The 48,477-nt window shown below is 66.2% G+C and carries 38 protein-coding genes and 2 tRNA genes (1 of these 40 running past the window's edge); 26 read left to right on the forward strand and 14 right to left on the reverse strand.

Annotated features, from left to right (window positions below):
* Together ACO2Q5_RS02255 and ACO2Q5_RS02260 are read left to right on the forward strand one after the other, a co-directional pair.
* A protein-coding gene (locus ACO2Q5_RS02255) for an alpha/beta hydrolase (protein ID WP_423287950.1) crosses the window boundary here: on the forward strand, nt 1-352 show its end. Its footprint begins 617 nt before the window's first position; only the last 352 of its 969 coding nucleotides appear in the window; its start codon lies off the left edge, out of view; its stop codon occupies nt 350-352.
* Nucleotides 349-1,059 (forward strand): alpha/beta fold hydrolase, encoded by a 711-nt coding sequence (locus tag ACO2Q5_RS02260; protein ID WP_423287951.1) that lies wholly within the window; start codon nt 349-351, stop codon nt 1,057-1,059. The genes ACO2Q5_RS02255 and ACO2Q5_RS02260 overlap by 4 nt, the downstream gene beginning before the upstream one ends.
* Nucleotides 1,060-1,327: 268 nt before the next feature.
* Here the strand turns inward: ACO2Q5_RS02260 and phaZ are convergent, their stop codons facing one another.
* A complete protein-coding gene (phaZ, locus tag ACO2Q5_RS02265) occupies nt 1,328-2,638 on the reverse strand; it encodes a polyhydroxyalkanoate depolymerase (RefSeq protein WP_423287952.1) in 1,311 nt (436 codons plus the stop codon).
* Between the two features lie 104 nt (nt 2,639-2,742).
* Between phaZ and phaC the strand changes: the two genes are divergently transcribed.
* From phaC to ACO2Q5_RS02285, 4 genes are all read left to right on the forward strand, one after another.
* Nucleotides 2,743-4,560 (forward strand): class I poly(R)-hydroxyalkanoic acid synthase, encoded by a 1,818-nt coding sequence (gene phaC / locus ACO2Q5_RS02270; protein ID WP_423287953.1) that lies wholly within the window; start codon nt 2,743-2,745, stop codon nt 4,558-4,560.
* A 281-nt stretch (nt 4,561-4,841) separates the two neighbouring features.
* Nucleotides 4,842-5,291 (forward strand): Phasin, encoded by a 450-nt coding sequence (locus tag ACO2Q5_RS02275; protein WP_423287954.1) that lies wholly within the window; start codon nt 4,842-4,844, stop codon nt 5,289-5,291.
* A 176-nt stretch (nt 5,292-5,467) separates the two neighbouring features.
* A complete protein-coding gene (gene phaR / locus ACO2Q5_RS02280) occupies nt 5,468-6,037 on the forward strand; it encodes a polyhydroxyalkanoate synthesis repressor PhaR (RefSeq protein ID WP_423287955.1) in 570 nt (189 codons plus the stop codon).
* Nucleotides 6,038-6,046: 9 nt separating this feature from the next.
* The gene (locus tag ACO2Q5_RS02285; RefSeq protein ID WP_423287956.1) at nt 6,047-6,997 is read left to right on the forward strand and encodes a LysR family transcriptional regulator; all 951 of its coding nucleotides are present in this window, start codon (nt 6,047-6,049) and stop codon (nt 6,995-6,997) included.
* A gap of 6 nt (nt 6,998-7,003) precedes the next feature.
* Here ACO2Q5_RS02285 and ACO2Q5_RS02290 read toward each other — a convergent pair whose 3' ends face one another.
* The 8 genes from ACO2Q5_RS02290 to ACO2Q5_RS02325 form a co-directional block, all read right to left on the reverse strand.
* A complete protein-coding gene (locus tag ACO2Q5_RS02290; RefSeq protein ID WP_423287957.1) occupies nt 7,004-8,191 on the reverse strand; it encodes a DegT/DnrJ/EryC1/StrS family aminotransferase in 1,188 nt (395 codons plus the stop codon).
* 212 nt (nt 8,192-8,403) lie between these two features.
* Complete coding sequence (locus tag ACO2Q5_RS02295) at nt 8,404-8,946, reverse strand: sarcosine oxidase subunit gamma (RefSeq protein ID WP_423287958.1); 543 nt, start codon at nt 8,944-8,946, stop codon at nt 8,404-8,406.
* Nucleotides 8,939-11,863, reverse strand: coding sequence for a sarcosine oxidase subunit alpha family protein (locus ACO2Q5_RS02300; protein WP_423287959.1), 2,925 nt, complete (start codon nt 11,861-11,863; stop codon nt 8,939-8,941). Before ACO2Q5_RS02300 ends, ACO2Q5_RS02295 begins: the two co-directional genes overlap by 8 nt.
* A complete protein-coding gene (locus ACO2Q5_RS02305) occupies nt 11,860-12,126 on the reverse strand; it encodes a sarcosine oxidase subunit delta (RefSeq protein WP_423287960.1) in 267 nt (88 codons plus the stop codon). The genes ACO2Q5_RS02300 and ACO2Q5_RS02305 overlap by 4 nt, the downstream gene beginning before the upstream one ends.
* Before the next feature lie 168 nt (nt 12,127-12,294).
* On the reverse strand, nt 12,295-13,545 hold the full coding sequence (locus ACO2Q5_RS02310) for a sarcosine oxidase subunit beta family protein (protein ID WP_423287961.1): 1,251 nt from the start codon (nt 13,543-13,545) through the stop codon (nt 12,295-12,297).
* 128 nt (nt 13,546-13,673) lie between these two features.
* Entirely contained in the window at nt 13,674-14,207 is a 534-nt protein-coding gene (locus tag ACO2Q5_RS02315) for a dihydrofolate reductase family protein (protein WP_423287962.1), read from the reverse strand.
* Between the two features lie 114 nt (nt 14,208-14,321).
* Entirely contained in the window at nt 14,322-14,879 is a 558-nt protein-coding gene (locus ACO2Q5_RS02320) for a Dps family protein (protein ID WP_423287963.1), read from the reverse strand.
* 97 nt (nt 14,880-14,976) lie between these two features.
* Nucleotides 14,977-16,413 carry a Glu/Leu/Phe/Val family dehydrogenase gene (locus tag ACO2Q5_RS02325; protein ID WP_423287964.1) on the reverse strand — a complete coding sequence of 479 codons (1,437 nt, stop codon included), beginning with the start codon at nt 16,411-16,413 and terminating at the stop codon, nt 14,977-14,979.
* A gap of 402 nt (nt 16,414-16,815) precedes the next feature.
* Between ACO2Q5_RS02325 and ACO2Q5_RS02330 the strand changes: the two genes are divergently transcribed.
* The 7 genes from ACO2Q5_RS02330 to glpX all read left to right on the forward strand — a co-directional run bounded on the left by ACO2Q5_RS02330 (nt 16,816) and on the right by glpX (nt 22,881).
* On the forward strand, nt 16,816-18,591 hold the full coding sequence (locus ACO2Q5_RS02330; protein WP_423287965.1) for a pilus assembly protein TadG-related protein: 1,776 nt from the start codon (nt 16,816-16,818) through the stop codon (nt 18,589-18,591).
* Nucleotides 18,588-19,139 carry a TadE/TadG family type IV pilus assembly protein gene (locus ACO2Q5_RS02335; RefSeq protein ID WP_423287966.1) on the forward strand — a complete coding sequence of 184 codons (552 nt, stop codon included), beginning with the start codon at nt 18,588-18,590 and terminating at the stop codon, nt 19,137-19,139. The genes ACO2Q5_RS02330 and ACO2Q5_RS02335 overlap by 4 nt, the downstream gene beginning before the upstream one ends.
* A gap of 9 nt (nt 19,140-19,148) precedes the next feature.
* On the forward strand, nt 19,149-19,715 hold the full coding sequence (locus ACO2Q5_RS02340; RefSeq protein WP_423287967.1) for a TadE/TadG family type IV pilus assembly protein: 567 nt from the start codon (nt 19,149-19,151) through the stop codon (nt 19,713-19,715).
* 43 nt (nt 19,716-19,758) lie between these two features.
* Nucleotides 19,759-19,992 carry a hypothetical protein gene (locus ACO2Q5_RS02345; RefSeq protein ID WP_423287968.1) on the forward strand — a complete coding sequence of 78 codons (234 nt, stop codon included), beginning with the start codon at nt 19,759-19,761 and terminating at the stop codon, nt 19,990-19,992.
* A 91-nt stretch (nt 19,993-20,083) separates the two neighbouring features.
* On the forward strand, nt 20,084-21,382 hold the full coding sequence (locus ACO2Q5_RS02350; protein WP_423287969.1) for a homoserine dehydrogenase: 1,299 nt from the start codon (nt 20,084-20,086) through the stop codon (nt 21,380-21,382).
* Nucleotides 21,383-21,778 (forward strand): VOC family protein, encoded by a 396-nt coding sequence (locus ACO2Q5_RS02355; protein WP_423287970.1) that lies wholly within the window; start codon nt 21,383-21,385, stop codon nt 21,776-21,778. It begins immediately after the preceding gene.
* A 140-nt stretch (nt 21,779-21,918) separates the two neighbouring features.
* The gene (glpX, locus tag ACO2Q5_RS02360) at nt 21,919-22,881 is read left to right on the forward strand and encodes a class II fructose-bisphosphatase (RefSeq protein ID WP_423287971.1); all 963 of its coding nucleotides are present in this window, start codon (nt 21,919-21,921) and stop codon (nt 22,879-22,881) included.
* Here glpX and ACO2Q5_RS02365 read toward each other — a convergent pair whose 3' ends face one another.
* Complete coding sequence (locus ACO2Q5_RS02365) at nt 22,882-23,796, reverse strand: LysR family transcriptional regulator (protein ID WP_423287972.1); 915 nt, start codon at nt 23,794-23,796, stop codon at nt 22,882-22,884.
* Nucleotides 23,797-23,916: 120 nt separating this feature from the next.
* On the opposite strand from ACO2Q5_RS02365, the gene ACO2Q5_RS02370 reads away from it, so the two are divergent.
* The 7 genes from ACO2Q5_RS02370 (at nt 23,917) to ACO2Q5_RS02400 (ending at nt 32,622) form a co-directional block, all read left to right on the forward strand.
* On the forward strand, nt 23,917-24,378 hold the full coding sequence (locus ACO2Q5_RS02370) for a cupin domain-containing protein (RefSeq protein ID WP_423287973.1): 462 nt from the start codon (nt 23,917-23,919) through the stop codon (nt 24,376-24,378).
* A 136-nt stretch (nt 24,379-24,514) separates the two neighbouring features.
* On the forward strand, nt 24,515-26,272 hold the full coding sequence (recJ, locus tag ACO2Q5_RS02375) for a single-stranded-DNA-specific exonuclease RecJ (protein WP_423287974.1): 1,758 nt from the start codon (nt 24,515-24,517) through the stop codon (nt 26,270-26,272).
* 98 nt (nt 26,273-26,370) lie between these two features.
* Nucleotides 26,371-26,445: transfer RNA gene (locus ACO2Q5_RS02380), tRNA-Glu, on the forward strand.
* A 34-nt stretch (nt 26,446-26,479) separates the two neighbouring features.
* A tRNA-Glu gene (locus tag ACO2Q5_RS02385) sits at nt 26,480-26,554 on the forward strand.
* A gap of 275 nt (nt 26,555-26,829) precedes the next feature.
* The gene (locus ACO2Q5_RS02390) at nt 26,830-29,952 is read left to right on the forward strand and encodes a response regulator (RefSeq protein WP_423287975.1); all 3,123 of its coding nucleotides are present in this window, start codon (nt 26,830-26,832) and stop codon (nt 29,950-29,952) included.
* Complete coding sequence (locus tag ACO2Q5_RS02395) at nt 29,949-30,809, forward strand: CheR family methyltransferase (RefSeq protein ID WP_423287976.1); 861 nt, start codon at nt 29,949-29,951, stop codon at nt 30,807-30,809. Before ACO2Q5_RS02390 ends, ACO2Q5_RS02395 begins: the two co-directional genes overlap by 4 nt.
* Nucleotides 30,802-32,622 (forward strand): response regulator, encoded by a 1,821-nt coding sequence (locus tag ACO2Q5_RS02400; RefSeq protein ID WP_423287977.1) that lies wholly within the window; start codon nt 30,802-30,804, stop codon nt 32,620-32,622. The genes ACO2Q5_RS02395 and ACO2Q5_RS02400 overlap by 8 nt, the downstream gene beginning before the upstream one ends.
* Here the strand turns inward: ACO2Q5_RS02400 and ACO2Q5_RS02405 are convergent.
* Together ACO2Q5_RS02405 and ACO2Q5_RS02410 are read right to left on the reverse strand one after the other, a co-directional pair.
* Nucleotides 32,619-34,184, reverse strand: coding sequence for a cisplatin damage response ATP-dependent DNA ligase (locus tag ACO2Q5_RS02405; protein ID WP_423287978.1), 1,566 nt, complete (start codon nt 34,182-34,184; stop codon nt 32,619-32,621). The genes ACO2Q5_RS02400 and ACO2Q5_RS02405 overlap by 4 nt on opposite strands.
* Nucleotides 34,181-35,191 (reverse strand): ligase-associated DNA damage response exonuclease, encoded by a 1,011-nt coding sequence (locus tag ACO2Q5_RS02410; RefSeq protein WP_423287979.1) that lies wholly within the window; start codon nt 35,189-35,191, stop codon nt 34,181-34,183. The genes ACO2Q5_RS02405 and ACO2Q5_RS02410 overlap by 4 nt, the downstream gene beginning before the upstream one ends.
* A gap of 218 nt (nt 35,192-35,409) precedes the next feature.
* Here ACO2Q5_RS02410 and ACO2Q5_RS02415 point away from each other — a divergent pair, with 218 nt between their 5' ends.
* The 4 genes from ACO2Q5_RS02415 to mdoH all read left to right on the forward strand — a co-directional run bounded on the left by ACO2Q5_RS02415 (nt 35,410) and on the right by mdoH (nt 41,840).
* The gene (locus ACO2Q5_RS02415) at nt 35,410-36,834 is read left to right on the forward strand and encodes a protein adenylyltransferase SelO (protein WP_423288002.1); all 1,425 of its coding nucleotides are present in this window, start codon (nt 35,410-35,412) and stop codon (nt 36,832-36,834) included.
* Nucleotides 36,835-37,265: 431 nt separating this feature from the next.
* Complete coding sequence (locus ACO2Q5_RS02420) at nt 37,266-38,510, forward strand: OpgC family protein (protein WP_423287980.1); 1,245 nt, start codon at nt 37,266-37,268, stop codon at nt 38,508-38,510.
* Nucleotides 38,507-40,111, forward strand: a complete 1,605-nt coding sequence (locus ACO2Q5_RS02425) for a glucan biosynthesis protein (protein WP_423287981.1) — start codon at nt 38,507-38,509, stop codon at nt 40,109-40,111. Before ACO2Q5_RS02420 ends, ACO2Q5_RS02425 begins: the two co-directional genes overlap by 4 nt.
* Nucleotide 40,112: 1 nt before the next feature.
* Nucleotides 40,113-41,840, forward strand: a complete 1,728-nt coding sequence (gene mdoH, locus ACO2Q5_RS02430; protein ID WP_423287982.1) for a glucans biosynthesis glucosyltransferase MdoH — start codon at nt 40,113-40,115, stop codon at nt 41,838-41,840.
* 646 nt (nt 41,841-42,486) lie between these two features.
* Here the strand turns inward: mdoH and ACO2Q5_RS02435 are convergent.
* Complete coding sequence (locus tag ACO2Q5_RS02435; RefSeq protein WP_423287983.1) at nt 42,487-45,012, reverse strand: HWE histidine kinase domain-containing protein; 2,526 nt, start codon at nt 45,010-45,012, stop codon at nt 42,487-42,489.
* Between the two features lie 144 nt (nt 45,013-45,156).
* Here ACO2Q5_RS02435 and ACO2Q5_RS02440 point away from each other — a divergent pair, with 144 nt between their 5' ends.
* Nucleotides 45,157-45,885, forward strand: coding sequence for a Crp/Fnr family transcriptional regulator (locus ACO2Q5_RS02440; protein ID WP_423287984.1), 729 nt, complete (start codon nt 45,157-45,159; stop codon nt 45,883-45,885).
* On the opposite strand, the gene ACO2Q5_RS02445 is transcribed toward ACO2Q5_RS02440, so the two are convergent.
* Nucleotides 45,876-46,466: a biliverdin-producing heme oxygenase gene (locus tag ACO2Q5_RS02445; protein WP_423287985.1), complete on the reverse strand. Its 591-nt coding sequence runs from the start codon at nt 46,464-46,466 to the stop codon at nt 45,876-45,878. The genes ACO2Q5_RS02440 and ACO2Q5_RS02445 overlap by 10 nt on opposite strands.
* A gap of 450 nt (nt 46,467-46,916) precedes the next feature.
* On the opposite strand from ACO2Q5_RS02445, the gene ACO2Q5_RS02450 reads away from it, so the two are divergent.
* Nucleotides 46,917-47,711: a peptidoglycan-binding protein gene (locus ACO2Q5_RS02450; protein ID WP_423287986.1), complete on the forward strand. Its 795-nt coding sequence runs from the start codon at nt 46,917-46,919 to the stop codon at nt 47,709-47,711.
* The last annotated feature ends 766 nt before the right edge of the window (nt 47,712-48,477 follow it).

A 48,477-nucleotide genomic window follows, 5' to 3' on the forward strand; every position in this document is an offset into this window, starting at 1 on the left:
ACGCAGCGTCGGATTTGAGCCGCTGAACGCCGATCATGCCCGCTACTGGATCACCCGCTATCCGACCGCCGCGCTGTTTCCGATGGCCGCCCTGATGCGCGAGGCACGGGCACAGGATTACAGCGCCGCGAAGATGCCGCTTCTGGTGTTCTATGCGCCCGCGGATCAGGTGATCGACACCGATGCCATTGCGCCCGTCATCGCGGGTTGGGGTGGCGCGGTCGAGGTGGAGGAGCGGCGGATGAGCGCCGGGGACGACCCCTGGTCCCATATCCTTGCCGGAGATGTGCTGTCGCCCGGCCAGACCGAGGCGGTGATCGCGCTGATCCTGAACTGGGCGGGCCGGTTGTGAACGAGCCCTTGGTCATCCTGCCCGGATTCATGGCCGATGCGCGGGGGTTCCTGCCGCAGATCGTGGGGCTGGGGCAGGACCGGCCTGTCATCCTGCTGATGCCCTCGGGCGCCGAGACCGTGGAGCAGATGAGCAAGAGCCTGATGGCAGACCTGCCCGAGCGGTTCGCCCTGCTGGGCCATGGGCTGGGCGGCGATGTGGCGGTGGACATCCTGCGGCGCCTGCCCGAACGGGTCAGCCGCATCGCCCTTGTCGCGATGGACCCGTTGCCCGAAATGCCCGCGATTGCCGCACAGCGCGAGGCACGGCTGGTGCTGGCGCGCACCGGGCGGCTGGAAGCGGCGCTGGAGGCAGATCTGCCCGCGCATGCCCTGGCCGAGACGCCATGGCGCCAGGAGATCCGCGGGTTGTTGGCGGATATGGGCCTTGGGCTGGGGCTGGAGGTCTATCTGCGCCAGACCCGCGCGGTGCAGCGCCGGCCGGATCAGCAGAAGACGCTGCGCCGCATCCGCGTGCCCGGGCTGATTCTGGCCGGGCGCAGCGACCCGCTGGTTCCGCTGCGCCGGGCCGAGTTTCTGGCAACGCTGATGCCCTGTGGCCAGCTGCAGGTGATCGAGGATGCAGGCCACCATCCGCAGCTGGAACAGCCGGAGGCGGTGAATGCCGCGTTGTCGGTCTTTCTGGCCGGGCCGATGCTTTTACGCTGAGCGTGTAGGGGGCGCTGCCCCCGGTCCCCCTGCGGGGGCCCTCCCCCGGGATATTTGGGGCAAAATGGAAAACCATAGTGGAAGATGGGCAGCACTGGCCGGGCGGTCGGTCAACGCTGCTCTGACCCGCTGACGGCGCCCGGCAACAACGACCGGTGAGGCGCAAAATCTGAAGGATAGCACCGCCGCAGGACCCGGCCCGCGGCGGTGGAGAAGCGAGCAAAGCCGCGCGGCGGCAGGCCTCACCGCCCGCGGCCGCAGTTCAGGTTCAGCCCGCCGCCAGCCGGATGGTCTTGTTGGCCTTCTTGGCCGGAGGCGGTGTTTCGGGGGTGACGGCGGTGTCAGGTGCAGCCGAATTCGCATCGATGAATTTCAGGACCAGCGGGCGGATGTTCAGCCGCCAGCTCTTGCCCGCGAAGATGCCGTAATGGCCCGCCCCCGGCTCCAGATGCTGGGCTTTCTTTTCGGGCGGCAGGCCGGTCAGCAGGTCCAGCGCGGCAAGGCACTGGCCCGGGGCGGAGATATCGTCATTCTCGCCCTCGACGATCTTGACCGCGACGCGGGTGATGGCGCCGATGTCCACCTTCTTGCCGGCCACCACGAATTCGTTGCGGGCGATTTCACGGTTCTTGAAGATCCGCTCCACGGTGGAGAGGTAGAATTCCGCCGTCATGTCCATCACGGCCAGATATTCATCGTAAAAGCGGTTGTGGCCGTCGTGGTCACCCGCCTGCCCCTGCGCGACCTTGAAGATCTGTTCGGTGAAGGCCTTGGCATGGCGTTCGGCATTCATCGAGATGAAGCCCGCCAGCTGCGCCAGCCCCGGATAGACCAGCCGCCCGGCACCCTTGTATTTGAAGCCGACGCGCTGGATCGCCAGATGTTCCAGCTGCCCCATGGTCACCCGGTTGCCGAAATCCGTCACCTCGGTCGCGGCGGCATCGGGGTCGACCGGGCCGCCCATCAGCGTCAGGCTGCGCGGTTGGGCATCCGGATCTTCACCCGCCAGATAGGCGGTGGCGGCCAGCACCAGAGGCACCGGCTGGCACACGGCGACAACATGGGTGTCGGGGCCCAGATGGCGCAGGAAATCCACGATATAAAGTGTGTAATCCTCGACATCGAACTTGCCCGCGCTGACCGGAATGTCGCGCGCGTTCAGCCAGTCGGTCACATAGACATCGGCATCGGGCAGAAGCGAGGCCACGGTGGAGCGCAGCAGCGTGGCATAATGCCCCGACATCGGCGCCACGACGAGGATCTTGCGGGCCATCGGCGCGCGGCGGCGCACGAAGAAATGCAGGAGATTGCCGAAGGGCCGTTCGACGACCACCTTCTCATCCACCAGATGGTCCTGCCCGTCGGGGCCGACGATCGAACGGATGCCCCAGTCCGGCTTGGCCACCATGCGGCCGAAGGACCGTTCCGTCACCTCGCCCCAGGCGGCCAAGAGCGGCAGCATCGGATTGAGCGACAGACCGAAGAGCGGATAGCTGGCAAAAGCACGGGCCGACGCCCCCAGCCACTCATTCGTGTTGCGGACGCTTTCCATCACATCATAGGTGGCCATATACTTCATGACGTCTCCTGACCTCCGGCGAACCGGCCCTGTGCCGCAGCATCCCGGCCGGTCGGCGGCGCCAGATGCTGCATGCGCAGCAATGTTAGGGGGGAAACTTTGTTATGACAACTGCCGAATACGGGAAAGATATGGACCCGGCCGACCGTGCGGAACGGCTGAAGGCAAATCTCGCCCGGCTGGAAGAGTTGTCGGCCCGGCTGACCACCGCCCTGACACAGCGCCGCCCGCATGATCCCGCGCTGAATGGCCCGGGCGCGGATGTATATGTGAAGGCCGCCGCCTCTTACATGGCCGAAATGATGCAGAATCCCGCGCGCGTGCTGGAGCAGCAGATCAATTACTGGGGCAAGACCCTGACCCATTACGTCGAGGCGCAGCAGGTGCTGGCAAAGGGAGAATTCAAGGCCCCGCCCGACCCCGGCCCCAAGGACCGGCGCTTTGCCAATCCTTTGTGGGACACCCATCCCTATTTCAACTTTCTGAAGCAGCAATATCAGCTGAATTCGGAAGCGATCACCGCCGCCGTGGGCGACATGGAGAGCCTTGAGCCGGAGGACCGCAAGCGGGTGGAATATTTCGCCCGGCAGATCGTGGACATGTTCTCGCCCACCAACTTTCTGGGCACCAACCCGGATGCGCTGGAAAAGGCGGTGGCGACGGATGGCGAAAGCCTTGTTCAGGGGCTGGAGAACCTTGTCCGCGACATCGAGGCCAACCATGGCGAAATGATCGTGACGCTGGCGGACAACAACGCCTTTACCGTGGGCGGCAACATCGCCACCGCACCGGGCGCCGTCGTCTACCGCAACCGGATGATGGAGCTGATCCAGTATTCCCCCACGACCGAGACGGTGCACAAGACGCCGCTGCTGATCTTTCCGCCGTGGATCAACAAGTTCTACATCATGGACCTGAAGCCGCAGAATTCGCTGATCCGCTGGATCGTGGATCAGGGCTTCACCCTGTTTGTGGTCAGCTGGGTCAACCCCGATGCCAGCTATGCCGAGGTGGGGCTGGATGACTACATCCGCGAAGGCTATCTCCGTGCCATGGCCGAGGTGCGCCGCATCACCGGAGAGCCGCAGATCAACGCCGTGGGCTATTGCATCGCGGGCACCACGCTGGGCCTGACGCTGGCGCATCTGCAAAAGGCGGGCGACAAGACGGTGAAATCCGCCACCTTCTTCACCACGCTGACCGACTTCTCGGACCCGGGTGAGGTGGGCGTGTTTCTGACCGACGATTTCGTGGACGGAATCGAACGGCAGGTGGCGCAGGACGGCGTGCTGTCACGGCTGTTCATGCAGCGGACCTTCAGCTTCCTGCGTTCGAACGACCTGATCTACACGCCCGCGATCAAAAGCTACATGATGGGCGAGGCGCCGCCCGCCTTCGATCTGCTGTACTGGAACGGCGACAGCACCAACCTGCCCGCGAAGATGGCGGTGGAATACCTCCGCGGCCTCTGCCAGCGCGACGGCTTTGCCCGCGGTGAATTCCCGGTGCTGGGCCATCCGGTCAGCCTTCGCGATGTGAAGGTGCCGCTCTGCGCCATCGCCTGCGAGACCGACCACATCGCCCATTGGCGCGGCAGCTTTAACGGGGTGAAGCAGATGGGGTCGAAGGACAAGACCTTCATCCTGTCGGAATCGGGCCATATCGCCGGGATCATCAACCCGCCGTCCAAGGGCAAATACGGCCATTACACCAGCGAGGCCCCGGTGGCCGGCGCGCCCGAGGACTGGCTGGCGGGGGCTACGAAACATGCGGGCAGCTGGTGGCCCCGCTGGGGGAAATGGCTGGCCGCCCAATCCGGCGCCATGGTGCCCGCACGCATTCCCGGCGACAGCGTCCATCCCGCACTGGCCCCCGCACCGGGTGGTTACGTGGTGGCAAAGACCGCGCTTCCCGCCAGTTGATTCGTCCCGCTTTCCCGGCATATTCCCGCCGCCGCCCCGACCGGGCGGCGGCGGCCTGTTTTCCGGCACCCGCAGGCAGGTTGACAGTCTTTCGGTGATCTTCGGGCAAGATCAGCCTCTTGGCAGACGGACATCCGGACAACTCGCCCCATGCTTGTATCCCCTGCCCCGGATCGCGCTCCGGCAATGCTGCATTGCAGAAAGAGACTTGAAATGCTGCGGTGCAGCATGTATATACTGGCTCAGGAAACGGGCGAACCCCGGACGCAGGAGATGATGAAATGACCAAGACCCCCGACTTCACCAAGGTGTTTCAGGACATGATGGCTTCGTTCCCGGTGGACAGCGCCGCCTTCCAGAACGCCTTCAAGACCCAGGCCGCTTTTGGCGAGAAATTCTCGAAGGTCGCGCTGGAAGCTGCCGAGAAGTCGACCGAGATCACCACGAAATGGGCCAAGGACACGCTGGCAAAGCTGTCGGACATTTCGAAGGCCAAGGCTGACCCGGCCGATTACACCAAATCGGTGACGGATTTCGCTTCGGCCGCTGCTGAAATGGCTGCCGAGAACATGGCCGCCTTTGCCGAAGTGGCGAAGAAGGTCCAGATGGAAACGGTTGAGCTGATGCTGGCCGCCGGCAAGGAAGTGTCGGAAGACGCCACCGCCGCCGTGAAGAAGGCCACTGCCGAAGTGACCTCGGTCGCGAAAAAGGCTGCTGCAGCCGCGAAGTAATCTTCGCGGGCGGGTGTACGCAACGTCCCTCTCCTCCCAGATGAAGCGCCACCCCGGGCGGGTCCTGCAAAGGGCCCGCCCCTGCCTTTTTGGCGAAGGCGTTTCTGCGCCTTGCTTTTCGCTGCATCCCTGCCCTAAGCTTCTCTGCAACCGCAAAGCCGGAGGGGAGGCCCGCGATGTCCGAGACCGACAAGCCGCTGCTGATCAAGCGTTATGCCAGCCGCCGCCTCTACAATACCGAAACGTCCGATTACGTGACGCTGGAGGATATCGCCGGCTTCATCCGCAAGGGGCGCGAGGTTCAGATCGTCGATCTGAAGACCGGCGACGACCTGACCCGGCAGTATCTTTTGCAGATCGTGGCCGAGCATGAATCCAAGGGCGAAAATGTCCTGCCGGTGAATGTGCTGACCGATCTGGTCCGCAGCTATGCGACCGGAATGCAGGCGGTCATGCCGCAATTTCTGGCCTCCAGCTTCGACATGCTGCGTGAAAGCCAGGCCAAGATGATGGAAAACCTGTCGCATTTCCCGAACCCCATGGTCAATATCCCGGGGTTCGAGGCGCTGCGGAAACAGCAGGAAGCCTTCCTGAAATCGATGATGAGCGGCATGCCGGGGATGCCCGGAATGCCGGGCTGGCCCGGATCGACCGGCCCCGCGCCTGAAGGCGAAGGCAAGACCGACGACATTGCCGACATCAAGAAACAGCTTGCCGAACTTCAGGCGAAGCTCTCCAAGCTCTGACCCCCCGGAATGGCTGAGCCAGAGGGCCGCGTTTCGCTCTGGGGGATCGAGGTCTTCCTGACCACCGCCGAAGAGGGCGCGATTTCAGCTGCGGCGCGGCGGCTTGGGGTCAGCCCCTCGGCCGTCAGCCAGCAGATTTCCGCATTGGAGGTGGCGCTTGGCGCCACGCTTCTGGACCGCGGCGCGCGGCCGGTGCGGACCACGCCCGCGGGCGCCATGTTCCGCCGCCACGCCCAGACCATGCTGAATGCCGCGCAGGAGGCACGCGCCGAACTGGCCCGCGCCGATCTGGCCGGGCTGACCACCCTGCGCCTTGGCATGATCGAGGATTTCGAGGCGGATGTGACCCCGCGCCTTCTGTCCGGTCTGGCGACCGATCTGCCCGGTTGCCGGTTCCTTCTGGACACCGGCCCCTCGCACCGCCTGCTGGACCAGCTGGAAACGCGGGCGCTGGATCTGGTCGTCGCCGCCGATTTGCCCGCCGACAGCCCCGGCCCCGACGGACGCGAAGTGCATGCCCTGCTGACCGAGCCGTTTCTGGCCGTCGTGCCCCGCGGCGCCGATCCTGCCACCCTGCCGATGATCCACCATTCCGCCCGGCTGCTGATGGGGCGCCAGATCGCCGCCCATCTGGCGCGCGAAGGCATCGCCCCCGCCGCGCGGTTCGAACTGGACAGCTATCACGCCATTCTCTCGCTGGTCGCCGCTGGAGAGGGCTGGGCAATCCTGACGCCCCTTGCGCTCCATCGCGCGCGGCGGTTCCGGCATGAGGTGGACCTGCGGCCCCTGCCCTTCGCGCCCTTCAGCCGCAGCCTGTCGCTGTCGGCCCGCGCGGGTGTGCTGCGCGATCTGCCGGGGCTGGTGGCCGTCCGGCTGCGCCAGCTGATCGGAGCCGAGGTCATCGGCCCCGCCCTGCGCGACTGGCCCTGGCTTGAGGGGCGGCTGACGCTCGCCCCCTGACGCTTCTTAGGCCTTCACATCCTGCACGGCGGCCAGCACGGCGCCTGCAATAAAATCCAGCTCCGCATCGGTCAGCCGCACCGGCAGCCGCACGTCACAGGCCCGCATCAGCATGGCGCGAGTCTGCGGCAGATCGGGCTGGTCGCCCAGAAACTGCCAGTTCCAGAAGGCGCGCGCATTTCCCTCGCTCAGCCCGAAGACCTGCACGCCGACGCCGCGCGCCTTGGCCGCCCGCTGGAAGGCCCGCGCCTCGTCATCGGTCCAGTCACCGGTCAGGTTGAACTGGATCGAGTCGGGCGCGCGCAGCTCCGGGGCCAAAGCCTCGGGCACCGACAGCCAGGCACTGGTGTTCAGCTGCGCCGCCACCCGGTCATGCCCGGCACGGCCCCGCTCTACTCGCCCCGCCAGCGCGGGCAGCTGCGGGCGGATCACCGCGGCGGACAGGTTCTGCATCCGCAGGTTATAGAGCGGCAGCTTGTTCTGCCAGGCGCCAAAGCTGTTCTGAAGCCCCGGGTGTTTCTTCCAGTTGTCCTCATAGGCGCCGGACATGATGATCGCGCGGGCCGCAATCTCCGGGTCGTCGGTGATCATCATCCCGCCTTCGCCCGCATTCACCATCTTGTAGGACTGAAAGCTGAAACAGCCGACGCGCCCGATGGTGCCGATCTTGCGCCCGCCCCACAGCGTGCCCAGCGAATGCGCCGCATCCTCGACCACCGGAATGCCGCGGGCATCGCACAGCGCAAGGATCGCATCCATATCGCTGGTATGGCCGCGCATATGGCTGATCATCACCGCCTGCGCCTCGTCCAGCTTGGCGGCGAAATCGGCCATGTCCACGCGGTAGTTGTCACCTACTTCGACAAGAACCGGCACGCAATCGGCATGAACCACGGCCGAGGGCACGGCGGCGAAGGTAAACGCCGGGATCAGCACCTTCGCCCCACGCGGCAGGTCCAGCGCCTTCAGCGACAGGAACAATGCGGCGGAACAGGACGAGACCGCCAGCGCATAACGCACCCCCATCAGTTCGGCGAATTCCGCCTCCAGCAGCGCCACCGGCGCATCCTTGGGCGCAGTGTAGCGGAACAGATCCCCCGAACTCAGCAGCCGGTCGATCTCGGCCCGGGCGGCCTCGGGGATCGGTTCGGCGGCATGGCAATCGGGGGGAAGGGTCTGACCGTCGGGCGACATTTTCAGCTTTCCTGAAACGAACTTTCAGAAACCGTGTAAACATGCCGCAGACGACACGCCAGTGACAAATTCCCCTTTGGCCGGTTCCTGCCGATGAAAACCGCCTCCGCCCGCAGCCCGGGACGGAACATTCCTCTTTCCAGTTTGCCCAAATATCCCGGGGGAGTCCTTGCGGAACGCAAGGACGGGGGCAGCGCCCCCGGCGCGCTTGTTCAGCCCGCGCGGGCCTCCAGATGGTCCTGCACCTGCGCCAGTTCGTGCCATGCCGTCCGGGCCATGGACCGGAACACCCGCAGCTCGAACGCCTCCGCCCCGGTGCAGATCAGCACCGCGGGCACATGGTTCAGCCCGCAGCGCGCCGCCTGCCCCGGGCCGAAGACCGCGGGCCGCAGGTCCAGCGCCACCAGCCGCGCCAGCGCCGCCCGCGCCGCAGGACCGGACAGCGCAATCCCCGCCCAACCGCCGGACTGGTCCGTCACCGCGGCATGGCCGTCCAGACCGCCGGGCAGCGGCCCGGACAAGAGCGCCTGATCCCGCCCGGTCCAGACGATCCGGGCCTCTCCGTTCTGCGCCCATGTCCCGGGTGCCGGAAAAACCAGCCCAAGGGCTTTCAGCGCCTTGGCCGCGCCCTTCGCCCCGCCGGGAAACAGCGCAACGGACCACAGCGGCCCCTCGGCCAAGGGGGTCAGCGTGACCCCGGCCTTCGTCCGTTCGGCCTGCCCGTCGAACGGGCCTTTCGCGATCAGTTCAGGCACGCATCCGCCCTCCGTCCGGGTCCAGGAACACGGGGTCGCAGACCTCGCATTCCACGTCGATCTCGCGCAGGTGGTCCACCAGCCGGATCGTCTCGCCATGCCGCGCGCGGCCGTCGGTCAGGAAGGCAAGCCCCAGCCAGGCCTGCAGCGTGGGCGACCAGCAGACCGAGGTGACATAGCCCTGATCATTCTCGCGCTCGACCGCAAAGCCGGGGCGGAAGAGATGCGCCCCCGCGGTGATCGGCCCCTTGGCCTTCAGCCCGACCAGCTGCTCCCGCTCCGGCCCCCAAAGCCCGGGGCGCGTGGCCGCGGCCTTGCCGATGCAGTCCTTCTTCGCGCTGACCATCTTCTCCATGCCGATGTCAAAGGCGGTGGTCCGCCCGTGAATCTCGGCATGGGTGATGAAGCCCTTTTCGATGCGCAGGACGTTCAGCGCCTCCATCCCGTAGGGGCCGCCACCCATCGTCTCGGCCCGGGCGACCAGATCGCGGAACAGAGCCTCGCCATAGCGGGTGGGAACGGCGATCTCATAGCCCTCTTCCCCGCTGAACGAGATGCGGAAGAGCCGCCCCTCCACCCCGCCGATCCGGGTGGGACCGCAGCCCATGAAGGGCAGGTCCACCGGCACTTCCAGCAGGGAATCGAGGAGCGCCCGCGCCTTCGGCCCCGCCACGGCGAACTGCGCCCAGCTTTCGGTAACACTGACGAACCGCAGGTCCCAACCGGCACAAAAGGCCTGATGCACGAAATCCAGATGCCGCATCACCGGCCCCGCCGCAGCGGTGGTGGTGGTCATCAGGAAGTGGTTTTCTCCCAGCCGGGCGGAGGTGCCGTCGTCGAAGACAAGCCCGTCTTCGCGCAGCATCAGCCCATAGCGGACCTTTCCGACCGGCAGGGTCGAGAAAGTGTTGGTATAGACGAAATCCAGAAACCGCGCGGCATCGCGGCCCTGAATGTCGATTTTGCCCAGGGTCGAGACATCGCAGACCCCCACGGCATTGCGGACCATGGCGACCTCACGGTCGCAGGCCTCTTTCCATGTCGTCTCTCCCGGCTTCGGGAAATAGCTGGGGCGATACCACAGCCCCGCCTCGATCATCGGCGCGCCCCGGTCGCGGCTGGCCTGATCGCTGGTCAGAAACCGTTGCGGCGCAAAGCCTTCGGCCCGGCCACCAGCCCCCATGGCGGCGATCGACACCGGCGTATAGGGCGGGCGGAAGGTGGTCGTCCCCGTCTCCGGGATGCCGCGGCCCGTCGCATCGGCCAGCACCGCCAGCGCGGCCACATTGGAATTCTTGCCCTGATCCGGCGCCATGCCTTGCGTGGTGTAGCGCTTCATATGTTCGACGCTGCGGTAGTTTTCCGCCGCGGCCAGCTGCACATCCTTCACCGTCACGTCATTGGCAAAGTCGAGCCAGGCGCGGCCCCGCGCACCTTTCGGCCCCTCCACCGTCCAGACGGCCCGGTGGGCATAGGGCGTATCCTCAGCGGCCGGAAGGGCTGCCTCAACGGGCTTTCGGCCAATGGCCTCCAGCGCCTTTTCGGCAGCGGCCCGGCCGGTCGTCAGCGCGCCATGGGTCGAGAAACTGCCATTCGCGGCACCCACAGCCACCAGCCCGGGCACAGCGCCTTCCATCGGGACGAAGGCGGCCAGATCCTCGCTCCAGCGCGGGCGGCCGTTCATATGGCAGGTCAGATGCAGCGTGGGGTTCCAGCCGCCGGACATGCCAAGGCAATCGGTCTCGATCCGGAAGGTCTCGGCGCCCTTGCGGACGGTGATCGAGGACAGGCCGTGGCGGCCCTGGGTGTCGATCACCTCGGCCCCCAGATGCACGGGGCAATCCTCCACCGCGCTGGCATCGGGCCGCGGGTCGATGATCGCGGCCACCTGCACGCCCGCGGCCATCAGGTCGCGCGCGGCGGCACGGGCGGCATCGTTGGCGGCAAACAGCGTCACGCGCTTGCCCGGCACCACGCCGAAACGGTTCAGATAGGTCCGCAGGGCGGAGGCCATCATCACACCGGGCCGGTCATTCATCGGAAAGGCGATCGGGCGTTCCAGCGCGCCGGAGGCGAGGATCACCCGCGGCGCGACGATGCGCCAGAAGCATTCGCGCGGCAGGTTCGGACGCGCGGCGCGGTGCAGGCCCACCCGCTCCAGCGCGGCATAGGTGCCGTGGTCATGGGCGCCGGTCACAGTGGTGCGGGTCAGGATACGGACATTCGGCAGGGCGCGCAGCTCTGCCTCCACCGCGGCCACCCATTGCGCCGCCGGTTCGCCCCCGATCAGCCCGCGGTCGGACAGAAGCCGCCCGCCCAGCACCGGCTGCTCCTCGGCCAGCACCACATCCGCCCCCGCCCGCGCGGCGGTCAGCGCGGCGATCAGCCCCGACGGCCCCGCGCCGATCACCAGAAGGTCGCAATGCGCCCAGGCCTTTTCATAGGCGCCTTCGTCATGCTTGCCCGAAAGCCGGCCGATCCCCGCCGCCCGGCGGATCGCGGGTTCATACAGCTTTTCCCAGAAGGCCCGCGGCCACATGAAGGTCTTGTAATAGAACCCCGCGCTCAGGAACGGGGACAGCAGGTCGTTCACTGCCAGCAGGTCGTGGCGCAGGCTGCCCAGATGGTTCTGGCTCTGCGCCTCCAGCCCCTCGAACACCTCCTGCATGGTGGCGCGGACATTCGGGGTCTGGTTGGTCTTGCCGATGACACCGACCAGCGCGTTCGGCTCTTCGGACCCCGCGGTCAGGATGCCGCGGGGGCGGTGATATTTGAAGCTGCGCCCGACCAGCCGTACCCCGTTGGCCAAAAGGGCCGAGGCGAGCGTGTCCCCCTTGAACCCGGTGTAGTCCCGCCCGTCAAAGCGGAACCGCAAAGGGCGGCTGCGGTCGATGATGCCCTTGCCGTCGATCCTCATTTGCCGCCCCTGCCCGCCACCAGTTCCACGGCGGAAATGTCATGCGTCACCGTGTTGCGGGTGACCATAAGCCACTGCGCACAGCCCTGTTCGTGATACCAGAGGTCCCGCGTCACCCCGGCGGGGTTGTCGCGCAGATGCAGGTAATTGTCCCAATCCGCCAGCGGGGCCGCCGCCGCCGGGCGATCCAGATAATCGGAGGCGCCGTAATAATAGAACTCCCGCCGGTCACGGTCGCCGCAAAGAGGGCATTTCAGGCGCATCGGTCGGTCTCCTTCGCGGGCCGGGCAAAGGGGCGCTGCCCCTCGGGCTTCGCCCTCACCCCGGGATATTTGGACCAGTCTGAAAGGGCTTTCATACTGGCATAAATATCCCCGCCGGAGGCATCTGTCGGCGCGGCGGGGCGCAGGGGTCGGGCGTTGCGGGCCATGTCAGTGCAGGTTGTGCTGGCTGCCCGTGCCTTCCTCGTCGAGGAGATGGCCGGTGCGGAAGCGGTCAAGGCGGAAGCGTTTGGCATAATCATGCGGGCTGTCGGTGGCCATCAGATGCGCCATGCACCAGCCCGAGGCCGGCACGGCCTTGAAGCCGCCATAGTTCCAGCCGCAATCGAGGTAGAGCCCGTCGATATGGGTCTTGTCGATGATGGGGCTGCCATCGGGCGTCATGTCCATGATGCCGCCCCAGCTGCGCAGCACGCGGGCGCGGCCGATCATCGGCATCAGCGTCATGCCCGCCTCCATGACGTGTTCCACCATGGGCAGATTGCCGCGCTGCGCATAAGAGGCATAGAAATCAAGGTCGCCGCCAAAGACGAGGCCGCCCTTGTCGGACTGGCTGATGTAGAAGTGCCCCATGCCAAAGCTGATGACATGGTCGATGCAGGGCTTCAGCCCCTCGGTCACGAAGGCCTGCAGGATATGGCTTTCCACCGGAATGCGCATCCCTGCCATGGCCGCCACCTGACCGGAGCGTCCGGCGGCCACCATTCCCACCTTCTTTGCCCGGATCGGGCCGCGGGTGGTCTGCACGCCGGTGACCTTTCCGCCCTCGATGTCGATGCCGGTGACTTCGCAGTTCTGGATCAGGTCCACGCCGCGCCGGTCGGCGCCGCGGGCATAGCCCCAGGCCACCGCATCATGCCGGGCGCTGCCACCGCGGGGGTGCAGCAGACCGCCATAGATGGGAAAGCGGGTCTGTTCGAAGTCGAGCCAGGGCAGCAGATCGCGCACGCCGTCGCGGTCCAGCAGCACCGCATCATCGCCCTGATTGATCATCGCATTGCCGCGGCGGGCAAAGGCGTCGCGCTGGCCGTCCGAGTGGAAGAGGTTGATCAGCCCGCGCTGCGAATGCATCACGTTGTAGTTCAGATCGGCCTCCAGCCCTTCCCAGAGCTTCAGGCTGTGGCTGTAGAATTCGCTGTTGCCCGGCAGGAAGTAGTTCGCGCGCACGATGGTGGTGTTTCGTCCGACATTGCCGCCGCCCAGATAGCCCTTTTCCAGCACGGCGATATTGGTCAGCCCGTGGTTCTTCGCCAGATAATAGGCGGTGGACAGGCCATGCCCGCCGCCGCCGATGATCACCGCATCGTATTCGGCCTTCGGCGCAGGATCCCGCCACGCCGGTTTCCAGCCGCGGTTGCCGCGCAGCCCTTCGGCAAAGACTTTCCAGCCGGAATAACGCATCGCATCGCCCCTTGTGACCCGGCCATCAAACCGGGGTCGCGCGCACTATTCAAGGGGTGGGCGGCGAAACCTTTGCCAGTGGCGACATTCCGCGTCGCGGATGGCGCGCGGCCGGCGGCAAGCGGGGATCAGCCGGCCGGGCGGCGGCGGTACTTCACATGGACCGCGCCCTTGCGCCACGGGCGGGCAAAATCCAGATCCCATGCCGTTTCCGCCGTGCCGGTCGGAAACAGCGGGATACCCGCACCCAGAACGACCGGGATCACCGCCATTTCCAGCACATCCAGCCGCCCGAGCGCCAGCATGTCGCGGATCACCTGCCCGCCGCCCTCGACCCAGACGGTGGCATGGCCCTCGGCCTCCAGCTCTGCCACCACGGCGGCCAGATCGCCCGACCGCTGCCGCACGCCGGGCGGAAGGGGCGCCGGCAGCGGGCGCGAGGTCAGGACGGTGACCGTTTTGTCGGCATAGGGCCAGTCATGCCCGGCAATCGCGTCATAGGTGCCGCGGCCCATCACGATGGCGCCGACCCCGGCATAGAACTCTTCGAACCCCAGACCTTCGGGCGGATAATCGGCCACCAGCCAATCCTCGACCCCGCCATCGGGGCGGGCGATCCGGCCATCAAGGGAAACGGCAATGTGACAATGGAAGACGGTCATGCTGTGCTCCGGAATAAAAAGAGAACATCCGTAGTACAAACGCCGCCGCGGGGCAAGCCTGCGGCGGCGCAAGTGAGGCATGGTCGTCACAAGAGACAGCGGGAGTGTATGGCGTCAGTGGCCACCGCTCATCGCCGGACGCAGGGTTTCGAACAGGAACCAGACACGGGTTTCGGTGGCGTCGATCCAGTCTTCGATCAGGCTGGCGCTGCCGATGTCGCCATGTTCATCACACAGGTCATGCGCCTCGCGCAGCGCCACCACATAGGCCCGGTTGTCCTCCATCAGCTCGGCCAGCATGTCGGCGGGCTCGACGAAATCGGCCTCGTTCGGCTTCACCCGGGTCATCTTGGCGATCTGGTTCACCGATTTCAGCGACTGGCCACCGATCTTGCGGGCACGCTCGGCAATGTCATCGGTGGCGCCAAGGATTTCGGCGGCATGGTCGTCCAGCATCCGGTGATAATCGCGGAAATGCGGGCCGGAGATATGCCAGTGAAAGTTCTTGGTCTTCAGATACAGCGCGAAACTGTCGGCCAGAAGGCCGTTCAGCGCAGCGCAGATATCCTTGACCGCATTGTCGCCCAGATCGGTGGGCGTCTTCAGGCGGGCCTTCAAAGAGGATTTCATGGAAGACGGGGCAGCGGGGGCAGCAGCGGATTTCTGGGCCATGATCTGGGTCCTTTGGACGGGGAAACGGGTTACGGGGTCTTACTCCGGAACAACCCCGCCCCCGGCCCGCCGGTTCCGGCCGCCGCCCCCGCGCAGGTCACAGACCCTTGGACCGATAGGTCTGCGCCACGCGACTGATGGCGACGATATAAGCCGCCGTCCGCAGATCCTCGACATCGTCACGGCCGTGCCAGACCTCGCGCATCGACTGATAGGCCGTGCGCATCGTGTCATCGAGGCCGGAGCGGACCAGCGCAAGCTCATCATCGCCGCGCAGGAACTTGTCCTTGAAATCGGCGGCCAGCGTCCAGCCCAGCCCCTTGTCCGCCGACAGCCGTTCCAGCTCCTCGACCAGCAGGCGCGAGCGCGCCTCCTCGGCCCGGCGCTGCATCCGGCCAAAGCGGATGTGGGATAGGTTCTTGACCCATTCGAAATAGCTGACCGTGACGCCGCCGGCATTGGCATACATGTCGGGGATGATGACCGTGCCCTTCTTGCGCAGGATCTCATCGGCGCCAAAGGTGATCGGGCCGTTCGCCGCCTCGATGATCAGCGGTGCGGAAATGCGGTCGGCATTGCCGCGGTGGATCACGCCTTCCATTGCGGCCGGGATCAGGATGTCGCAGTCGGCCTCCAGCACCGAGGCACCGTCCTCGACCCATGTGGCGCCGGGGAAGCCTTTCACCCCGCCATGGGCCTGTGTCCAGGCTTTCACCTCCTCGACGTTCAGCCCGTCCTCATCGACCAAAGCGCCGTCGCGTTCGATGATGCCGGTGATCTTGCAACCGTCCTCTTCGGACAGGAACTTGGCGGCGTGATAGCCCACATTGCCAAGGCCCTGCACCACAACGCGCTTGCCCGCCAGAATGCCGGACAGATGGGCCGCCGCAACATCCCCGGGGTGGCGGAAGAATTCGCGCAGGGCATATTGCACGCCGCGGCCCGTCGCCTCGACCCGGCCCTGAATGCCGCCCGCATGTGGCGGCTTGCCGGTGACGCAGGCCTTGGCGTTGATGTCGGTGGTGTTCATCCGGGCGTATTGATCGGCGATCCAGGCCATCTCACGCTCGCCCGTGCCCATGTCGGGGGCGGGCACGTTCTGCGCCGGGTGGATCAGGTCGCGCTTGATCAGCTCATAGGCGAAGCGGCGGGTGATCTGTTCCAGCTCATGGTCGTCCCACTGCCGGGGGTCGATGCAGAGCCCGCCTTTCGAGCCGCCGAACGGCGCCTCGACCAAAGCGCATTTGTAGGTCATCAGCGCGGCAAGGGCCTCCACCTCGTCCTGATGCACCGTCAGCGCATAGCGGATACCGCCTTTGACCGGCTCCATATGCTCGGAATGGACGGAACGATAGCCGGTGAACGTCTCGATCTTGCCGCGCAGCCGCACGCCGAAACGCACGGTATAGGTGGAATTGCAGACGCGGATCTTGTTCTCAAGCCCGGGACTGAGATCCATCAGCCGCACCGCGCGGTTGAACATCAGATCGACGGACTCCCGGAAACTCGGTTCCTGAAGCTGCGGGTTGGTCATGCGCATCCTCCCTGTAACCCGCCGCGGATCGGCGGTGTCACGGGAAGTCTAGCCCTTTGCAGATCGGCGCGGAACCGGGCGATCTGCTGAATAACCATGCAGTGTGCGCCGGAATAACTATGCAGCGCACGTCAGAATAGCCGCCGATCCATAAAACTGATTCGGTTTCTGCGGCCCGGGATCAACCCGGAATTGTGGCCCATCGTTGCCTTGCACGGCACAATCAGTGCTGTGACGCAGCGCCTGTTTCCCGGCCACCGGAAAGACGGCACCCTGCCCGCAGCCTGCCTTATTTCCGCCCGACGCAACGCGCCTATTCGGGCCTTGGTGACGCCCCGGCAGGTCCGGGGCCGGTTCTGCAACGGGTGCGACATGACCGGGATTGGCAAGACGAAGGGGCGCATGGCGCCGACAGGAAAGAGAACCGGCGCGCTGCGGCGCTTTGCCCGGGCGGAAGACGGGGTCATGGCCCCGCATATCCTGATCTTCTTCGTCCTGATGCTGATGATCGGCGGCCTTGCCGTCGATGTCATGCGCTACGAGACGCGCCGGGTTGCGGTGCAGAACACAATGGACCGCGCCACGCTGGCCGCCGCGAACCTGCTGGAAAAATCGCTGCGGCCCGAGGATGTGGTGCGCGACTATTTCAGGAAGGCCGCGCTCGGGCAGGAGCTCGATTCCGTGACCGTGACCGAAGGCATCAACTACCGGATCGTCTCGGCCGATGCGACGGTCAGCTCGAAGAACTACTTCATGCACCTGATGGACATTCCCTATCTGCAATCGGTGAATGCAAGCCAAGCCGAACAGCGCGTCAACAATGTGGAGATCGCGCTCGTCCTCGATATCTCGGGGTCGATGTACAACAGCGCGACGCGGATCGCGAACCTGAAGACCGCGGCCAAGGAATTCGTCGACACCGTGTTGATGAAGGATACCGAGAACAAGATTTCGATCGCGATCGTGCCCTATAACGGTCAGGTGAACCTGGGGTCCGCGCTGTTCAGCCGGTTCAGCGCAAACGATACCCACAGCTACGCGAATTCGTTCTGCCTGGACCTGCCGACCTCGACCTACGATTCCACCGAACTGTCGCGCACCACGGCCTTTCCGCAGACGCCCTTTGCCGACAGCTGGTCGTCGACGAACCAGACCACCTCTTATGTGGCATGGAACAACACCAGCTATGCCACGCTGACCTATGACAGCAACCGGGCGCTTTACTCGAACGTCTGGTGCCAGCCGGTGGCTGCCAATATCGTGCGGCTGCACAACAACAACCGCACCACGCTGAAGGCGCAGATCGACGGGCTGGTGGCCATCGGCGCGACCTCGATCGACCTTGGCATGAAATGGGGCACGGCGCTTCTGGATCCGTCCACCCGTCCTGTCACCCAATCCATGGCGACCGCCGGGCTGGTGCCCTCTTACTTTGCTAACCGTCCGGCAAATTATTCGACCCCGTCCACACCCGTCGACCAGCAGACGATGAAGGTCATCGTGCTGATGACGGACGGCGAGAATTTCGAGCAGGAGCGGTTCAACACCGGCTACCGCACCGGATCGGCCACCGGATCGGTGCCCTCGCCCGGAAGCGGCGGCTACCAGATCTGGCGGGCGACCGACAACAACTACTCGATATTCTTCAGCAGCAAGGTCACCTCGACGACCTCGACCACGATCTGCAACAGCCGACCCTATTACGTGCCCCATCTGGGAGCATGGCATTCGCGGCCCTGGAACGGCACCACGCCGGGAACCTCTGCCTGCTATGTTCCGGCGACCACGGTTTACACCAACACCTCGATCACCACCTGGCAGAATCTCTGGCAGACGGTCCGCGTCCAATATGTGGCATGGCAGTTCTTTGCCCGCCCGCTGGGCACCTCATCCTCGACCCGGACGAGCTATTTCAACAATGCGATGGCGGCCTTCCGCAGCCTGACCGGCACCGATGAGATGGACAGCCGGCTGGACACGATCTGCGAAGCGGCAAAGGCCAAGAACATCCTGGTCTACGGCATCGCATTCGAGGCGCCGGACGGCGGCAAGGCGGCCATTCAGGACTGCGTCAGCACGCCCCTGTCGAACTACTATTATGACGTGGCCGGCCTGAACATCTCCAAGGCGTTCAACGCCATCGCCTCGAACCTGAGCCAGCTGAGGTTGACGCAATGAGCACGGGTTCCGCCCTCCTGCGCGGCCTTCGCCGCCTGTGGCGGCGCGAAGACGGCAATGCCTCGATCGAATTTGCCATCGCTTTGCCCGCCACGCTGATGATCTTCATGGCCTCGGTCGAGGCGGGCTATTACATGATCCGCCACGTCATGATGGAGCGCGGGCTGGACCTCGTGATGCGCGACTACCGGCTTGGGCGCTACCCGCAGATCACCCACAGCCAGCTGCGCACGCTGGTCTGCAATGCAACGCCCATCCTTCGCAACTGCGAGCGGGATCTGAAGGTCTGGGTCTCACCCATCAACACCACCACCTGGTCGGTCAACACTTCGGCCTTCTATTGCGGCGACGGCAACGGCACCCTGAATGCGCAGACGACCGGCACCGTTCTGAACGGCGGCGCGAACCAGCCGATGTTTGTCCGCATCTGCACCCTGCAGAACCCGATTTTCCCGACCACCGGCATCGGCCTTGAACTGCGCGCCGATTCCCGCACGGGCGGGTATCAGCTGGCCGCCGCCACCGTTGTCGTGAACGAGCCGCGCTGAGGACACCATATGCATCCGATCCTTCACCGTTTGCGCCGGTTCCGGGACGAGGAAGACGGCATCATCATGGCCGAATTCCTGCTTCTGCTGCCGCTCCTGATCTGGGCGTTTCTGGCGCTGTTCATCTATTGGGATGCCTTCCGCACCATCAACGAGTCGCAGAAGGCCAGCTATGCAGTGGCGGACCTGATCTCGCGCCAGAATGACGTGCCCCTGTCCTTCGTGAACGGCATGGACGATGTCATGGAAATGATGATCACCAACTCGCCCAATGTGAAGGTGCGCATCACCTCCGTCGAATGGGACCGCGACGACAACCGGCATTACGTGCTGTTCTCGCGCTCTCCGGGGAACGAGATGCCCTCGCTGACCACGGCGCAGATGGTGCCGCTGCGCGGCAAGATCCCGATCATGGCCGATCATGACAGCGTGGTCATCGTCGAGACGGAGACCGACTACAAACCCCTGTTCGATGTGGGGATCGCGCCGCAGACCTTCACCAATTTCGTGGTGACCCGGCCGCGGTTCTACCGCAGGATCTGCCTGATCGAACAGCCCTGCCCCGCCACGATGTAAGCGGCCCTTCCGCCGCGGCCCGGTTCACGCTAGGGTCGCGGCGATGATGCACCGCCTTTGCCCCCTTGCCCTGCTGCTGGCCGTTGCGGCCTGTGCGCCGCTGCCCGATCTGGACGCGGTGGCGCCGCCCGGCCCGGCCATGCCGCCGCCCGCGCTTCGGCCGCTGGATCAGGTGCTGGCACAGGTGCCGGGCGCCAGCACCGACCCTGCCGCCGCACTGGATGCCCGCGCGGCCCGGTTGCGCGCCCGCGCCGCCGCCCTGCGCGCCGCGCCCTGAACCCGCGCCCCCGCGCTTTGCGCCACGTTGCACCTCGCGGGCCGAACGGCTAACACCCTCGGCAAAGATCCCCGACCCGAGAGGTTTCCCCATGTCGTCCCAACCCCTTCGCCTTGGTCTTGCGGGTCTTGGGACCGTGGGGATCGGCGTGGTGAAGATTCTGGAGCGCGAGGCCGCGCTGGTCGCCGCCCGGTCGGGGCGCCCGGTGGTAATCACCGCCGTTTCCGCCCGTGACCGCGCGAAGAACCGCGATGCCGACCTGTCGGCTTTCGCCTGGGAGACGGACCCGGTCGCGCTGGCCACCCGCGATGATGTGGATGTCTTCGTCGAGGTGATGGGCGGCCATGAAGGCCCCGCGAAAGCCGCGACCGAGGCGGCGCTGGCCGCGGGCAAGCATGTGGTGACCGCGAACAAGGCGCTGCTCGCCCATCACGGGCAGGCTTTGGCCGAAGCGGCCGAGGCCAGGGGCGTGGCCCTGCGGTTCGAAGCCGCGGTGGCCGGCGGCATCCCCGTGATCAAGGCGCTGACCGAGGGGCTGGCCGGCAACCGCATCAAACGCGTCATGGGTGTAATGAACGGCACCTGCAATTACATCCTGACCCGCATGCAGGCCGCCGGTCTGCCCTATCAAACCGTGTTCGAAGAGGCCCGGCAGCTGGGCTATCTGGAGGCCGACCCCAACCTTGACGTGGGGGGCATCGACGCGGGCCACAAGCTGTCGCTCCTCTCCTCCATCGCCTTCGGCACCCGCGTGGCCTTTGACGCGGTCGAGCTGGAGGGGATCGGCAATGTCTCCATCGACGACATCAACCTCGCCGACGACATGGGTTATCACATCAAGCTTCTGGGTGTGGCGCAGATGACCGGCCGCGGGCTGGAACAGCGGATGACCCCCTGCCTTGTCCCCGCCGAAAGCCCGCTGGGCCAGCTGCAGGGCGGCACCAACATGGTGGTGCTGGAGGGCGACTCGGTCGGGCAGATCGTGCTGCGCGGCCCCGGTGCGGGCATGGGCCCCACCGCCAGCGCGGTGATGGGCGATGTGATCGACATCGCCCGCGGCTTCGTGCGCCCGGTCTTCGGCATTCCCGCGACGCAGCTGACCCCGGCAGTGCCCGCCCGCGCGGCAACCCCCGCGCCCTATTACCTGCGCATGGCGTTGCTGGACAAACCCGGCGCACTGGCCAAGATCGCCACCTGTCTGGGCGAGGCGGGCATCTCGATCGACCAGATGCGCCAGATCAACCGCGAAGATCAGGAGGATGACGACGCCATCGTCCTGATCGTCACCCACAAGGCCAGCCCGGCGGACATCGAACATGCGCTGTCGCAGTTCAGCCAGACCGGGGTTCTGGTGGACCGTCCGGTCGCCATCCGTATCGAAGAGGTCTGAATGTTCAGCCATGTCACGGTCGGGATTTCGGATTTCGACCGGGCGCTGGCGTTCTGGCGGCCGCTGATGGCGGGTCTGGACCAGCGGGAGCGGATCATCGACCCCGCAAAGCCTTGGGCGATCTGGCAGCCCGCGGCGGGCGGGCGCCCGTTGTTCATCATCACGACCCCCTTTGACGGTGCAGCCCCCGCGCCCGGCAATGGCGCGATGGTGGCCTTCATGGCCCCCGACCGCGCCACGGTGGACCGGCTGCATGCGCTGGCCCTGACGCTTGGCGGCCGGGACGAAGGCGCGCCGGGCCTGCGCCCCGGCTATCATCCCGACTATTATGGCGCCTATCTGCGCGACCCCGACGGCAACAAGCTGTGCCTTGTCTGCCATGCGGCGGCACCCTGACAAAGCGGTCACCGCCTCTCTGGCGGGCCTTTCCGCCGCAGCCAGCCCCTGACAGCCCGCCGTTAGCGCAACACTTCTTGCAGCACGGGTCCGGCCCCGCTAATCCCGGGACGAACGCCCAACATTTCAGGAAGTGCGACATGGCCGATAAAGCCGAATTTCAGGACCGTCTGCTGTCTCTTGGCCTTGCCCGCGTATCCGAGGCAGCCGCCATCGCTTCGGCCAGCCTTATCGGCCGCGGCGACGAGAAGGCCGCCGATCAGGCTGCGGTCAACGCCATGCGCGACCAGCTGAACCTTCTGGACATCGACGGCACGGTCGTGATCGGCGAGGGCGAGCGGGACGAGGCCCCGATGCTGTACATCGGCGAAAAGGTCGGCACCGGCAACGGCCCGGCAGTGGATATCGCGCTGGACCCGCTGGAAGGCACCACGCTGACCGCCAAAGACATGCCGAACGCCCTGACCGTGATCGCCATGGCCCCCGCAGGCACGCTGCTGCACGCGCCGGACACCTATATGGAAAAGCTGGCCATCGGCCCGGGCTACAAGACCGGCACCGTCACGATGAACATGACCCCGTCCGAGCGGGTGTCGGCCCTTGCCGCCGCCAAGGGCGTCTCGACCGAGAACATCACCGTCTGCGTTCTGGAACGCCCGCGGCATGAGGCGCTGATCGCCGAGATCCGCTCCACCGGGGCGGCGATCCGGCTGATCACCGACGGCGATGTGGCCGGCGTCATGCATTGCGCCGAACCCGAGGTGACGGGCATCGACATGTACATGGGCTCCGGCGGCGCGCCCGAGGGCGTTCTGGCCGCGGCGGCGCTGAAATGCATGGGCGGGCAGTTCTTCGGCAAGCTGCTGTTCCGCAATGAGGACGAGAAATCCCGCGCCAGAAAGGCCGGCATCACCAATTTCGACCGCGTCTATACGCGCGACGATCTGGTCCGCGGCGATGTGATCTTTGCGGCAACCGGCGTGACCAGCGGCTCGCTTCTGACCGGCATCAAGCGCGAACCGGGCTGGATCACCACCGAAACCATCCTAATGCGGTCGAAGACCGGATCGGTCCGCCGGGTGACCTACCGCAGCCCGCTCTGATCAGCCGGAATTCAGATCAGCCTCTCCGCGGGCCTTCGCTGCCAGAAAGGCGACGAAGGCCCGCACCTTTTGTGCGATCAGCCGGTTGTCGGGATAGACCGCATGCAGCGGCACCTTCCCGGGTGACCAGTCGGGCAGGATCTCTTCCAGCCGCCCCTCGTGCAAATCCTGCCCCACCACGAACAGCGGCAGCTGACAGATCCCCGCACCTTCCAGCGCCGCCAGCCGCAGCGCCCAGCCGTCGTTCAGCTCCAGCCGGGGGGCGATCGGAACCTCGACCACCTCGTCGCCGCGGGTCATGGTCCAGATCCGCCCCTTGCGCAGATGGGAAAAGTGCAGAAGGTCATGGCCCGACAGGTCCTCCGGCCGCTGCGGCCGCCCCCGCGCGGCCAGATAGGCGGGATGCGCGCAGGTCGCCAGCCGCGACACGCCCAGTTGCCGCGTGATCAGGTTCGGCTCCAGCGCCAATGTGCCGCGGATCGCCAGATCGAAGCGGTCCTCGATCAGCTTGCGCGCGGTATTCGATAGTTCCAGCTCGATGGTGATGGCGGGATGCGCCGCCAGAAACTCGGCCACCCAACGCACCAGAAACCATTGTGACAGGTCGGGCGGTGCCGTCACCCGCAGCCGCCCCTCGGGCACAGTCTGCTCGGCCCGGGCGGCGTGTTCGGCCAAAGCCAGCCGCTCCGGCAGATCGGCCAGCCGGTCGCGGAACGCCTGCCCCGCCTGCGTCAGTCGGACAGACCGGGTGGAGCGGTGCAAAAGCCGCACCGCCAGCCGCGCCTCCAGCTCGGCCACCTGCGCGCTGACCGTGGCCCGCGTCAGCCCCAGCGCGGCAGCACCTGCGGTAAAGCTTTGATGTTCGGCTACGGCCAGAAAGGCTGTCACCCCGTGCATCGGATCTACCGTTTTCATTCGTCAGATCATCCAGACAATCCTGCGGTATTCGCCAAGCTTATCATGCGCCAACGGCCGCGTTAGGGAAGGGGCACTTTCAAACCTGTCCTTTCAAGACATCTTTCAACGGAGATTCAGATGAAACCTTTCGACATGGCCGCCTTCTCCCCCGCGGGCACCGGCACCATCGCCGATGCCTTCGGCACCCGCCACATCATCCGCATTACCGCGGACCAGACCGGCGGGAGCCTTGGCGTCTTCGACGTCGAGGTTCCCCCGGGCGAAGGCCCGCCGCCCCATGTGCATGAGGCCGAGGAAGAGTTCTTCCGCGTGCTCTCCGGCCGCTTCGCCTTCTGGTGCAACGGCACCCGGGTTGAACTGGATGAAGGCGGCGTCATTGTCGTGCCGCGCGGCGCTGTCCATACCTTCCGCAACATCGGCACCACCCCCGGCCGGTTCATGACGCTGGTCACCCCCGGCGGGTTCGAAGGCCTCTTCGCGGCGGTGGCCGCTGCCCAGCCTGAGACGCCCGAAAACATTGCCGCGCTTTCGGCGCGGTTCCACCTGCGCCTCGTGATGGATCATTCGGCCCCGGCCTGACCCCGCCCGAGCCGGTTGGCGCTTGCGCCAGAGGCGAGAGACAACCGTGCAGCCGCGCCCTTCGCGCGGCTGCTCCGTTTTGCGGGCTTCGGGCTTCCCCCTTGCACCACGGGGCGGATTGCGGCACCCCTGCCCCATGTCCACTGACCTGCCCGCCTTTCTTGGTGTCGAATCCTCGCTGACCGGCCGCCGCTGGATCGGCCCCGCCCCCGCCACCGAGCGTCTGGCCGAGGCGATGGCCCAGACCACCCGCCTGCCCCTGCCGCTGTGCCGGGTGCTGGCCGCCCGGGGTGTCACCCCGGACGAAGCGCCGGGCTTCCTGACCCCGCAGTTGCGCGACCTGCTGCCTGATCCGCGCTCGCTGCACGATATGGAAAAGGCCGCGGCCCGGCTGGTCCTTGCCCTGCAACGGCGCGAACGGATTGCCGTCTTTGCCGATTACGACGTGGACGGCGGTTCCTCTGCCGCGCTGCTGCTGAACTGGCTGCGCGCACTTGGCCATGACGCCACGCTTTATATCCCCGACCGGATCGACGAGGGCTATGGCCCGAACGTGCCGGCCATGCAGGGCCTTGCCCGCGCGCACAGCCTGATCCTCTGCGTCGATTGCGGCACCCTTTCGCACGAACCCGTGGCCGCCGCCGCGCCCTCTGAGGTGGTGATCCTGGACCACCACCTTGCCGCCGACACCCTGCCCGCCGCCCATGCCGTGGTGAACCCCAACCGGCAGGATGAGGACGGGCGGCTGGCCCATCTCTGCGCCGCCTCGGTCGTGTTCCTCACTTTGGTCGAAGCGAACCGCCAGCTGCGGGCGCAGGGCACCACGGGGCCGGATCTTCTGGGCCTTCTGGACCTTGTGGCGCTGGCCACCGTGGCCGATGTGGCGCCGCTTCTGGGCGTGAACCGCGCCTTCGTGCGGCAGGGGCTGAAGGTCATGGCCCGGCGCGAACGTCCGGGCCTGCGCGCTTTGGCCGATGTGTCGCGGATGGACAGCGCGCCCACCTCGCATGCGCTTGGCTTTCTCTTGGGCCCGCGGGTGAATGCGGGCGGGCGGATCGGGCAGGCCGATCTGGGCGCGCGGCTTCTGGCCACCGCCGACCCGGCCGAGGCCGAAGCTTTGGCCCGTCGTCTGGACCAGCTGAACACCGAACGCCGCGACATCACCGAACGGGTCCGCCTTGAGGCCATGGCCCAGGCCGAGGCGCGCGGGCTGGACGGCCCCCTCGTCTGGGCCGCGGGCGAAGGCTGGCACCCGGGCGTGGTGGGCATCGTCGCGGCCCGGCTGAAAGAGGCGACCGGGCGCCCCGCCGTGGTCATCGGGCTGGACGGCGGCATCGGCAAAGGCTCGGGCCGGTCGGTCAGCGGCGTGGACCTTGGCGCCGCCGTGCAGCGGGTTGCGGCCGAGGGGCTGCTCCTCAAGGGCGGCGGGCACAAGATGGCCGCGGGCCTGACCGTGGCCGAGGGGTCGCTGGAACCCGCCATGGCCCGGCTGGCCGATCTCCTCGCACGACAGGGGGCCGCTGCCGAAGGGCCGCGCGCGCTGCATATCGACAGCCTCCTGATGGCCGAGGCCGCCAGCCTTCCGCTGACCGAACAGATCGAACAGGCCGGACCCTTCGGCGCCGCGGCCCCGGCGCCGCGATTCGCGATTCCCGCCGCGCCGGTCAGCGCCCGCCGCATGGGAGAATCGCACCTGCGGCTGACGATCCGCAGCGCGGGCGGTCCGGGGCTGGAGGCGGTGGCCTTCGGCGCCTTCGACGGCCCGCTCGGCCCTGCGCTGGAAAACGCCGGTCACCGCCGGTTTCATCTGGCCGGGCGGCTGGAAATCAACAGCTGGGGCGGCCGGTCGAAGGTGCAGCTGCGGCTGGAAGACGCCGCCGAAGCCGTCGAGTGAGCGCAGCCGAAACCACGGCCGAAACCCCGGCCGGAACCGCGATTTTCCCTCTTGCGCTTGCCCCCCCGCCTCACTAAACACCGCGCACGGCAAGCGATGGCCCGTTCGTCTATCGGTTAGGACACCAGGTTTTCAACCTGGGAAGAGGGGTTCGACTCCCCTACGGGCTGCCACTTCCGCCGGTCACGGGACGTGATCCCGCAGGCTGGCCCGTTCGTCTATCGGTTAGGACACCAGGTTTTCAACCTGGGAAGAGGGGTTCGACTCCCCTACGGGCTGCCACTGCTTTCAGCTACATTCTGTCATTTATGACACCTTTCGCGACGGTGGCGAATGGGCTGATGCACATGAACTGTGTTGGCGGATCTGACTTGCGGCACTCCACCGACAACCGAACATCGCCCGTCCGCCGGGGGGGGGCGCCCGCCTGTGGCCGAAAGGGGCTGTTGCGCTTTGGCCACCAGGCATCCGCAAAGCCGGGAAATAATGCGCAGTCCGCGGAACCGGCAGGCTGCCGGTGCGTTGCCGCCCTGATGCCCCGCGTCCGGCCGGGAGGGGTGACGACGACGGGAGCCATCGTGAACCGACTGACCGAGTCCGCAATCGTAACGGTAGCCATTGCGGCCGTGATCGGCGTTTTCCTGATCGACATGGTCACCCCGCTCGGCTTTGCGATCTGGATCATGTATTTCCTGCCGCTGCTGGTGACGCTGCTGTCCCATCGCCCGGGCACCCCGCTTATGGTGGTGGGGATCATTCTGGTGGCACTCTTTCTGGGGTTTCACCTCAGCTATGACGGGCTGTCCGCGCCGATTGCCGCCTCGAACCGCAGCATGGCCGCGGCGGTCATGGTGGGCGTGGCCTTTGTCCTGCGCTATCTGATCATCGCCCGGAACAACATGTCCGATGACGACTGGGTGCAGCGCGGGCAGGTCGATCTGGCCCGTGCGATCCAGGGCGATGCGCCGTCGCCGCGGCTGGCCGCCAATCTGCTGGAGGTGCTGGGCACCCATATCGGCGCCCGGGCCGGCGTGGTCTACCTGCGCCGCGGGGCGGGGCTGGTCAGGATCGGGGCCTGGGGGGCGAACCCGGCGGACCTGCCCGCCGAACTGCCGGAAGATATCGGCCATCTGGGCCGCGCGCTGCGGGAAAACCGGCTGATCGAACTGGACCCCGATCCCGCCGCCCGGCTGGCCTGGTCCACCGGGCTGATGCAGGGCGCAGCGCCGCGGTCTGTCCTGCTGCCCCTGCGCGAAGGGATGCTGGTCAACGGCGTGCTGGAACTGGGCTTCGACCGGCCGCTGCGGCCGGCCACGGTGCAGCTTCTGGAACGGGTCAGCGACAAGATCGGCATCGCGCTGCGGTCCGCCGAATATCGTGCCCGGGTGCAGGAGCTGCTGGAAGAGACCACGCGCCAGGCCGAAGAACTGCGCAGCCATGGCGAGGAACTCTCCGCGTCGAATACGGAGCTGGAGGAACAAGCCGAGGAGTTGCGCGCAAGCCAGCGGCAGCTGGAGGAGCAGCAATCCGAACTGGAGGAACAGAACGCCCAGCTGGAGTCCCAGGCCCAGCAGCTGGAGGATCAGCGCGATGCGCTGGCCCGGTCGCGCCGGCAACTGGAGGAGCAGGCGGCGACACTGGCGCGCGAAAGCCGCTACAAGTCTGAATTCGTGGCGAACATGTCGCATGAATTGCGCACGCCGCTGAATGCCCTCCTGATCATGTCGCGTCTCCTGGCCGAAAACCGGGGCAAGACGCTGACCGACGAACAGATCCGCTGGGCCCAGACCATCGAAAGCTCGGGGCAGGATCTGCTGACGCTGATCAACGACATTCTGGACCTGTCCAAGATCGAGGCGGGCAAGCTGGACATCGACGTGGTCGAGGTGGATCCGAAGACCGTGGCGCGCAAGCTGTTGCGCGGGTTCGAGACGCAGGCCCGCACCAAGGGGCTGGAGCTCAGGACCGATTTCGGCCCGGGCCTCGCCACGCTGATGACCGATGTGACCCGGCTGGAACAGGTGCTGCGCAACTTCCTGTCCAATGCGGTGAAATTCACTGACAAGGGCCATGTGACCCTGCGGATCGAACCGCAGGGCAACCATATCGCCTTTGCCGTGCAGGATACCGGCATCGGCATCGCGGCCACCCAGCAGGATGCGGTGTTCGAGGCCTTCCGGCAGGCCGACGGCACGATCTCGCGCCGTTATGGCGGCACCGGGCTCGGGCTGTCGATCTCCCGCGATCTGGCGGCGCTTCTGGGCGGGCAGATCTCGCTGCAAAGCGCGCCCGGTCAGGGCAGCACCTTTACCCTGCTTCTGCCGAAGGACGGCCCCTCGGCAGCAGTCGCCTTGCCGCCGCCGCCCGTCACCCCTGCCCTGCCCTCGCCCGCAGCGGTCGAATCTCTGCGCGGGACCGTGCAGCCGTTGGCCGAGACCGGCTTTTGCGCACTGGACGGGGTCGAGGATGACCGAGACCGCCTGCAGCCCGGTGACCGGATCATGCTGGCGGTCGAGGATGACCCGGCCTTTGCGCGGGTTCTGTGCGATCTGGCCCATGACCTTGGCTTCCGCTGCCTCTGCGTGGGGCGGGCCGAAGATGCGATCCGTGCCGCCCGCCAATATCTGCCGCAGGCCATCGTTCTGGATGTGGGCCTGCCCGACCATTCCGGCCTGACCGTGCTGGACCAGCTGAAGCGTGACGTGTCGACGCGGCATATCCCGGTGCACATGGTCTCGGCCAATGACTACACGCGCGAGGCGCTGGCGCAGGGGGCGATCAGCTACATGCTGAAGCCGGTCGAGCGGGACGAACTGGCCACGGCGATCCAGAAGCTGGAACAGCGGCTGGAACAGCGGATGCGTCGCGTCCTGATCGTCGAGGATGATCCGGTGCAGCTGGACGGGCTGCGGTCGCTTTTGTCCTCGGATGAGGTGGAGACGGTCGGCGCCATCTCGGCGGCCGAGGCGATCGTGGAATTCGGCAAGGGCCGGTTCGACTGCATCGTTCTGGACATGACGCTGCCCGACGCCTCGGGCTTTGACGTGCTGGAGCGGCTGGACGCGGATGACGGCAACGGCTTTCCCCCGGTCATCATCTACACCGCCCGCTCGCTGTCCGAGGCGGAAGAGCAACGCCTGCGCCGCTATTCCAAATCCATCATCATCAAGGGCGCCAAATCGCCCGAGCGTCTGATCGACGAGGTGACGCTGTTCCTGCATCAGGTGGTGTCGGATCTGCCGTCGAAACAGCGCGAGATGCTGGCTGCCTCGCTGAACCGCGATGCGATGCTGGAAGGACGGCGGATTCTGGTGGTCGAGGATGACATCCGCAACATCTATGCCCTGACCGGGATCTTCGAACCGCATGGCGCCACGGTGCAGATCGCCCGCAACGGGCGCGAGGCGCTGGAAGCACTTGGCCGCATCGCCGATGGCGCGCAGCCCAAGGTGGACCTTGTGCTGATGGATGTGATGATGCCGGAAATGGACGGGCTGACCGCCACCCGCGAAATCCGCAAGATCGACCGCTGGAAGACCCTGCCCGTCATCATGCTGACGGCCAAGGCCATGGCGGGGGACCAGAACGAATGCATGGCCGCCGGGGCCAATGACTATCTGGCCAAGCCCATAGACGTGGACAAGCTGCTGTCGCTGGCCCGCGTCTGGATCGCGCGATGACCACGGCGGCGGTTCCGTCCCAGACCAGCGAAGCCGTGGAACTGCAGCTGTTCCTTGAGGCGCTGTATCGCCGGTATCATTATGATTTCCGGTCCTATTCCGCGGCATCGCTGCAACGCCGCGCCGAGGTGGCGCGCACGCGGCTGAACTGCGATACGCTGTCGGATCTGCAGCGGCGGCTGCTGCATGAACCCGACGTCCTGCCTGATGTTATCGACGCCATGACCGTGCAGGTGAGCGAGCTGTTCCGCGACCCGGCCTATTACCTCTCGCTCCGGCGCGAGGTGATCCCGCATCTGCGGACCTTCCCCTCACTGAAGGTCTGGGTGGCGGGCTGCGCGGATGGCGAGGAACTCTATTCGCTGGCAATCCTGTTTCAGGAAGAGGGTCTGCTGGACCGCACTCTGTTCTATGCGACCGAGATCAACCGCAGGGCGCTGGCGCGGGCGGAGGCGGGCGTCTACGATGCCGAAAAGGTCAGCGCCTTTTCCCGCAACTATCAGGAAGCAGGCGGCCAGTCCTCGCTGTCGGACTACTATACCGCGGGCTATGGGCGCGTGGTCTTTGACCGCGCCCTGCGCACCCGCACCGTATTCGCCGAGCACAATCTTGCCAGTGACCAGGTTTTTTCCGAAGTGCACCTCGTTTCCTGCCGCAACGTGCTGATCTACTTCGATTCGGTCCTTCAGGACCGGACGATTGGCCTGTTTGCGGATTCGCTTGCGCGCGGAGGGTTTCTGGGGCTTGGCCTGCATGAGACCCTGCGCTTTTCCGCCCATGCGGCGTCGTTCACCCCGTTCGACGAACCCCAGAGGATCTGGCGCCGTACTGCACTGACGGAGGTTCCCCTTGCCTAACCGCATCATCCGCTTCCTGATCGTCGATGATATCGAAGAGAATCTGATGGCGCTGGAGGCGCTTCTGCGCCGCGACGGGCTGGAGATCCACAAGGCGCATTCCGCCGCCGAGGCGCTGGAACTGATGCTGGTCCATGACTATGCGCTGGCGCTGCTGGATGTGCATATGCCAGAGACGGACGGCTATGAGTTGGCGGCGCTCATGCGCGGGACGGAGCGGACCCGGCAGCTGCCGATCATCTTCGTGACCGCCGCCGATATGGACGAAAACCGCCGGTTCCGGGGCTATGAGGCGGGGGCGGTGGATTTCATCTTCAAACCCATCGACCCGGTGATCCTGAAATCCAAGGCCGAGGTCTTCTTCCGCATCGGCCAGCAGGCCCGCGATCTGGCCCGCCAGCGCGACGAAATGCAGAATCTTGCCCTGCTGCGCGATCGCGCCATGGCCCGGCTGACGGCCCATGCCGACAATTCGCCGCTGGCTTTCGTGGAATGCGACTGTTCGATGATGATCCGCGGCTGGTCGCAGGGGGCCGAGCGCATGTTCGGCTGGTCCGCGGCTGAAATGCTGGGCCGTCCGCTGGACCAGACCGGCTGGTTGCCCGCCGAGACGGCGGCGGCGTTGAAGGCGTGGATCGACGCGGCCCCGGACCCCGAGGCGCCGCCCCGCTATGCGATGGAGATGGAGGCCCGCGGATCGGGCGCGCGCGACATCTTGTGTGCGGTCTATGGCTCGGTCCTGCCCGAAGGCGACGGGGCGCAACGCTCGCTCACATTGCAGATTCTGGACATTACCGAACGCCGGCAGGCCGAGCAGGTGCGCTCGCTTCTGATCGGGGAACTGAACCACCGTATCAAGAACACCCTCGCCAATGTGCAGGCCATCGCCCGCCAGACCCTGCGCCAGTCCTCGGATCTGGCGGCATTCGACCACAGTTTTTCGGGGCGGCTGCAGGCACTGGCGCGGGCGCATTCCATCCTGTCCGACGCCACTTGGTCCAGCGCACCGCTGAACCGGCTGATCGACGATCAGGTCAATGCCGGCACGCTGGTCGCGGACCGGCTGCGGCGCAACGGGCCAGCGGTGGAAATCTCGCCCGAGAACATGCTGCGGCTGGCCCTGACCCTGCATGAGCTGGGCACCAATGCGCAGAAATACGGCGCCCTGTCGGCCCCGGGGGGCGAGGTGCATCTGGACTGGCGCACCGAGGGTGACGGGCTGGTCCTCACCTGGACGGAAACCGGCGGCCCTGCGGTGGTGGTGCCCACGCGCCGCGGCTTCGGCTCGACCCTGATCCACGCCGCCGCGGGCGGGGATGAGGCCGCCGTCACCGCCGACTGGCGGCCCGGCGGCGTGGTCTGGACCATCCGCCTTTCGGGCGGGGTCACCTCTGCAGAGCGGAGCTGTCCCGCGGCACCCGCCCCTGCAGCCGTGGCGGACCCGGGCGAAGCGCTGGCCGGGCGGCGTGTGCTGCTGATCGAGGACGAGCCTCTTGTCGCCATGGACCTGAGCTTTGAGATCGAGGATGCCGGGGCCGAGGTGGTGGCCGTCGCCCGCACCCTGCGCGACGCCATGACCGCCGCCTCGGAGATCGAGGTGGATCTGGCCGTGCTGGACGGCAATCTGGGGGGAGAGCCGGTGGATGGCGTGGCCGAGGCACTGACCCGCCGCGGCATTCCGTTCTGCTTTGTCTCGGGCTACGGGCCCGAGCATCTGCCCGCCGCCTTCCGCGCGGTGCCGCTGGTGCAGAAGCCGTTCAATCCCGATGTGCTGCGCGACGTGCTGCGCCAGATCGTCCGCCCGGCCGCCTAGGCCGGGGGCAGCTGATCCGTCAGCGCCTCCAGCCGGTCCGCCTCGGCCGCGGGTTTGTCCCAGCGAATGCGCGCGATGCGCGGAAACCGCATCGCCACGCCGGACCTGTGCCGGGTCGAGCGGTTCAACCCCTCGAACGCCACCTCGACCACCAGCTTCGGCTCCAGCGCGCGGACGGGGCCATAGCGGTCCAGCGTGTGGTTGCGGACGAAACGGTCCAGCCGGGCCAGTTCCTCATCGGTGAAGCCGGAATAGGCCTTGCCCACGGGAACCAGCTGATCGCCGTCCCACAGGCCGAAGGTGAAGTCGGAATAAAAGCCTGACCGCTTGCCATGCCCGCGCTGCGCATAGATCAGCACGGCATCCACGGTGCGCGCCTCGCGCTTCCATTTGAACCACGGCCCGCGCGGGCGGCCCGCCACATAGGCGCTGTCGCGGCGCTTCAGCATCACCCCTTCGATCACATCGGCCGGCGGATCGGCGCGCAAAGCAGCCAGCGTCTCCCAATCCGCGAAAGGAAGAAGCGGCGAGGTGTCGATCCGTCCGGAGGCAAGCCCCGCCACAGCCACCTCAAGCCTTCTGCGGCGCTCGGCAAAAGGCAGGCTGCGCAGATCCTCCCCCTCCCAGACCAGCACATCATAGGCGCGCAGGGCCGCGGGATGGCTGGCCAGAAGCGTCCGCGGCGGCACCTTGCGGCCCAGACGTTTCTGCAGATCGGCAAAAGGCGCCACCTCATCGCCGCGCCGCACGATCAGCTCGCCATCCAGCGCGCCGTGGAAGCGGATGTCGGCCACCAGATCCGGAAAGGCGGCGGAGATATCCTCGCCCGTGCGGGTATAAAGCCGGGCCGTGCCCCCCTCGCCCACGGCCTGCACGCGGATGCCGTCCCATTTCCATTCCGCCGCGAAATCGGCGGGGTCCAGCGGCGCCAGCCCCTCGGCGTCGATGGGGGTGGACAGCATGACAGGCCGGAACGGCGCGCGCAGGGCGGCTTCGGGCCGCGGCCCGCCCGCCAGCCAGCCGAACAGCGGCGCATAGGGCGGGGTGAAACCGGACCAAAGTTCCTCGATCTCTTCCAGCGTGACGCTTCCCGTCCGCGCCAGCGCGGTCAGCGACAGCCTGGTGGAAATGCCCACCCGCAAGGACCCGGTGGCCAGCTTGATCAGCGCCAGCCGCTCCGACGGGCCAAGCGCATCCAGCCAGCCCGCAATCAGGGCGGCCGTTTCGGTCTTGCCCGCCCGCATCAGCCGTTCGGCCACCTCGCGCAACGGCACGTCGCGCGGGGGGCCTGCGGCGGGCCAGATCAGCGCGATGGTCTCGGCCAGATCGCCCACATAATCGTAGGACATGGCGAACAACTGGGCATCCACCCGCTCGGCCACCATGCCGCGCAGCAGCGCGGGCTTGGCATGGGCCAGATCAAGGCCACCGGTCAGCGCGGCCAGCGCATACCCCCGGTCCGGGTCCGGCGTGACGGCCAGATAGCGCGCGATCAGTGCCAGCCGGGCATTGCGGCCCGGGGTGAAGGCCAGCCGTTCCAGAAGCGCGGCAAAGGCCCTCATTCCACCTCCTCCTCATAGCCCACCAGATGCAGCGGGCGGGCGCGGCGACCTTCCAGTTCGGCCCATCGCATCAGCGCATCTTCACGGCCATGGGTGATCCAGAACTCCTGCGGGTCCAGTTCGGCCAGTGTCCGCGTCAGATCGGGCCAGTCCACATGGTCCGAGATGACCAGCGGCAGTTCCACCCCGCGCTGCCGGGCGCGGGCGCGGATCTGCATCCAGCCGGAGGCGAAGCTGATGACCGGATCCACGAACCGCTGCACCCAGGGGCTGGCAAAGGCCGAGGGCGGCGCGATGACCACCGCCCGCCGCAGGGCGCGGGCCTCGGCGCGGTCCAGCGTTGCGGAGCGCAGATCGCCCAGAGGCACCCCCTGCGACAGGTGATAGTCACACAGCCGCTGCAATGCGCCGTGGATGTAGATGGGCGCCTGATACCCCGCCTGCCTGAGCAGCATGATCACCCGCTGCGCCTTGCCAAGGGCATAGGCCCCCACCAGATGCGCCCGCTCCGGAAACGCCTCCAGCGAGGCGAGAAAGCGCGCGATCTCCTCCGCCGGGGCGGGATGGCGGAAGACCGGCAGGGCAAAGGTCGCCTCGGTCACGAACAGATCGCAGGGCACGGGTTCAAAGGGCGCGCAGGCCGGGTTGGGCACACGTGAATAATCGCCGGAGACGACGGCCCGCGTTCCCTGCCACTCCAGCGCGATCTGCGCCGATCCAAGCACATGCCCCGCGGGGTGAAACCGCACCGTCACCGGGCCCAGCGTCACCGCGCCGTCTGCCGCCTGGGTCTGGCCCGCAAAATCGGCGCCATAACGGATTGCCATGATGTCCAGCGTCTGGCGGGTGGCCAGCACGGCCCCGTGGCCCGCACGGGCGTGGTCGGAATGACCATGACTGACCAGCGCGCGCGGCACCGGGCGGACCGGGTCGATATAGGCCTCGGCGGGCGGGCAATACAGCCCCTCGGGCCGCGGGATCAGCAGATCGGAAAAGTTGCGCGTCATGCTGTTGTCCCGCCTCCGCCCTCTCGTCCGCTCTGGCTATCCCGGTTCGGGTGCCATCGTCCGAGGTGTCCTTTCTGTAACGCGCCCGCAAACAGCAACGTTCCCGCAAGATACGCGGCCCGGCCTGCGACGGTTCACCCATGAAGACCATGCTGCGGGCCAGACTGCGGGTTGTCGCCCGGCCCGGCAAGGCGCATATCAGGGGTGGAGGTGGCGCCATGGCCCTGCAGTTCGACAATTCCTATCTGCGTGACCTGCCTTGGGCCGCGCTGCGGCTGGCCCCCGATGCGGCCCCTGCCCCGCGGCTTCTGGCGTTCAACGATGATCTGGCCGCCCGTCTGGGCGCCGATCCCGATGATCTGCGCGAAACTGCTGCGGCCTGGCTGTCCGGTGCCGCGCTGCCGCCGGGGGCGGATCCCGCGGCTTTGGCCTATGCCGGGCACCAGTTCGGCGGCTTCTCCCCCTCGCTGGGCGACGGCCGGGCGCATCTTCTGGGCGAGGTGATCGCCCCCGATGGCGCACGGTTCGATCTGCAGCTGAAAGGGTCGGGCCGGACGCCGTTTTCCCGTGGCGGCGATGGCAAGGCGGCCGTAGGCCCGATGCTGCGGGAATATCTGATCTCCGAAGCGATGGCCGCCCTTGGCGCGCCGACCACCCGGTCGCTGGCCGTGGTGGCGACGGGAGAGGATATCCTGCGCGACGGCCGCCGTCTGCCGGGTGCCGTGGTGGCGCGGATCGCCGCCAGCCATATCCGCGTGGGCAGCTTCCAGTTCTTCGCCGCCCGCGGCGAGGCCGAACGGGTCCGCGCGCTGGCCGATCATGCCATCGCCCGCCACGACCCCGACCTTTCCGGGACCGAGGGCCGCTATCTGGCCTTCTTCGACCGCGTGGTCGCCCGGCAGGCACGGCTGATCGCGGAATGGATGGGGCTTGGCTTCATCCATGGCGTGATGAACACCGACAATATGGCCGTCTCGGGCGAAACCATCGACTATGGTCCCTGCGCCTTCATGGAGGGCTATGCCCCCGGCACGGTGTTTTCCTCCATCGACCGGCAGGGCCGCTATGCGTGGCAGAACCAGCCGCTGATCCTGGGCTGGAACCTCGCCCGGCTGGCCGAAGCGATCTATCCGCTGTTCGATGCGAACCCCGAGACGGGGGTGGCGATCGCGAATGACCGGCTGGACCGGATCGCCGGGCAGTATCAGGCGGAATGGCTGGCGGTGATGCGGGCAAAGCTGGGGCTGTCCGGGCAGGATGCGGGGGATCAGGCGCTGGTCGATGACCTTCTGGCTGCGATGCCGGGGGCCGACTGGACGCTGACCTTCCACCGGCTGGCCGAAGCCGCGACGGGGGATCTGTCACGCCTGCGCCCGCTCTTCGACGATTTCACCGCAATGGATGCTTGGCTCCCCCGCTGGCAGGCCCGCGGGCCGGATGCGACGCGGATGCGGAGGGCGAATCCGGCGGTGATCCCGCGCAACCATAGGGTGGAAGAGGCGCTGGACGCCGCCACTGCGGGCGATCTGGCCCAGTTCACTGCGTTGCTGGCCGCCGTGCGGGCGCCCTTCACCCCGGATGAGGCCTATATGCTGCCCGCCCCCGCCGGCTTTGGCCGCTACGTCACCTTCTGCGGCACCTGAGCCGGGACTTCCGGCTCCGGGCCTGCCGATTCGCAGCGAACCGCCGGTAGCGCAATCATGCCGTGGGGCATACCACCCGCTGCCCCGCAGCTGCGATGAACCCGCCTAACGCGCGCCTGCGCCGGCGGTTCCCTATTCTGCATGCGCAAGACCGGCAAACCGGCCCATCGGCGAAAAGCCGCACAAACTTGTTTCAAGACCGTTACGATACCCGCGCAAGGCGATGTTTTCAGGTGGATATCCATTGAAGCGCGCACAGCGCAGGAGTATCGCTCAGTTGCAGAATCGGATGCTGCGCCTGCAAAGGCCGGGACCGAATCGAACGGAAGACGACCAAGCTACGGACCAAAGCAACGGACGGGGGCGCGCTGCGTCACGGGGCAACCCGGACCGGAGGGCGAACCGTGCAACAGCCACCGGCAGAGGCAGATGTGAGCCCCGACCCCAAGCCCGCCGCGAAGCGGGAGCGTGATATCCGGCTGGATTTCTTCCGCGGCGTGGCGATGATCGTCATCCTGATCGCGCATATCACCGACAACCCCTGGAATCTGTTCATGCCGGGCCGCTTCGGGTTTTCCGACGCGACCGAGGTGTTCGTGTTCTGCTCGGGCATGGCCTCGGCACTCGCCTTCGGGGTGATCTTTGCGCGCGCGGGCTGGCTGCTGGGCACGGCGCGGATTCTGCACCGGATCTGGCAGGTCTATTGGGTGCATATCGGCGTGTTCTTCGTCGCGCTTTTCCTGATGCTGATGGCCAATTACTCAGACATCTTCGCGCGGGACGAGGTGGGGGCGCTGAACCTGTATCCGTTCCTGCGCAACACGCCGCAGAATTTCGTGGGCCTGGTCACTTTGACCTATGTGCCGAATTTCTTTGACGTTCTGCCGATGTATATCGTGCTTCTGGCGCTGGTGCCGGGCATGGTGCTGATCGCGCGGGTCGATCCGATGCTGGCGCTTCTGACCAGCGTCACGCTTTGGGCCTTTGCCACCACCGGCGGGCTGCAGATCCCTGCGGAATGGTGGTTCCCGAACGGCTCCACCCGGTCGTGGTTCTTCAACCCTTTCGCCTGGCAGCTGGTGTTCTTCACCGGATACGGGCTGATCGCAGGCTGGATTCCGGTGCCCCCCGTCCGGCGCGAGCTGGTGATCCTTGCGCTGGCCATCGTGCTGATCTCGCTGCCCTTCGCCTGGTACAAGACCATCGGCGCGTCCGATTTCCTGAAGGAATGGCGCCGCGACTGGTGGCCGCTCTATGACAAGACCCGCTTCGGCGCTTTGCGCTATGTGCATTTTCTGGCGCTGGCCTATCTGGGATGGGCGGCGGCGGGGGTGCGGGGCGCAAGGCTGAAAGCTCTGGCCGCGGAATGGCCGCGCCTGATCGGCGCCGTGGTCGATATCGGCAAACAGTCGCTTGCGGTCTTTGCCGTGTCGATGGTGCTGGCGCGGGTGCTGGGGGCCTTCCTGAAACTTTATGCGTTCAGCGGCGTTGCAACCCTGACGATCAATCTCATCGGCCTTGTGCTGATCTGGCTGACCGCCCGTCTTGCGGGCTGGTTCAAGTCGCAGCCCTGGCAGAAGCCGGCCCGCCCCGCAGCGGCGCTTCCGGCGCAATCCGAACACACCGGGAGGACGGCATCCGAAGCCCGCCCCCGCACGCAAGAGGTGAAAGCATGAGTGCAGAGCGCGCGATTGGCGGCATCAGCCGTCGCGGAGCCCTGGCATGGGTTATGGGACTGGCGGCCGGCGGCATGCTGCCGCGTCTGGCCACCGCACAAGAGACCGCGGCCCCGCCCGCGGCGGACGCGCTGACCGATGCCGCCTCGGGCGTCAGCTTCGGCCCGGCCGAACCCTTTGCCGACGGCACGGTCGAGGCTTTGGCCCGCGCCCTGGCGCAGGAGCCCTATGCCGAGCCGCGGCAGATTTCCGATGTCTGGAAGGGCCTGACCTATGACCAGATCCGCGAGATCTGGTATGATGGCAAGCACGCGCTTTACACCGGATCGGACAGCCCGACCCGGGCAGAGATGTTCGTGGCGGGGCTGTATCAGCACTATCCGATCGACATTTTCGCCGTGCAGGGCGCCGAGGCGCGCGAGGTTCTGTTCAACCTCGACCTCTTCGTGAAGACCGACCGTTTCCCCGATCTGCCGGGCGACGGCACCGGCTTTTCCGGGTTCCGCCTGACGGGTGAAATGGAACAGCCCGGTGTGTTCCAGGAATATGCCGTGTTTCAGGGTGCGACCTATTTCCGCGCCGTGGGCCGCGGTCAGCAATACGGCCTGTCCGCGCGCGGCTTTGCCCTGAACACCGCCCATCCGTCGAAGCCCGAGGAATTCCCCCTCTTCACCCGGTTCTGGATCGAAGAGGGCAAGCTGCATGCGACCGAAGCGGTCGTTCATGCGCTGATGGACAGCCCGTCGCTGACCGGGGCCTACCGATTCACCATCCGCAAGGGCGATGCCACCGTGATGGAGGTGGAGGCCGTGGTCTTCCCGCGCGAGACGCTGGATGCGCCGGGGATCGCGCCCGAAACCTCGATGTTCCTGTTCAACGACCTGAACCGGCTGAAGTTCGACGATTTCCGCGAAGGCGTGCATGACAGTGACGGGCTTCTGGTGGCCACCGGCACCGGCAACCTGTTGTGGCGGCCTTTGATGAACCCGGCCAAGGTTGAAACCAGCTGGTTTGCGGACACCAACCCGCGTGGCTTTGGCCTGATGCAGCGCGCCCGCGACCCGGGTGCCTACAACGATCTGGCCGCCCATTACGAACGCCGCCCGTCCCTCTGGGTCGAACCCGTGGGCGACTGGGGCGAAGGCCATGTCGTGCTGGTGGAAATCCCGGCGGACAAGGAAATCTACGACAATATCGTCGCCTTCTGGCGCCCGAAGGCACCGATGGAGACGGGGCAGGAATACCGGTTCTCCTACCGGCTGCACTGGGCCGATGGCGCCCCGCCGGTGGATGGCGAACGCGCCCGCGTGATCGCCACCCGCACCGGCCAGCGCGTGTTCGAGGATGGCCGCATGTTCGCCATCGACTATGAGGCGCATCCCGCGCTCGGGACCGATCCTGCCGCACTGGAGGCGAAAGTCACCGCAAGCGCGGGTCAGGTGACCGGGGTGCTGGTGCTGCCCAATCCCGATACCGGCGGGTTCCGTGTCGATGCGACGCTGATCCTGCCCGAAGACCAGCCGGTCGAACTGCGTGTCGAGCTGATGCGCGGCGGTGTGAACCCGGTTGGCGAAACATGGCTTTATCGTTGGGTGCCGTAAGATGTCCCGCCTCTTCCGTCCGCAATACGGGTTCCGCCCGGTCACCCTGCCCGCGCCGCTGCCGATGCCGGACCAGCGGCTAGATCAGGCCTTCCGCGATCCGGCCGTGCCGGGTCTGCGGCCTCGGCGCACCCATCACCGGCTGGCCCGCGCTGCCGTCCTGATCCTGCCGCCGCCCTTTGCGGGCGCCTTCGGCTGGGCCACGGGCGAGGTTCTTGCCGCCGACGGCTCGCTCTCCCCCGCTGACATCATTCTTGCGGTGCTGTCGGGCGTCGCGGTCTACTGGATGGCGATGTCGGTCGTATCCTCCTTTTTCGGCCTGTTCTGGCGCGCGCCCGCACGGGCCACCGCCACCGCCCCGGGCTTGCGCGTGGCAATCCTGCTGCCGATGTATGGCGAAGACCCCGAGGCCACCATCGGCCCGCAGGTCCGCCTGCTGGAATCCCTGCGCACCGCGGGCCATGCGCACCGCTTTTCGCTGCATGTGATCTCGGACACCCGGTCCGGCAAGGCCGCGCTGGAAGAGGCGGCGCTGGTCGCCCGGCTGACCGCGCAGCGCCCGGATCTGGCGATCACCTACCGCCACCGGCTGCGCAATACCGATTACAAGCAGGGCAACGTCCGCGACTGGATCACCCGCAATGGTGCCGCCTATGACGCCGCCCTGATCCTGGACGCCGACAGCCTGATGGGCCGCGGCACCGTGCTGGCCATGGCCGATGCCATGGTGCAGGACCCCGGCTGCGGTCTGGTGCAAAGCCTGCCGATCACCGGCGCGGGCGAGACGGTCTGGCAGCGGCTGCAATGCTTTGCCAGCAGGGTCTATGGCGGGCCGCATGGCCGCGGTTATGCGATGTGGACCGGATCCGAGGGCAACTTCCTGGGCCACAATGCCATTTTCCGCATGCGCGCCTTTGCCGCCTGCGCAGGCCTGCCGCATCTCTCGGGCCCGCGTCCGCTGGGCGGCGTGATCCAGAGCCATGATTTCGTCGAGGCCGCGCTGCTGCGCCGCGCCGGCTGGGGTGTCCGCATCCTGCCCGAGGCGGCCGACAGCCATGAAGAGGCCCCGGCCAGCCTTGTGGGCCATATCAAGCGCGATGCCCGCTGGTGCCAGGGCAACCTCCAGCACGTCCGCCTGATCAAGGTGCCGGGCCTGAACATGATCTCGCGCCTGCATTTCGCGGGCGGCGCCATGGCCTATATCGGTTCTGTCCTGCTGGGCCTGATGATGGTGCTCTGGGCCACCACGGGCCGCACCGCCGGGGGCGAGGCGACGGGTTCGCTGCAATTGTGGCTGGCGGCGACCATCGCCTTCCTGCTGTTCGCGCCCCGGCTTTTCGGTGTATTCGACTATATCCGCCGCGTCGGCCTGCCCCGCGGGCGCCGTCTGGCGTTTCTGCAGACGCTGGTCATCGAAACCGCCGTGGCCGTGCTGGCCGCGCCGGTGATGATGGTGCACCATGGCAAGATCATCTTCCGGGCGCTGACCGGGGCCGATACCGGCTGGCCGCAACACACCTCGGGCCGGATCCCGCTGAAAACCCTGATGAAGTTCCACGCGCTGGAAACCGGGCTTGGTCTGGCGTTGGTTCTGCTGATGGCCACCGGCCTCCTCAGCCTCTGGATGCTGCCGGTGGCGGCGGGACTGCTGCTGGCCGTCCCCGTGTCGTATTATGCGGGCTCGGACGGCAGTCACCTGCCCGCCATGCCCACCGGCCTTCCGGCCTGACGCCGCGCAAGAGACAGCAAAGCCCCGCTCCGGCGGGGCTTTTGTTTTCGGTGGTGTATGAAGAGTGATGCACCGGGCAGCGGCAAGTGCCGCAGATCCGGCCAAACCGCCCTGCAGACAGATGTCGCAAGTGCTGGTCGGGGCGGGAAGATTCGAACTGCGGACCTCTGGTGCCCGAAACCATGGCCGGTTGCTGTAGGATTTCGGTTTTCCGGCAAACTGATACAAATGCCCGGTCAATATGCTCACCAGGATATGGGGCATCTGCACTGATCACCCAGCCCAGTCCGGCTTGCGGCAGAGCTACTGCCGCCCTCCCTCCCGAACCTTCCGGCACAAAGCCATGGCAGCGATCCTGATCGAACCTGCGGAATGGCAGACGTGGCTGGGCGCGTCATGGGCGGAAGGGAGGATGGGATGCTGGCACTTGTCTGAACCGAGCCGGCTGGACATCTGCCCCATGTGGAGCGCGAACCCCGGCAATGGCCCACTTCGAGAGGTCCCATGCTCCCGCTTAGGCCGAAATCAAGCGCGATCCTTCAGGGGGACGGTCTGGCCGATTTCAATTTACGGCGTCTCACCACATCCAAGCCATTGCCGCCGCAATAGCGGCTCATCGCGGAGCCAGCCCGTCCGCTTTGACAATCTATCGCATCGCGCCGGCCACTTGCATTTCAAGGGCTGCCGGGCTGACAGGTTTGCGTATCAGGGGGATGTGTCGCAGCGCGGCGGGGAGCATGATCTGATCGCTGTAGCCGGTCATGAAGATGATCGGGATCCCGCGCGCGATGAGCTCGGTTGCCGCCAGCTCTGACGTTTCATCGCCCAAACTGAAGTCCAGGATCGCCAGATCGGGAGTGAACTCTTTTAGAAGGGTCAGTGCAGCGGCGGAGTCGCTGGCAAGGCGCACATCGCCCGCGCCGAGACCGTGGAGCGTCTGCTCCACATCCATGGCGATCAGGCCCTGATCCTCGACAACCAGCACCGCCAGCCCCAGCAGACTGCCGCGTTCCGGCGGTTCGGGGGAGGCCTCGGCAAGGCTCTCCACCCCAAACTGAACATGGCGGCCAGGGATCGTGATATCTGCGCGGAAACCCGCGGGATCATAGACCAGCTCGACCTTGCCTTTCAGGTCATATTCGATGGAACTGTGGATCAGTCGAGTGCCGAAGCCGGTTCGCCTCGGCGCAGAAACGGGCGGCCCGTCGGTTTCCCGCCAGCGGATCTGCAGATCGCCCGCCGCATCCCGCACCCAGATGACCGTCAACCGGCCCTCAGGCACCGAGAGCGCCCCGTGCTTGGCCGCATTGGTCGCGATTTCGTGCAGGACCATCGCCAGAACGGCGAAGGCCCGGGCGTCCAGTTGCAGTACCGGCCCCTTTACGGTCAGGCGACCCGCCGGAGAGCCCGCACGGTGAAACCCGATCTCGGTCTCCACCAGTTCGGCCAGACTGCCCACCCGATGGCCAAGTGACTGGTCGTGCGCTATGGCCAGCGCCTGAAGCCGGCCCTCCAGCGCCGCGATGTAATCCTCCACCGTGCCGGCAGACTGCCCCGTCTGGAGGGCGATGGATTTGACCAGAGCGATCACGTTCTTGACGCGGTGGTTCAGCTCGCTGTTCAGGATGCGGCGGCGCTGTTCGTCCTGTGCGAATTCTTCCGCCGAAGCCTCGTTCCGCCGCAGGATCAGGTCGCGCAGCCAGGCCCGTACCGCCTTGGCTACTGTAATATCGGTCTCGCTCCAGGGCACCGATTTGCCGCGAACCTCTTCGCGCCATGTCTCAAAGCTGCCGCGGGGTGACAGCCGGTCGGCCTTGTCCAGTGTCTTCACCGGCTCGCCCGCCCAAGCCACCTCATGTGCTTCTTCGTTGCGAAACAGAAGCAGGTGGTCATTGTGCCGTTGCGACAGCGGGATCGCCATCACCCCGGCCAGTGGCGTGGTGGCATCGGCAACGACCTCGCGGATGTTCTGGGTATGCCACAGGTCGCGCGGGGTGGCTTCCGGGCGGGCCAAAGCGAAGACCAGGCTTTCGCATTGCTGCTGTGTCGGCGCGCTCCCCGAGACAAATGTCGCGCCGTCCATGACCAGCGCTGCGCCATCGCAGTTCATCACCTGCGCCAGCAGCGGCAGATGCGCGGGCAAGGACAGGATCAGCGGATCCGAAGCCGAGACCTGCGCGACCAGCGCGTCCAGCTCTTCGCGCACCCGCGCCGAGGCTTCGATGGCCGAGCGATGCTCGACACTGGCGATCTGCAAGGCGAAGTAATGGCCGAAAAGCTCTGCCCCGATCCTTTGGGCCAGCGGTACGATCCTGGGACTATAATGATGGCAGGCGATCAGACCCCACAGCTCTCCACCAACGATCAGCGAGATTGAGAGCGAGGCTCCGACCCCCATGTTGCGCAGATATTCGCAATGGATCGGCGACACGCTGCGCAGCTGCGCATGGGACATGTCGACCGGCGCCTGCCCCGGCATCAGGGCAGGCATCAGCGGAATGGGTTGGTATTCGGCATCCGAAATCATGCGGATCGGATTTTCCAGATACAGCCTGCGGGCCTGCGCCGGTATGTCCGAAGCCGGGAAATGCTGCCCCATGAAAGAGCCCAGATTTGGCGTGCGCGCTTCGGACACCACCCGCCCGGCACCATTGTGCAGGAAGCGGTAGATCATCACCCGGTCATAACCCAGCATGGCCTGCACACAGCGGGCCCCCATCGTGGTCAGCCGCGATGGCGTGGTTTCCGCACTGATCCGCGCAATCAGCATCCGGGTGACGTTCAGCGCATCCTGCGCCGCCTCTCCCTCGGACGGCTCCATCTCGATGATGCAGTTGCCGGCCATGTGGTGGATCATGGCATCAAACCGGGTCTCTGTGCCCGGCAGGCGCAATCCCATGACGATTCCGGCCCCGCCCGAGGGCCCCGCTTTTGCCGCAGCATTGCGCAGGTCATGCAATGCTTTCCGGCCAAGGACAGATTCCACGCTGGTTCCGGGGAACGCCCCGGCCGTATGACCCGTTACAATTGCAAGATTGGCCGAGGTGAAACGAATGGCGAAGGTGACCGGATCGCAGACAATCATGGCCCCATGGGGCTGGATGCTGCCCGGGATATGGATCTGTTCCTGGTCGCAGTTGTCGAGCGTTACCCGATCAAGATCGCTGCTCATGCCGCCCCTTACCGGCCCGGCCGGCATCTGTTCAATGAACGGCAACGGGCCGTTCTTCCAAAGTTGTGTTCACGAGTAACAGATGATTTTTGGGGTGTCTGTCTACTCGTGTACATTCTGAACCGGCAAAGGAGGGAACCTGCGATGACGTCACATCTTTCCGATTTTCTGGGCGACAATCGCCTGCTTGCCCAATTGCGCGATCAGGACCGGCTGCGCCTGATGCCGCATCTTTCCGGTCATGAACTTGCGGCCGGCCATGTGCTGCAACCCGCGGGCGAGGATGTGACCGAAACCTGGTTTCCCTGCGGCGCCGCCATCGCCAGTTTCCGGGTCTGGGCCGATGACAATTGCGATGCCGTCGAAGTCGGTCTGGTCGGGCGCGAAGGGGCCGTGGGTGGCATCGTGTCGAACGGGTTCGTGCCGGCCTATGCAACGGCGGCGGTGCGCGTCGATGGCACCTTCATCAAGGTAAAGACGGCGATTCTTGAGACGATCAAGATTGAATCTGTCACCTTCCGTCATCTGTTTGCGCGCTATTCGGATTGTCTGATTTCGCAGCTGTTCCAGAACGTCGCCTGCAACGCGTCGCATACGACACGGCAGCGCACGGCGAAATGGCTGATCTCGACCGCCGCACGGACGGGGTCGGCCCGGCTTGAGATGACGCAGGAGCAGCTGGCGGATCTTCTGGGGGTGGGGCGGACATTCGTGGCGCGGATCGTCAAGGGGATGCGCGAGGACGGGTTGATCCGCACAAAGCGCGGCGTCTTTGAACTTACCGATGTGCCGGGTCTGCGCGCCGCCTCTTGCCAATGCGCGACAGTACTGGAAGAGCATTGCGACACCGTCCTGCAAGGCATCTATTCCTGAGGGCCATCCTGCGCGGCGCTGATGGCCGCGAACTCCCGCTCGACGATCAGTGACGCCGCGGCAAAGGCGGCCATGGCACCCCCGATCGCCCGCGAAACACCGTCCTCGGTGATCGGGACGGCGTTCAGCGCCTCCACCAGCGTGCGCCAATGCAGTGCCGCGCCTTCGGCGGCCGGTGCCAGATGCCGGGCACCATGCTGGCCGGTCATCCCGATCTGCTGCGCCTGCCTCGCCAGAACCGCGCCGCCCATCTTTGATCCCTCGATCACGTAAACCCAGCCGAGCCCGCATTCGGGGTCGCTGTTTTCAAGCGCCAAAGGCGTCGCGGGGCCTGCGCCAAGATGATCAAGGTCCTGCGCCGCCAGTGCGGTCCGGTCACGAACGGAAAGCCCCGGGATCCACCCCCTGAGCGTTGCGTTGCAGTAGAACGGCGCGGCAGTTGCGAAAAGCGCGTGATGCGCTCTGACCAGGGCTGCATACCGCGCCCGAGTGCCAAAGGGCCGATGCGCCAAAACACGCAGATCCAGCGCCTCATGTCGGGTGGAGGTCGCTTCGCGCAACATTCCGCGAAGATCGCTCATGATCGTCATCCGTTGCATCTTTACCGTCTGTCACGCTCAGGGCCTTGGCGACCTTTAGTACAGACGGGGCAGGCAGCATCAAGGCTGCTATGTTCAGCATCTGGCCACTGAAACGAAAAGAGCGGCCCACGGCACGCGGGTCAGCTCCAACGTTTCGGCCGTTGCCATGGCCTCACAACTGCAACAGGCCCCCGAGATCCGGTGCCAGATGATCCGCTGGACGAGTAGCCTCCATGAAAATGCCCGCCGGGTGGCGGGTTTAGACGTGATGTAGGCAGCGCGGGCGGCACTGCCTGCCGACATCGGGGAGCGGGGCTTATGGGCGCGGGAATGGTCGCTTGCCAAAGGCTGGCCAGCCTCTGGGGGGGAAGCAGTGCAACCAAGTCCGAGGCTTGGGCGTTCTTCCCCTGTCCGGGCCTGCTGGCCCGCAACACCACAGGAGGGCGCGAGATGCGCAAATATTCCCTTGGTCTGGTGCTTGGCGCGGCCCTTGCCGCTCCGGCCGCCCCTGCGCTGGCGCAGCAGGAACTCGGCGAAATCGTCTCAGGTCTGGCCGGTGCGCTGATCAACCAGGAACTGGACAAGAACGCCTATATCGAAGCACAGAACCGCAACACGGTGGCGGCGTACCGCAGCTATCTGCAGCAGTTCCCGAAGGGCGCATATCGCGCAAATGCGGAGCGTGCCCTTGCCCGGTTGGGCGCCAGCGTAGACCCGGTGAAGCCGGATCCGAAGCCCCTTCCCGGGACCGACACCGGAACAACCAGCCCGGCCAGCGCCGAAGCAACCATTGGGCTGACCCGCAGCGACCGCATCCGCATTCAGCAGCAGCTGACCACCCTCGGCTACCCAACCGGCGTTGCAGATGGATTGTGGGGCAAGAACACGCGGGATGCCATCGCCCGCTGGCAGGGCGCCAACAAGGTGACCGCCACCGGCTATCTGACCGCCCGACAGGTGGAGACGATCCGGCAACAGGCGGGCGCCTCCGGAACCGGTGGTGGCGACAACGCGACCGGGGATGCCCAGCTGGAGGAAAACCTCCTGAGCCTTACCCGCGCTGAGAAGCGTGAAATCCAGCGCCAGCTGACGGCGTTGGGGTATCGAACCGGCGGCACCGACGGCGTGTTCGGTCGCAACACCCGCACGGCATTGGCCAGCTGGCAGGCCGACGAAGGCGCGGCGGTGACCGGGTATATCACAGCTGATCAGGTGCGGGAGCTGCGCCGGCAAGCGGGCGGATGATGGTTTGCGCGTGATCAGGGCTTGCTGATGGCGCATTTTTCAAGCGCAGGCCCGGCACCGCGGGGACCGAGGTAGGTCACCACAGAGATCAGGCTCACGGGCGGGCCGAGGTCGGAGCCGAACCGACGTCCCGCCGTGTCCATGCCCAAGGCCCTGCTAATGCGGGTCCGGCGACAGGATCGGGGACGGCGAGCACGCACCTCACGGGCGATCCGACAAAGGCCGCCAGTACCCCGATGACCCCGCCTCGACCGCGCCGCCGCTGGCCCGCATTGTCCTGATCAGCCTGCCGTCGGGAAGCGAAACGTCTTGGTTTGCGGCTCCTGCGGATAAGAAAAGCTCGCCAGCGGTGGCGGTGACAAAGCTTGATGTCGTGCAATCGGGGATATGACGCAAAGCGTCATAGTGATGACCTGAACGTCCCAATTCAGGTCATCGCCAGCCTGCGATCGTTAGACTACTCTCAGGAATCCGTTCGCATCTCGCCAGACCGCACCGGTAGGCAGACCGGTCGCGGACGTCGGCAGATTGATGAGACGCAAGACCTTGGCCTCCACGTTCAGTGTGCCCTGTCCATTCTGGCCTGACGTGCCCCCTGACGCAGAAACACGAGCGTCGAACTCATTGTTCTGCCCGCTGGAGACGTTGTTGCACTTATCGGTGATGCGGATTCACGTCGTGAATCCTGAGCGTTAGATTCGGTCCATGCCGAAGCCTTCCTCTGCCCGCTACCGCACGACGAACTGGCCCGCCTACAATGCGGCCC

The organism is Neotabrizicola sp. VNH66 (assembly GCF_049445895.1).
Taxonomy (GTDB): Bacteria; Pseudomonadota; Alphaproteobacteria; order Rhodobacterales; family Rhodobacteraceae; genus Pseudogemmobacter.

What these genes read in the sequence shown, in the direction of transcription:
- phaZ (WP_423287952.1), bottom strand. Translation starts at nt 2,638, where the DNA reads ATGAAGTATATGGCCACCTATGATGTGATGGAAAGCGTCCGCAACACG.
- phaC (WP_423287953.1), top strand. Translation starts at nt 2,743, where the DNA reads ATGACAACTGCCGAATACGGGAAAGATATGGACCCGGCCGACCGTGCG.
- ACO2Q5_RS02275 (WP_423287954.1), top strand. Translation starts at nt 4,842, where the DNA reads ATGACCAAGACCCCCGACTTCACCAAGGTGTTTCAGGACATGATGGCT.
- phaR (WP_423287955.1), top strand. Translation starts at nt 5,468, where the DNA reads ATGTCCGAGACCGACAAGCCGCTGCTGATCAAGCGTTATGCCAGCCGC.
- ACO2Q5_RS02285 (WP_423287956.1), top strand. Translation starts at nt 6,047, where the DNA reads ATGGCTGAGCCAGAGGGCCGCGTTTCGCTCTGGGGGATCGAGGTCTTC.
- ACO2Q5_RS02290 (WP_423287957.1), bottom strand. Translation starts at nt 8,191, where the DNA reads ATGTCGCCCGACGGTCAGACCCTTCCCCCCGATTGCCATGCCGCCGAA.
- ACO2Q5_RS02300 (WP_423287959.1), bottom strand. Translation starts at nt 11,863, where the DNA reads ATGAGGATCGACGGCAAGGGCATCATCGACCGCAGCCGCCCTTTGCGG.
- ACO2Q5_RS02305 (WP_423287960.1), bottom strand. Translation starts at nt 12,126, where the DNA reads ATGCGCCTGAAATGCCCTCTTTGCGGCGACCGTGACCGGCGGGAGTTC.
- ACO2Q5_RS02310 (WP_423287961.1), bottom strand. Translation starts at nt 13,545, where the DNA reads ATGCGTTATTCCGGCTGGAAAGTCTTTGCCGAAGGGCTGCGCGGCAAC.
- ACO2Q5_RS02315 (WP_423287962.1), bottom strand. Translation starts at nt 14,207, where the DNA reads ATGACCGTCTTCCATTGTCACATTGCCGTTTCCCTTGATGGCCGGATC.
- ACO2Q5_RS02320 (WP_423287963.1), bottom strand. Translation starts at nt 14,879, where the DNA reads ATGGCCCAGAAATCCGCTGCTGCCCCCGCTGCCCCGTCTTCCATGAAA.
- ACO2Q5_RS02325 (WP_423287964.1), bottom strand. Translation starts at nt 16,413, where the DNA reads ATGACCAACCCGCAGCTTCAGGAACCGAGTTTCCGGGAGTCCGTCGAT.
- ACO2Q5_RS02330 (WP_423287965.1), top strand. Translation starts at nt 16,816, where the DNA reads ATGGCGCCGACAGGAAAGAGAACCGGCGCGCTGCGGCGCTTTGCCCGG.
- ACO2Q5_RS02335 (WP_423287966.1), top strand. Translation starts at nt 18,588, where the DNA reads ATGAGCACGGGTTCCGCCCTCCTGCGCGGCCTTCGCCGCCTGTGGCGG.
- ACO2Q5_RS02340 (WP_423287967.1), top strand. Translation starts at nt 19,149, where the DNA reads ATGCATCCGATCCTTCACCGTTTGCGCCGGTTCCGGGACGAGGAAGAC.
- ACO2Q5_RS02345 (WP_423287968.1), top strand. Translation starts at nt 19,759, where the DNA reads ATGATGCACCGCCTTTGCCCCCTTGCCCTGCTGCTGGCCGTTGCGGCC.
- ACO2Q5_RS02350 (WP_423287969.1), top strand. Translation starts at nt 20,084, where the DNA reads ATGTCGTCCCAACCCCTTCGCCTTGGTCTTGCGGGTCTTGGGACCGTG.
- ACO2Q5_RS02355 (WP_423287970.1), top strand. Translation starts at nt 21,383, where the DNA reads ATGTTCAGCCATGTCACGGTCGGGATTTCGGATTTCGACCGGGCGCTG.
- glpX (WP_423287971.1), top strand. Translation starts at nt 21,919, where the DNA reads ATGGCCGATAAAGCCGAATTTCAGGACCGTCTGCTGTCTCTTGGCCTT.
- ACO2Q5_RS02365 (WP_423287972.1), bottom strand. Translation starts at nt 23,796, where the DNA reads ATGAAAACGGTAGATCCGATGCACGGGGTGACAGCCTTTCTGGCCGTA.
- ACO2Q5_RS02370 (WP_423287973.1), top strand. Translation starts at nt 23,917, where the DNA reads ATGAAACCTTTCGACATGGCCGCCTTCTCCCCCGCGGGCACCGGCACC.
- recJ (WP_423287974.1), top strand. Translation starts at nt 24,515, where the DNA reads ATGTCCACTGACCTGCCCGCCTTTCTTGGTGTCGAATCCTCGCTGACC.
- ACO2Q5_RS02395 (WP_423287976.1), top strand. Translation starts at nt 29,949, where the DNA reads ATGACCACGGCGGCGGTTCCGTCCCAGACCAGCGAAGCCGTGGAACTG.
- ACO2Q5_RS02405 (WP_423287978.1), bottom strand. Translation starts at nt 34,184, where the DNA reads ATGAGGGCCTTTGCCGCGCTTCTGGAACGGCTGGCCTTCACCCCGGGC.
- ACO2Q5_RS02410 (WP_423287979.1), bottom strand. Translation starts at nt 35,191, where the DNA reads ATGACGCGCAACTTTTCCGATCTGCTGATCCCGCGGCCCGAGGGGCTG.
- ACO2Q5_RS02415 (WP_423288002.1), top strand. Translation starts at nt 35,410, where the DNA reads ATGGCCCTGCAGTTCGACAATTCCTATCTGCGTGACCTGCCTTGGGCC.
- ACO2Q5_RS02425 (WP_423287981.1), top strand. Translation starts at nt 38,507, where the DNA reads ATGAGTGCAGAGCGCGCGATTGGCGGCATCAGCCGTCGCGGAGCCCTG.
- mdoH (WP_423287982.1), top strand. Translation starts at nt 40,113, where the DNA reads ATGTCCCGCCTCTTCCGTCCGCAATACGGGTTCCGCCCGGTCACCCTG.
- ACO2Q5_RS02435 (WP_423287983.1), bottom strand. Translation starts at nt 45,012, where the DNA reads ATGAGCAGCGATCTTGATCGGGTAACGCTCGACAACTGCGACCAGGAA.
- ACO2Q5_RS02440 (WP_423287984.1), top strand. Translation starts at nt 45,157, where the DNA reads ATGACGTCACATCTTTCCGATTTTCTGGGCGACAATCGCCTGCTTGCC.
- ACO2Q5_RS02445 (WP_423287985.1), bottom strand. Translation starts at nt 46,466, where the DNA reads ATGAGCGATCTTCGCGGAATGTTGCGCGAAGCGACCTCCACCCGACAT.
- ACO2Q5_RS02450 (WP_423287986.1), top strand. Translation starts at nt 46,917, where the DNA reads ATGCGCAAATATTCCCTTGGTCTGGTGCTTGGCGCGGCCCTTGCCGCT.